Source organism: Roseicella frigidaeris (assembly GCF_003258945.1).
GTDB classification, from domain to species: domain Bacteria; phylum Pseudomonadota; class Alphaproteobacteria; order Acetobacterales; family Acetobacteraceae; genus Paracraurococcus; species Paracraurococcus frigidaeris.
The window spans coordinates 1-54,282 of the sequence record NZ_QLIX01000005.1; the positions used below are offsets into that span (position 1 = coordinate 1).

Sequence of the window (54,282 nt, forward strand, 5' to 3'; positions counted from 1 at the left end):
AACAGAACCGCACCACCCAGCCGTCCGAAACAGAACAACCCAAGCAGCAACGCATCTCTCAATACGCAACTTCCAAAACCAGATACGAATTTCAATGAACAAGAGCCAGCGGGCCTCCCCGCCAATGCTCTGGACCCCCGGCCCGACCAACCGGTCCGGCGAGGGAGGCCGGCTTCTATGCCCCTTCCGGCACCCTGTCAAACCCCCTTCGCGCAATAACGTTGAACCCGGCGGCAGCGCTCATCTCGTACTGCAACCGCACCGTTCAACCTATTGACTTGGCGTGATTCTCATTGGAAGGGTTACGCCAGATTTCAGCCCTGGGAGGGGGTCTTCCATGCTGCATCGCATCCGGCGCCATCGGCGCTGGCTGGCTTTCCTGTGCCTGGCGCTCGGCGGCGCCGCCTGCCCTGCCTTCGCCGAGCCCACCGTATCGGCGCCGCGCACCCTGCTCGCGGCCCATGCTGCGCCTGCCCTCCGCGACGCCGCCACCGTGCGCACCGTCGTCGCCCGCCGTGGCCAGACCGTCGCGCAGGTCCTGGCCGCGGCCGGCGTCGAACGGCGCGAGGTGGAGCCGGCCGTCTCCGCGCTTGCCCCGCTGCTGCCGCCGAAGGTCGCGCTGCCGGCGGGCCATGCGCTGACGCTGCGCCAGGCGCCGGGCGACGATGCCTTGATCGCCGTCTCGCTGCAGGCGCAGCCGGGCCGCACCGTCACCGTGACCCGCACGCCCACCGGCTGGATTGCCTATGAGGCCATGGAGGGCCAGCGCCGCCACCTCGTGCTGGCCCGCGGCGGCATTCACGAGGACCTGCTCGACGATCTGCGCGCCGCCGGGCTGCCGGACGGCCTCGGCCGCGAGCTGGTGCGCGGCCTTGCGCATGAGCTCGATTTCCAGCGCGACATCCGGCCAGGCGACCATTTCGAGATTCTCTTCGAGCGGTACCGCGATCCCGCCGGCGACCTGCTGCATGAGGGCCGCATGCTGCATGCCGCCTTCTCCTTCGGCGGCCGCCGCCTCTCCCTCTGGCGCTACGACACGGCGGCCGGGCCCGACTGGTTCGACGACGAGGGCCGCAGCCTGCGCCGCGCCTTCCTGCGTACGCCGCTCGACGGCGCGCGGGTGACCTCGGGCTTCGGCATGCGCTCGCATCCCGTGCTCGGCTACACCCGCCGGCACCAGGGCATCGACTTCGCCGCGCCGCGGGGCACGCCGGTGCTCGCCGCCGCCGATGGCGAGGTGGTCCAGATCGGCTGGATGGGCGGCTATGGGCGCGTGATCACGCTGCAGCATGCGGGGGACAGGACGACACGCTACGCGCATCTCTCCGCCTTCGCGCCGGGGCTGAAGGCGGGCGATCGCGTGCGCCAGGGCGAGCTGGTCGGCCGCGTCGGCCGCACCGGCCTCGCCACCGGCAACCACCTGCACTACGAGATCGCCGAGGGCGGCACCCAGATCGATCCCACGAAGGCGCGCACGGAGCCGGCCGCGGTGCTGGCGGACGCCGAGCTCGCCGCCTTCCAGGCCACGCGCCAGGGCCTCATGACGCAGCTCGCCCATCTGCAGCCGATGCAGGAGGTCGCCGCGGCCGAGTAGACCCGCCTCCCCCCTCCCGAAGACACGGGCGGCGCGCCCCGGGGGACCGGGGCGCGCCGCCTTCGTGTCCGGTGCCCCGATGCGCGGCTGCGCATCGGGGCACCGGGATCAGGCCGCCGCGGCGAGCGGCGCCGGCGCCACCTCGAGGCCGTCGGCGCCCGCGGTCACCCGCAGCGTCTCGCCGTCGTGGATGCTGCCCTCGAGCAGCATGTTCGCCAGCTTGTCCTGCAGGCTGCGCTGGATCACCCGCTTCAGCGGCCGCGCGCCATAGGTCGGGTCGTAGCCCGCCTCGGCCAGCCACTCCCGCGCCTTCTCGTCGAGGTCGAGGCTGATCTTGCGGTCGGCCAGCAGCTTGCGCAGCCGGTCGAGCTGGATGTCGACGATCGCCGACATGTCGCCGCGCGCCAGGCGCCGGAACAGCACGATCTCGTCCAGCCGGTTGAGGAATTCCGGCCGGAAGCGGTCGCGCACCGCCCGCATCACCGCCGGCCGCGCCGCCTCGATATCGGCATTCTCCGGCAGCTCGGCGATCGCCTGGCTGCCGAGGTTGCTGGTCAGCACGATGATGGTGTTGCGGAAATCGACCGTCCGCCCCTGGCCGTCCGTCAGCCGTCCGTCGTCCAGCACCTGGAGCAGGACGTTGAAGACATCCTCATGCGCCTTCTCGACCTCGTCGAAGAGGATGACCTGGTAGGGCCGCCGCCGCACCGCCTCGGTCAGCACGCCGCCCTCGTCATAGCCGACATAGCCGGGCGGGGCGCCGATCAGCCGCGAGACCGAGTGCTTCTCCATGAACTCCGACATGTCGATGCGGGTCATCGCCCGATCGTCGTCGAAGAGGAAGCTCGCCAGCGCCTTCACCAGCTCGGTCTTGCCGACGCCGGTCGGGCCGAGGAAGAGGAAGCTGCCGATCGGCCGGTTCGGGTCCTGCAGCCCGGCGCGGGCGCGCCGCACCGCCTTCGAGACCGCCTCCAGCGCCTCCTCCTGGCCGACCACGCGCTTGCGGAGCTGGTCCTCCATGCGGATCAGCTTGGCCCGCTCGCCCTCCAGCATCTTCTCGACCGGGATACCGGTCCAGCGGCTGACCACCGCGGCGATGCCCTCCTCGGTCACCGCCTCGTTCACCAGCCGCCCGTCGCCGTCGCCGGCCGAGGCGATCTGCTTCTCGAGGCCTGGGATGATGCCGTATTTCAGCTCGCCGGCGCGGCCGAAATCGCCCTTGCGCTCGGCCAGCTCCAGCTCGGTGCGGGCCTTGTCCAGCTCCTCCTTCGCCTTCTTGGTGGCGACCACCTTGCCCTTCTCCGACTCCCAGCGCTGCGTCATCTCGCGCGAGCGCTCCTCAAGATCGGCAAGCTCCTTCTCCAGCCGCTGCAACCGGTCCTTGGAGGCGGCGTCGTCCTCCTTCTTCAGCGCCTCGCGCTCGATCTTCAGCATCATCAGCCGCCGGTCGAGCTCGTCCAGCTCCTCCGGCTTGCTGTCGACCTGCATGCGCAGCCGCGAGGCAGCCTCGTCCACCAGGTCGATCGCCTTGTCGGGCAGGAAGCGGTCGGTGATGTAGCGGTTGGAGAGCGTCGCCGCAGCGACCAGCGCGCTGTCGGTGATGCGGACGCCGTGATGCGTCTCGTACTTGTCCTTGATGCCGCGCAGGATGCTGATCGTGTCCTCGACCGGGGGCTCGCCGACGAAGACCGGCTGGAAACGCCGGGCCAGCGCCGCGTCCTTCTCGACATGCTTGCGGTACTCGTCGAGCGTGGTCGCGCCGATGCAGTGCAGCTCGCCGCGGGCGAGCGCCGGCTTCAGCAGGTTCGAGGCGTCCATCGCGCCATCGGCCTTGCCGGCGCCGACCAGGGTGTGCATCTCGTCGATGAAGAGGATGATGTCGCCGGCGGCCTGCTCGACCTCCTGCAGCACGCCCTTCAGCCGCTCCTCGAACTCGCCGCGATACTTGGCGCCGGCCACCATAGCGCCGAGGTCGAGCGCCATGACGCGCTTGTCCTTCAGCGCCTCGGGCACGTCGCCCTTGATGATGCGCAGCGCCAGCCCTTCGACGATCGCCGTCTTGCCGACGCCGGGCTCGCCGATCAGCACCGGGTTGTTCTTGGTGCGGCGCGCCAGCACCTGGATGGCGCGGCGGATCTCCTCGTCCCGGCCGATCACCGGGTCGAGCTTGCCCTCGCGCGCCGCCTCGGTGATGTCGCGGGCGTATTTCTTCAGCGCGTCGAACTGCTCCTCGGCATTCTGGCTGTCGACCTTGCGGCCCTTGCGCAGATCGGCGACGGCGGCCTCGAGCCGCTGCGCATCGGCGCCGGCCTGCTTCAGGATGCGGCCGGCCGGGCCGTCGCTCGCCGCGAGCGCGACCAGCAGCCGGTCCTGGGCGACGAAGCTGTCGCCGGCCTTCTGCGCCTGGCTCTGCGCCGCATCCAGCACGCGGACGATGTCGGGGGTGAATTGCGGCTGTCCGGCGCCGCCGCCCGTCACCTTGGGCTGGCGGCCGACCTCGGCGTCCACGGCCTGCTTGGCGCGGGCGGGATCGCCGCCGGCGGCCTTGATCAGCCCGGCGGCCGCGCCCTGCTCATCGTCGAGCAGCGCCTTCAGCAGATGCTCGGGCGTGACCCGCTGGTGATAGTCCCGGATGGCGATGGTCTGCGCGGCCTGCAGGAAGCCTTTCGCGCGATCGGTGAATTTCTCGATGTCCATTCTCTGCGTCCCTCATCTGCGGACCGCGGACCGGCAGCGCTCGCGCGCCCCGGTTGTCCGCTCGGCCCGCCGAGTCTCCGGCGACCGGCCCCGCCACCCCTCAAGAGGCAGCAGCGGGGACCAAGTTCATCCGGGATGTGGTATTTCGCCTTGGCCTGGGTCAAGGTCCGCGGGAAGGAAAATGGTCCGATGCGTATCGAGCAGATCTACCGCTATCCGGTGAAGGGCCTGACTGCCGAGGCGCTGGAGGAGGTTTCTCTCACGCCCGGCCAATGCCTGCCGCATGACCGCCGCTTCGCCCTGGCCCAGGGCGACGCGCCCTTCGATCCGGCCACGCCGGCCTGGCTGTCGAAGCGGCATTTCGGCTGCCTGATGGCCAATGCCCGGCTCGCCCTGCTGCACACCGCCTTCGATCCGAAGACCGGGCTGCTGGCCATCCGCGCGCCCGAGGCGCCGCCGCTGCTCGCCAGCACCCGGACCGTGGAGGGCCGGGCCGAGATCGCCGCCTTCCTCACCCGTTTCCTCGGCGAGGAGGCGCGCGGCACGCCCCGCTTCCTGGAGGCGCCGGGGCATAATTTCACCGATGTCGCGGCGAAATGCGTCTCCATCATCGGCCTCTCCAGCCTGCATGCGCTGGAGGAGAAGGCGGGGATGCATCTCGACCCGCTGCGCTTCCGGGCCAATATCTATGTCTCGGGGGCGCGGCCCTGGGCGGAGTTCGACCTGCTCGGCCAGGAGATCCAGCTCGGCGCCGCCCGCCTTCGCGTCTTCAAGCGCATCGTCCGCTGTCCGGCGACCGAGGTGAACCCGGAGACCGCCGAGCGGGACGCCCTGCCGCCGAAATGGCTGCGGCAGCATTTCGGCCATGCCGATCTCGGCGTCTATGCCGAGGTCGTCGAGGGCGGCCGGATCGCGGTCGGCGACGCGCTGGAACCGCTGGAGGGCGACCTGCTGCATTGATGCCGCCGTAGCGCATCGGGTCGCTGCCCGTTGCCCTGCCGCGGCTTGGCCGCGGCAGGCTGTGACGCGCTCAGGTCACTGGGCGCATCACGGGGGCCCCACGACGCCGCTACGCGGCGTCGTGGGGAAAGCCATCATTCCGCCGCCGGCCGCGGCGTGGCGTAGATCCGCCCGCCATCGTTGCGGAATCTCTCCGACATCTCCTCCATGCCCTTCTCGGCCGCGGCGCGGATATCCTGGCTGATCTTCATGGAGCAGAATTTCGGCCCGCACATGGAGCAGAAATGCGCCAGCTTGGCGCCCTCGGCCGGCAGGGTCTGGTCGTGGAAGCGCTCCGCCGTCTCCGGGTCGAGGGAGAGGTTGAACTGGTCGCGCCAGCGGAATTCGAAGCGCGCCCGGCTCAGCGCATCGTCCCGGAGCTTCGCCGCCGGATGGCCCTTGGCGAGATCAGCGGCATGCGCCGCGATCTTGTAGGTGATGACGCCGGTCTTCACGTCGTCCCGGTCCGGCAGGCCGAGATGCTCCTTCGGCGTGACGTAGCAGAGCATCGCCGTGCCGAACCAGCCGATCATCGCCGCGCCGATGCCGGAGGTGATGTGGTCGTAGCCCGGCGCGATATCCGTGGTCAGCGGGCCGAGGGTGTAGAAGGGCGCCTCCCCGCATTCCCGGAGCTGCTTGTCCATGTTCTCCTTGATCTTGTGCATGGGCACATGGCCCGGTCCCTCGATCATCACCTGGCAGTCGTGCTTCCAGGCGACCTGGGTCAGCTCGCCCAGCGTCTCCAGCTCGGCGAACTGCGCCGCGTCGTTGGCGTCGGCGATGGAGCCGGGCCGCAGCCCGTCGCCGAGCGAGAAGCTGACGTCATAGGCCCGCATGATCTCGCAGATCTCGTCGAAGCGCTCGTAGAGGAAGCTCTCCCGGTGATGCGCCAGGCACCACTTGGCCATGATCGAGCCGCCGCGCGAGACGATGCCGGTGACGCGCTTGGCCGTCAGCGGGATATAGGGCAGCCGCACCCCGGCATGGATGGTGAAGTAGTCCACTCCCTGCTCGGCCTGCTCGATCAGCGTGTCGCGGAAGATCTCCCAGCTCAGCTCCTCCGCCTTGCCGCCCACCTTCTCGAGCGCCTGGTAGATCGGCACGGTGCCGATGGGCACCGGGCTGTTGCGGATGATCCATTCGCGCGTGGTGTGGATGTTCCGCCCGGTGCTGAGGTCCATCACCGTGTCGGCGCCCCAGCGGATGGCCCAGACCAGCTTGTCCACCTCCTCGCCCACCGAGGACCAGACGGCGCTGTTGCCGATATTGGCGTTGATCTTGACCAGGAAATTGCGGCCGATCGCCATCGGCTCGGATTCCGGGTGGTTGATGTTGGCCGGGATGATGGCCCGGCCGCGCGCCACCTCGTCGCGGACGAACTCCGGCGTGACGTAATCGGGGATGGCGGCGCCGAAGCTCTCCCCGTCCCGCGCCGCCTGCTCGCGCGCCCGCTCGCGGCCGAGATTCTCGCGGATGGCGACGTATTCCATCTCCGGCGTGACGATGCCGGCGCGGGCATAGGCGAGCTGGGTCGGGGCGGCGCCTGGCCTGGCCCGCAGCGGGCGGCGGCCGGCGCGGTCGAAGACCGGGACCTTGCGCTGCTCGCCGGCCTTCAGCCCGTCATCCTCGGGCTTCGGGTCGCGCCCGTCATAGGCCTCGACATCGCCGCGGCCCTCGATCCAGGCCTGGCGCAGCCCGGGCAGGCCGCGGCGGATATCGGCGCGATGCGCCTCGTCGGTATAGGGGCCGGAGGGGTCGTAGACCCGCAGCGCCGGCTCGCCGCCGCCGACCGCGATCTCGCGCATCGCCACGCGCAGCCCGGGATGCAGCGTCCCGGGCACGTACAGCTTGCGCGAGGCCGGCAAGGCGCCGGTCGTCACCTGCGGCAGGTCGGGAGGAAGGGAATCAGGCATATGGACCTCCTCGAAAGATGGAGATCCGGGAACATCGGTTGCGCGGGGCGGACGTCCCCAAACGGGCAACGTCCATCGTTCCTCTCCCTACGCCGGTATGACCCGGATCAGGTTCAAAGGGTCACGGCGCCTTAGCCGTATCTCAGCCCCATGCGGGGCCCCCCTTGGAACAGCCTGACCCTGCGGCCGGCGCAGGCCGCCTGTCAATGCGGCGCGGGCGGACCGGTCAGGCGGGCTCGCGCGTCTCCGGCTGCGGCCCGTCGTAATCGGCCTCGCCCTCGAGGGCATGGCCGTTGATCTGGCCATTCAGCTCGGCGGACTGCCCCTCCGGCCCCTCGCCCGTCTCGCCGGTCTCGGCATTCGGCTGGAAGCGGCGCGGCTGGTGCTGGCCCTCGCGCTGCTGCTGCGCCTGGCTCATGGCGTTGAGGATGCGGAAGTAATGCTCGGCATGCTGGAAATAGCCCTCGGCCATCACCCGGTCGCCCGAGCTGGTCGCGTCGCGCCCGAGCTGCAGGTATTTCTCGAAGAGCTGCTGGGCGGTGCCACGGAGCCGCATGTCCGGACCGCTCGAGTCGAAGACATGGTTGCGATTCATCGGCTGATGGCCGGACTGGCGGAATTGACCGCCACCGCCGCCGCCACCACCCCCGCCGCCACCACCATGCCGGTGGTTGCGGCCGCGCATGCGTTTCATGTTCATCAGTATTGCGTCTGCCGTCTCGCAGCTGGGCCGCCCCGCCTGCCCCGGGGCATGCCCCGGCGCTTGCGGTACGAGCGGTCGATGTCTCCAAAGGCGTCGCGTCCGGCGTGCAGATCCACAGCCCGTCCGCTGCTCGGCCCCTCGCGCCCCGGCAGCGGGCCTTGCCCGTCCACCCGCGAGGGCCTGCCGCAAGCTAGCCTCAGCGCGGCGGCCCGCCAATCGGTTTTTTTACCGCGCCGCGCGCAGGGTCACCCGATCGGCCGGGCCGAGCACCAGGGCACGCGGCACCCCCCCCAGGTCGGGACGGCAGCCGAGGGGATCAAGCCCCGCGTCCCTGGCGATCGCCTCCACCGCCGCCTGCTGGCCCTGGCCGAGCTCCAGCACCGCCCGGCCGCCGGGCGCCAGCAGCCCCGGCAGGCCGGCGCAGAGGGCACGATAGGCGCCAAGCCCGTCCGGCCCGCCATCCAGCGCCGAGCTCGGCTCGTGGCGCGCCACCTCCGGCATCAGGCCGGGGATCGCCGCCGATTCGATATAGGGGGGATTGCTCAGCACCAGTTCGAACCGCCCGGCGAGCGGCGCGGCCCAGTCCCCGGCCAGGAAGCCGGCCCGCCCGCCGAGGCCGAGCCGCGCCGCATTCGCCCGCGCCAGCGCCGCGGCCGCCGGCACCCGGTCGATGCCGATGCCATGCGCGGCCGGAAACTCGGTCAAGGCCGCCAGCAGCAGGCAGCCGGTGCCGGTCCCGAGATCGAGGATGCGGCGGACCTGGCCGCGCTCCGGGAAGGCGGCGATCGCCGCCTCGATCAGGGTCTCGGAATCCGCCCGCGGCACCAGGGTCGCCGGCGAGACGGCCAGGGGCAGGGACCAGAATTCCTGCTCCCCCAGCAGATGCGCGATCGGCGCATGCTCCAGCCGCCGACGCAGCAGCGTGGCGAAGGCGGCGGCGGCGGCGGGCGGCACCGGGGCGCGCGGCTCGCGCAGCAGATCCTCCTGCCGGCAGCCCATGGCATGCGCCAGCAGCAGCCGCGCCTCCAGCCGCGGCGCCTCGATCGCCGCCGCCCGCAGATGCTGCCCGGCGCGGCAGAGAAAGGCGCCGACGGTCCCCGTCAGGGCGCTGGCCGGGTCGGCGCAGCCGCTCATGCGCCCTCGGCCGCCAGGCGCGCCGCCTCGTCCTCGGCGGTCAGCGCATCGACGATCTCGTCGAACTCGCCCAGCATGACGCGGTCGATCTTGTGCAGCGTCAGGCCGATGCGGTGGTCGGTGACCCGCCCCTGGGGGAAGTTGTAGGTGCGGATGCGCTCGCTGCGGTCGCCGGTGCCGACCTGGCCGCGGCGGTCGGCGGCGCGCGTCGCGGCCAGGCGGGAGCGCTCGGCCTCGTAGAGCCGGGCGCGCAGCACCTTCATCGCCTTGGCGCGGTTCTTGTGCTGGGACTTCTCCTCCTGCATCGCCACCACGATGCCGGAGGGCAGATGGGTGATGCGGACGGCGCTGTCGGTCTTGTTCACATGCTGGCCGCCGGCGCCGCTGGCGCGGTAGGTGTCGATGCGCAGATCGCCCTCGTTGATCTGCACATCCACCTCCTCCGCCTCCGGCAGCACGGCGACGGTGACGGTCGAGGTGTGGATGCGGCCCTGCGTCTCGGTCGCCGGCACCCGCTGCACGCGGTGCACGCCGCTCTCGTATTTCAGCCGGGCGAAGACGCCGCGGCCGGCGATCTCGGCCACCGCGCCCTTGACCCCGCCCAGGTCGCTCTCGTCGTACTCCATCACCTCGAAGCGCCAGCGGCGGGTCTCGGCATAGCGCTGATAGGCGCGGAACAGCTCGGCGGCGAAGAGCGCGGCCTCGTCGCCGCCGGCGGCGGGGCGGATCTCCAGGATGGCGCTGCGCTCATCCGCCGCGTCCTTCGGCAGCAGCATCAGTTGCAGCTCGCGCTCCAGCCGCGGCACCGCCTCCTTCTGCGCCAGGTACTCGTCCTCGGCCAGCTCGCGCAGCTCGGGATCGGCCAGCATCGCCTCGGCCTCGTCGCGCGCCCGCTCGGCGGCGCGCAGCGCCTCGACCTTCTCGACCACCGGCTCGATCTCGGCGAGCTCCTTGGAGAGGGCGCCGAACTGGCTGCCCTCGGCCGTCGAGAGCAGGTGCTTCAGCTCCTCCGCCCGGGTCAGGACGCGGCCGAGCTTCTCCGCGATGCTCACGCCGCGCCCTCATCCTCCGGATCGTCGCCCAGCTCCTCCTCGAGGATGCTGTTCAGCATGGCCTGGGCCGCGCTCTCGACGACCCCGGTCTCGGCCAGCGCCCGCAGCAGGTCGGGCAGCGCCACCCGCTCCTGCGAGCCGGCATCGAGGTTGCGCACCACCGCCATGCCGGCGGCCAGCTCCTCCTCGCCGAGGATGACGGCGGCGCCGGCGCCGATGCGGTTGGCCCGCTCCATCCGCCGCTTCATGGTGCCGCGATAGGCGATCTCGGCCACCACCCCGTAGTCGCGCAGCGATTGCAGCACGTCGATCGCCGCGGCCTCCGCCGCCTCGCCGACCGGGATGACCGCGACCGGCCGCGGCGCCGGGGGAGTCAGCCCGGTCGCCTCCAGCAGCAGCGAGAGCCGTTCCACCCCCGCCGCCCAGCCGACCGAGGGGGTGGCCGGGCCGCCCATCTCCTCGACCAGCCCGTTGTAGCGGCCGCCGCCCATCACCGTGCCCTGGGCGCCGAGCCGGTCGGTGACGAATTCGAAGGCGGTGTGGCTGTAGTAGTCGAGCCCCCGCACGATCCTGGGGTTCTCCCGGAAGGGCACCTCGAAGGCCTCCAGGTGGCGCTTCACCGCGGCGTAGAAGCCGGCCGCCTCGGCAGTCAGGTGATCCTGGATGGTCGGCGCCGCGGCGACCAGCGCCCGGTCCTTCGGGTCCTTGCTGTCGACGATGCGGAGGGGGTTCTTCTCCAGCCGCGCCCGGCTCTCCTCGGAGAGCTGCTCGCGATGGCCGGTGAAATAGGCGATCAGCGCCGCCCGGTAGGCGTCGCGGCTCGCCGCATCGCCCAGGGTGTTGATCTCCAGCACCGTGCCCTCGTCGATGCCGAGCTCCTGCTGGATGTGCCAGCCGCAGGCGATCACCTCGGCATCCGCCAGCGGCTCGGCGGCGCCCAGCACCTCGATGCCGATCTGGTGGAACTGCCGGTAGCGCCCCTTCTGCGGCCGCTCGTAGCGGAACATCGGGCCGGCATAGAAGACCTTGCGCGGCAGGTTCGCCTGGGTCAGGCCGTTCGAGACCAGCGCCCGGCACACCCCGGCGGTGTTCTCCGGCCGCAGGGTGATGCTCTCGCCGCCGCGATCCTCGAAGGAATACATCTCCTTCGAGACGACGTCCGAGGTGTCGCCGAGGCCGCGGGCGAAGACCCTGGTATCCTCGAAGATCGGGGTCGCCCATTCCTCGAAGCCGTAGAGGGTGGCGATGCGCCGCGCCACCTCGATGACATGGTGATGCCGGCGGAACTCGGCGCCGATCAGGTCATGCGTGCCACGGGCGGGCTGGAGCGGGGCTTGGGCCATGGCCGCGGTTTGCCGCGCGACGGGGCGGCGGGCAAGGGTTCAGGGGCAGATCGGGCGCAGGCTGCGGCAATCGCTGCGGCAGCGACGCGGGTCGCGGGTGATGAGGATCGGTCCAGGAGTATCCCGGAACCTGCCCCCGACCCCGGGCCCCGGCCCCGGGCGCAATCAGGCTCAGCGCGCCGTCAGCGTCAGCGCCAGCAGCAGCGCCAGATGCAGGCTCGCCAGCAGCCCGAGCCGCCGCAGCGCCGCATCCCGACGCGCCAGGTCCTCGTCGAGCCCCGGGATGGGATGCCGCCGGAGCATCCCGACCAGCAGGGCCGAGACGCCGAGGCCGTTCACTCGGCCGCCTGGGCCGCCGGCTGGGCCGCGGCCTCGGCGGCCTTCCGCGTTGCCTCCTCGGCCTCGATGGCGGCGGCCTTCCGCTCCACCAGCTCCACCAGGTGGTCGACCATGCGGTCGCCATCGATCTGGTGGTCGGTCTTGCCGGCGGCATAGACCATGTGCCGGCCGGCGCCGCCGCCGGTGAGGCCGATATCGGTCATCAGCGCCTCGCCCGGCCCGTTCACCACGCAGCCGATGATGGAGAGGGTCAGCGGCGTCTCGATATGCGCCAGCCGCTCCTCCAGCTTCGCCACCGTCTCGATGACGTTGAAGCCCTGCCGGGCGCAGGAGGGGCAGGAGATGATCTTCACCCCGCGATGCCGCAGGCCGAGCGACTTCAGCATCTCCCAGCCGACATGCACCTCCTCCTCCGGCTCGGCCGAGAGGGAGACGCGCAGCGTGTCGCCGATGCCGGCCCAGAGCAGGTTGCCAAGGCCGATGGCGCTCTTCACCGTGCCGGTGCGGCGGCCGCCGGCCTCGGTGATGCCGATATGCAGCGGGTGGTCGCAGACCTCGGCGAGCTGGTTGTAGGCGGCGACGGCGAGGAAGACGTCGCTCGCCTTCACGCTGATCTTGAACTCGTGGAAGTCGTTGTCCTGCAGATGGGCGGCGTGCCAGAGCGCGCTCTCGACCAGCGCCTCCGGGTTCGGCTCGCCGTATTTCTCCAGCAGGTGCTTCTCCAGGCTGCCGCCATTGACGCCGATGCGGATGGAGCAGCCATGGTCGCGGGCGGCCTTCACCACCTCCTTCACCCGCTCGGCGCTGCCGATATTGCCCGGGTTGATGCGCAGGCAGGCGGCGCCCGCCTTCGCCGCCTCGATGGCGCGGCGGTAGTGGAAATGGATGTCGGCGACGATCGGGACGTTCACCTCGCGCACGATCTCGGCCAGCGCCGCCGTGCTCTCCGGCGTCGGGCAGGAGACGCGGACGATGTCGACGCCCGCGATCTCGGCCCGGCGGATCTGGGCGATGGTCGCCGCCGCATCCTCGGTCGGGGTGTTGGTCATGGTCTGGACGGTGATCGGCGCATCGCCCCCGACCGGCACCTTGCCCACCATGATCTGGCGGGACTTGCGGCGGGTGATCTGCTGATAGGGGCGGTAGCTCATGCGAAATCCCGGATCTTCCGAAACAGGCCGGCGGCGAGGGCGCGGCTGGAGCAGGCCCGGCGCGCGCCGCGGCGCGCGTCCCTGGCGCAGTCCGGTGCCATGCCCGGTTCGGCGCAATATGGCAGCGCCGCCGCCGATCCCATAGGCCTGATCGCCGCGGGCCCGCCATGCCACGCTCGCAGCGGGCCGATTGTCATCAAATGGTTACGCCGGCCGCTGGCCCTAGGGCGTGGGGCCGCCGCGCGCCGTGGCGGCCAGGGGCGGCAGGCCGGCCTTCAGCCGCTCGGGATCGAGCAGCAGGTCGCGACGCACCGTCTGGCCCGGGCCGAGGCCGGCGACCGGCTGGCCATCGACCAGCACCTCCAGGCCGCCGGCATTGCCGGTGGTGAGCAGCAGCCCGTCCTTCGCCGGCACCTGCCAGCCCTCGCCCGGATGCAGCAGGCGGTTGACCAGCACCGGACCGCCCTGGCGCTCCCGCACCTGGATCCAGACCTCGACGCGGGCGCGCAACAGGATGCGGCCCTCGCCCGGCGGGGCCGGAGACGGCGCCGGGCCGGCGGCAGCGGCGACGGGCGGCGCCCCGGCGGGCGGCGCGAGCGCCGGCGGCACCGGCGCGGCATTGGCGCCGGCCGGGTTCGGCGGCGGCGCGGCCTCGCCTGGCGCCCCATCCTGGCCCTGCCCGTGTCCCTGGCCGATCGCGGGCGGCGGCGGCACCGCATCCACCAGCCGCTCGCCAGTCCCGGACCAGGCATACCAGCCCATATAGGCGCCGATCACCAGCACCGCCCCGAGGAGGATCGTCGCCCCCGCCGGGGCGCCGCGATCCGGCACCGGCTCGGGGAAGACCAGGTCCGTCCGGCGTGCCGCCTGCGGCCCGCTCGCCGCCCGGAAGCGGCGGACGATCTCGGCCTCCTCCAGCCCGAGGGCGCGGGCATAGGCGCGGACGAAGCCGGTGGCATAGGCCGGGGCCGGCAGCTCGGCCAGGCGCCCCGCCTCCAGCGCCTCCAGATAGCCGCGGCGGATGCGCAGCGACCGGGCCAGATCCTCGATCGACAGGCCGAGGGCAAGGCGCGCGTCGCGCAGCTCGGCGCCGAGCCGGGTGGGCTCGGGTGCCGCGGCATTGGGGGGAGAGAGGCGCTTCATGGCGTCCGGCACGCCCCGGGCTGTAACCCAGAGGTGGCATGTCGGCAAATCGATTTCGCGTTTCCGGTCTGCACCGTCACGCAGGCGCCACAGGCCGCCGCCGCGGCCCGGGGGAGCCGCTCAACCGGCGGCGCCGGCACCTTGCCGCCGGGCGAGCGCCGCCTCGGCCTGGGCGAGCAGCTCGGCGATAATCTCCGCCGCCGGCTGGATGGCGGTGACCATGCCGACGCTCTGGCCGGCCATCAGGCTGCCCTGCTCGACATCCCCCTCGATCACCGCGCGCCGCAGGGCGCCGGCCCAGAAATGCTCGATCTCGAGCTGCGCCGCCTCCTTGGTCACCACCCCGGACTGGAAGCGCTCCAGCACCGCCGCCTGATGCTCCATGAAGCGCTTGGTGCCCTCGTTCTGCAGCGCCCGCACCGGGATCACCGGGAAGCGCTCGTCGAGCTGCACCGTCGGCACCGCGTCGCGCGCCGCGCCGCGGAGGAAGGCCTGCTTGAAGCGGGGATGGGCGATGCTCTCGGCGGCGCAGACGAAGCGGGTGCCGAGCTGCACGCCGGCCGCGCCCATCTCGAGATAGGAGAGGATCGCCTCGCCCCGGCCGATGCCGCCGGCGACGAAGATCGGCACCTCGGCCGCCAGCACCGGCAGGATCTCCTGCGCCAGGACGTTGAGGGAGACCGGGCCGATATGCCCGCCCGCCTCGGAGCCCTCGATCACCAGCGCATCGGCGCCGGAGCGGACCAGCTTCTTCGCCAGCGCCAGCGCCGGGGCGAAGCAGACCACCTTGGCGCCCCCCTCCTTCGCCGCGCGGATGGCGGCGCCGGGCGGGATGCCGCCGGCGAAGACGATGTGGCTGACCTTCGCGGCGAGGCAGGTCTCGACCAGCGGCTGCAGCCGCGGATGCATGGTGATGAGGTTGACGCCGAAGGGCCGGTCCGTCAGCGCCTGGGTGCCGGCGATCTCCTCGGCCAGGCGGTCCGGCTCCATCGCGCCGCAGGCGATGGTGCCGAAGGCGCCGGCATTGGAGAGGGCGGCGACCAGGTGCCGCTCGCTCACCCAGCTCATCGCCCCGCCCATCAGGGCGACGCGGCTGCCGAGGAAGGCGGCGCCGCGCGCCATCAGCCGCTGCAGCACGGGGCCGGGCCGCGGCCCGGCGGGGGCGAGGCTGTCCATCGCCATCAGGCGGCCGGGCCGTCGAGGCCGTAGGCGGTGTGCAGGGCGCGCACCGCGAGCTCGGTGTACTCGGCGCCGATCAGCACGCTCACCTTGATCTCGCTGGTCGAGATGACCTGGATGTTGATGCCCTTCTCGGCCAGGGCGCTGAACATCGTGTTGGCGACGCCGGCATGGCTGCGCATGCCGACCCCGACCACGCTGATCTTCGCCACCTCGGGATCGGCGAGGACGGCCTCGAAGCCCAGCTCGCCGCGCGCCCTGCCAAGCGCGTCCTGGGCGCGGGCGAGATCGGCCTTGCCGACGGTGAAGGTCATGTCGGTCGTGCCGTCGGCGCCGAGATTCTGCACGATCATGTCGACATTGACGTTCGCCGCCGCCATCGCGCCGAAGACGCCGGCGGCGATGCCCGGCCGGTCCGGCACGCGCCGCAGGGTGAGCTTGGCCTCGTCCCGCGAATAGGCGATGCCGGTGACGATCGGCTGTTCCACGATCTCTTCCTCATCCACGACCAGGGAACCTGGCTTGTCCTCGAAACTGGAGAGCACCTGCACCCGCACCCGCTGCTTCATGGCCAGCTCGACCGAGCGGGTCTGCAGCACCTTGGCACCGACCGAGGCGAGTTCCAGCATCTCCTCGTAGGAGATGCGCTCGAGCTTGCGGGCGCGCGGCACGATGCGCGGGTCGGTGGTGTAGATCCCGTCCACGTCCGTGTAGATGTCGCAACGATCCGCCCGGACCGCCGCGGCCAGCGCCACCGCCGAGAGGTCGGAGCCGCCGCGGCCGAGCGTCGTCACCCGGTTGCGCGCCGGCTCGACGCCCTGGAAGCCGGCGACCACCGGCACCTGCCCGGCCTGCATGCGCTCGATCAGGGTGGCCCCCTCGATCCGCTCGACCCGCGCCTTGCCATGCGCGCCATCCGTCAGGATGGGGATCTGCCAGCCCTGCCAGGAGCGGGCATCGATGCCGATGCCCTGCAAGGCGATCGCCAGCAGCCCGATCGTCACCTGCTCGCCGGTCGCCACCACCGTGTCGTATTCCCGCGCATCGTGCAGCGGCGAGAGCTCCTGGCACCACTTGACCAGCTGGTTGGTGGCGCCCGCCATGGCGGAGACCACGACGGCGACCTCGTTGCCCGCCTCCACCTCCCGCTTCACGCGGGTGGCGACATTGCGGATGCGGTCGAGATCGGCGACGGAGGTACCGCCGAACTTCATCACGATGCGGGCCATCAGGGAGCACTTCCCGGGACATAGGAGATCGGTCGAGGTCACGCTCTCCGCGCGGTTGCGCGCGCGGGAAGGCCGGCACAGATACAGAGCCGGCCCCCGCGCTGCAACATTGCCGCGCAGCCGGGGCCGGCGCGGCAGGCGGAGGGATGGGGCCGGGATGACCGAGGACGGCACGGCGATCGGAGCGGAGATCGCCAAATTCGACCGGCTGGCGGATGCCTGGTGGGACCCCGAGGGGCCGATGCGGCCGCTGCACGCCATGAACCCGGCGCGGATGGGCTGGATCATCGCCCGGATCGCGCGCCGCCACGGCCGCGACCCGGCGGCGCCGCGGCCGCTCGAGGGGCTCGCCATCCTCGATGCCGGCTGCGGCGCCGGCCTGGCGGCCGAGGCGCTGGCGCGGGCCGGGGCGGCGGTGACCGGCCTCGATGCCGCCGCCGCGGCCCTCGCCACGGCGCGGGCGCATGCGGCGGCCGGCGGCCTCGCCATCGACTACCGCGAGGGCCTGCCGGAGGACCTGGCCGCGACGCATCGGGGCCGCTTCGACGCCGTGCTCTCGCTCGAGGTGGTCGAGCATGTCGCCGACCGCGAGGCCTTCTGCCGGGCCCTCGCGGCGCTGCTGCGGCCGGGCGGCGCCCTGTTCCTCTCGACCCTGAACCGGACCCCGCGCTCCTGGCTGCTGGCCAAGCTCGGCGCCGAGTACCTGCTGCGGCTGCTGCCGGTCGGCACGCATGACTGGCGCCAGTTCGTCCGCCCGGCCGAGCTCGGCGCGGCGCTGCGCCGGGCCGGGCTGCGCGTCGCCGACATCGCCGGGCTGAGCATGGAACCGCTGAGCGGCCGCTGGCGGGTGAGCCGCGATGTCGGGGTGAACTACCTGATGATGGCGGTGGCGGGCTGAGGCCCCCCGCGGTCCCGCGCTACCGGCGTCCTTCGCCCCGCGCGCGGCCCGCCGCGTCGCGGCGCCGGAGGGTCCCCTCCCCTGCCTCGGCCTGGCCGAGCAGGCGGCCGGCATTGTCGGTGAACCGCGTCACCCCGCCCCGCCTCTCGGCGCGGCCCGTCAGGCGGCCATTCCGGTCGGTGAAGCGGGTGACGCCGCCCTGGGTCTCGGCCCGGCCGAGCAGGCGGCCGGCCGGGTCCTGGTAGCGCCAGGCGGCCCGGCCCGGCTCCGCCGCCGCCAGGCCCGGCAGGGCGAGCAGCAGCGCGAGGAGAGGCCCGCGCCCCCGCCTCATCCGTCGGCGCGCGGCACCCAGGGCAGGCGGGCCACCTCGATGCCCTCATCCTGCAGCGCCGCCGCATCGTCCTCCGAGGCCTCGCCATAGATGCCGCGCCGGTCGCTTTCGCCGCGCTGCATCCGCCGCGCCTCCTCGGCGAAATCCTCGCCGACATAGTCGCAATGCTTCTCGACCTCGGCGCGCATGCGCTGCAGCAACGCCAGGACCTGGGCCGGCACCGGCCCGGCCGCCGCCTGCTGGCCGCCGGTCGGCGGCGGCGCGGCCGCCTGCGGCGGCGGCGCGGGCGGCGCCTCCTTGGCGCGGCTGCGACCCTTCTTCGGAATCGCCGGCGCCATCAGCCGCTTCGAGACATCGTGGCTGCCGCAGACCGGGCATTCCACGAACCCCGCGGCGGCCTGCTTCTCATAGGCACCGCTATCCTTGAACCAGCCGTCGAAATCGTGCCCGGCGCCGCACTGCAGGTCGTAATGGATCATCCCATGCTTTCCCCGGCCCGCGGCGATGCCGGGGCGCGTCGCCCATTATTATAGGATGGCACTCCCGCAGCGCGAGTGCCAACTCCTTGCCAGGTCGAATGGAAAATGCGTCAGGCCGCGAGCAGGGCGTCGAGCTTGCCGGCCCGCTCGAGCGCCACCAGGTCGTCCGACCCGCCGATCGCCTCGCCGTTGATGAAGATCTGCGGCACCGTGGTGCGGCCGCCGGAGCGCGCGATGGCGTCCTTGCGGGCCTGGGAGCCGTTCGGGGCGTCCACCTCCTCGAAGGCGACACCCTTGCGGCCGAGCAGCGCCTTGGCGCGCTCGCAATAGGGGCAGAAGACGGTGGTGTAGATCTGGACCTTGGCCATGGCGAACAGTTTGGCTGCCGGGTGGGCCGGGTCAAGCACCCTCAGGGAACCGCGAGCAGCACCGTGATCACCGGGCTGGCGAGAAGGAAGGCAACCGCCACCATGGTGAGCAGCCGGGCCGGCCGCTCCTCCGGCCCGGCGGCGATGCGCCGGCGCCGAACCGGCAGGGTGAAGGGGGATGCATCGCGCGGCAGTGGGGGGGTGCCCTGCACGATTTCGGACATGCGGCCTCCAGCGGTGTTTCGGATGCCTCGGGGGTTCATGGCGCCGGAATGACAGGCCGGTCATCGGCGCCACGGCTCCGATCATGTGCGCAATGATTGTTCTCTGGCAAGTGATATCGCGTTATAGGCGATTTCCCCGCAGGGCCGGCGCGAGGCCGGAGGCCGCGGCCTCCAGGCGCGGATCGGGCACCCGCGCCGCCGCCAGCACGTCCACCGCCGCCGCCCCGGCCGCGAGCAGGGCCCGGGCGCAGCCCTCGGCCGTCGCGCCCGAGGTCATGACGTCATCGACCAGCAGCACCCGACGGCCGGCGATGTGCGCCGCGCCGCGCCGGGAGACGGCGAAGACGCCCTCCAGCACCGCTGCCCGCTCCGCCGCGCCCAGCGCCCCGAGTGGCGGCGTCCGATGCAGGCGCCGCAGCAGGTCCGGGGCATGCGGCAGGCCGGCCTGGCGGGCCAGCCGGGCGGCGAGCAGGGCGGACTGGTTGTAGCGGCGGGCGAGGAGCCGGCGCCAATGCAGCGGCACCGGCGCGACCAGCTCCGCCCGCGCCAGCAGCGCCGCCCCGGCCCGTGCCATGTGGCGGGCGAGCGGGGCGGCGTAGTCCGTGCGGTCGCCATGCTTGAAGGGCAGAATCAGCCGCTGCGACCCGGCATCGTAGCGCAGCGCCGCCCGGGCGGCCTCGAAGGCCGGCGGGCAGGCCTCGCAGGCCGGACAGAGCAGGCCGGCGCCGGCATGCGGGAAGGGCACGCCGCAGCGCCGGCAGAGCGGCGCCGTGACGAAGGTGAGGCCGCCGAAGCAGGCGGCGCAGAGATGGCCCTGCGCATCCACCGGCGCGTCGCAGGTCAGGCAATGCGGCGGCAGCAGCGCATCCAGCGCCCGCCCCGCCCAGCGCCGCAGCGGCCCGGCGAGGGCGGGTCCCCGGGACGAGCCCGGCGAGGGGCGCCGCCCGGCCGCCGCCTGCGGCATCAGGCCGCGGCCTCGCCGAAGCGGGCATCGCCGTCGCGGGCGACCTCGTGCACCAGGTCGATCTCCCAGGAGAGATACTCCCGCATCGCCGCCTCGACCCCGTCGTTGCGGTCATAGGGGCGGAGATAGACATCGATGCAGTCGGCATCCGCCGGGTCGCGCCGGTCGGCCGCGAGCGGCAGGCCGGCGGCCCGCCAGGCGGCGAGGCCGCCGTCCAGCAGCGCCACCGGGCCGAGGCCGAGCGCCTCCAGCTCCGGCACCGCCAGCCGGCCGAGCGCCTCCTCGCCCGCCACGACCACGCTGCGCCGGCCCGGCACCAGGCGCGGCCGCAGCGCCGCCAGCCGCGTCCGCACGCCCCAGAGCGCGCCGGGCGGATGCCCCTCGCGGAACTCCAGCGAGCGGGTGACCTGCACCACCTGCGCCGTGCCGGCCGCGAGCGCGGCGGCCAGCGCCTCCGGCGTGACCGTGGCGGGCGAGAGCGCCGCCGCCTCCGGGCAATCCGGCGCCCAGGGCCCGGCCTCAAGCGGGCCGGCGAACCCGTCCGTGAGCACATGCACCTCCCAGCCGCCGAGCTGGCGCAGCCAGCCGCCGGTCATCAGCGCCCGCACCCCGGTATCGTCCACCAGCACGATCCGCGCGCCGCGCACCGCGACCCAATTGTCGGTGCCCTGCACGAGCTGCCCGCCGGGCGCCATGCGGCTGCCCGGCAGATGGCCCGCCAGGTATTCCTCCGGGTCGCGCACGTCGAGCAGGTAGGTCGTGCGGTCCGCCTCGGCCTGCAGCGCGGCGAGGCCGGCGCGGTCGAGGCGGCGCACGCCCCAGCGATCGGCGAAGGCGCGGGCCCGGTCGAGGGCCAGCGGCAGGCTCTCCGGCGTGCCGCGCGGGAAGCTCGCCGTGCGGCCGCGGTCGCAGGCGAAGCCGGCCAGCTCCCAGCCCATGGTGCCGTTGCGGAGCGCGACCACCGTGTTGGGGATGCCGGCGCTGCGCAGGCTCTCGGCGCCCATGATGCTGCGGGTGCGGCCGGCGCAGTTCACCACGATGGTGGTCTCCGGCCGCGGCGCGATCTCGCCGATGCGGTAGACCAGCTCGCCGCCCGGCACGTCGATGGCGCCGGGGATGGACATGCGGCGGAACTCGTCCATCGGGCGGCTGTCGAGCACGACCATGTCCTGGCCGGCCTCCATCATCGCCCTGAGCTCGCCGGGATCGACCGAGGGCGTGTGGTAGCGGTGCTCCACCCATTCGCCGAAGGCCTTGGAGGGCACGTTGACGCCGGAGAACAGCACGTAGCCGGCCGCCGCCCAGGCCGGGGTGCCGCCCTCCAGCACCGCGACGTCGGTGCAGCCGATCCCCTCCAGATAGGCGGCCAGCCGCTCCGCCAGCCCCCCCTCCCCGCCATCGACGCAGCAGATCCGCACGCCGAGGCGCGGCAGGATGGCGCGGGCCCGCAGCTCGGCGCGCGAGAGCGGGCAGGGATTGGCCCAGAACAGGTGCGAGCGGCCGAACTCGCCATCCTCGCGGGCATCGAGGATGGCGAGCTCCCGCCCATCCCCGATCCAGGCCTTCAGGCCCGGCGCATCGATCCGGCGCATGCCGCTCAGCCCGGCGCGAGGCGTGGCAGCGGGGGATGGCGGACGCGGTCTGGGGTCATGCCTGGTCTCCTCCTCGGGCCGCCCGGCATCCCGCCGGCGCCCGCCTCCCCGCAGCTTTGCACGCCGCCGGCGGCGCGTGAAAAGCCCCGGCAGGCCGGACCGGCCCCGGCAGCGTTCAGAGCAGCCCCGCCTGGCGCAGCGAGGCATGCCGGCCATTGCCGATGATGACGTGGTCGTGCAGCACGATGCCGAAGACCGCCGCCGCGGCCTTCACCTCGGCGGTCATCTCGATATCGGCGCGCGAGGGGGTCGGGTCGCCGCTCGGGTGGTTGTGCACCAGGATGAGCGCCGTCGCCCGCACCTCGAGCGCCCGCCGCACCACCTCCCGCGGATAGACCGGGGTGTGGTTCACGGTGCCGCGGCCCTGGGCCTCGTCGGCGATCAGCCGGTTGCGGGCATCGAGGTAGAGGACATGGACATGCTCCACCCGCTCCCGCGCCAAATGGAGGGTCAGGTAGTCGATCAGCCGGTCCCAGCCATCGAGCACGACGCCCTGGCGCAGCTCCGCCCGCACCAGCCGCTGCGCCGCGGCCTGCACCGTCTTCAGCGCCGCCACCCCAGCCTCGCCGAGGCCCCCGACCGCGCGCAGCTCGTCCGGCGGCGCGGCGATGGCATTGGCGAAGCTGCCGAATTGCCCGAGCAGGGCACGGGCGAGCGGCTTGGTGTCGCGCCGCGGCAGGGCCAGGAAGAGCACCATCTCCAGCAGCTCGTGGTCCAGCACCGCCTCCGGCCCGGCCTGCAGCAAGCGCTGGCGCATGCGGGCGCGATGGCCGAGATGCCCCGGCGGCCCGGGCTCCGGGGGCGGCGGCAGGCCGGGGAGGCCCGGCATCGCCCCGCCCGGCGGCAGCAGGGGCAGCAGCCCCGCCTCGGCCAGGCCGCCCGCATCCGGGGCGGGGCCGACCGGCGGGCCGACCGCGACCGCCCCGGCGGGACACGGCGGGCGGCGGCCCGGGCCAGCCGCGGGGCGGCGGCGGACGGGGCCGAGCGCAGGGTCGGGCGCTGGGTCGGATTTCGGCATGCGGCGCCGCATCCTCCGGTCGGGGATGCGCGTTATGATAGCGGAACGGCCGCCCCCGTCTACCGTGGAGGCGTGCCGGGCCCGCGCCGCGCGGCCGGGGTCAGCCCTGGTAGGGCGGGTGGTGCAGCCCGGCCGGGGAGTAGGTGAAGACCTCGCAGCCCGTCTCGGTGACGCCGACCATGTGCTCGAACTGGGCGGAGAGGCTGCGGTCGCGCGTCACCGCGGTCCAGCCATCGTCGAGGATCTTCACGTCCGGCCGGCCGACATTCACCATCGGCTCGATGGTGAAGAACATGCCGGGCTTCAGCACCGGCCCCTCGCCGGGCCGGCCGAAATGCAGCACGTTCGGCGGCTCGTGGAAGCGGCGGCCGATGCCGTGGCCGCAGAAGTCGCGCACCACCGAGAAGCGGTGGCGCTCGACCACCACCTGGATGGCATGGCCGATATCGCCGAGCGTCGCCCCGGGTCGGGTCACCTCGATGCCGCGCATCAGCGATTCATAGGTGACGTCGAGCAGCAGCCGCGCCTTGGTCGAGGCCTGGCCGGCCACGTACATGCGGCTGGAATCGCCATGCCAGCCATCGAGGATGACGGTGACGTCGATGTTCAGGATGTCGCCATCGGCCAGCACCCGCTCGCCCGGGATGCCATGGCAGACCACGTGGTTGATCGAGGTGCAGATCGACTTCGGGTAGCCGCGATAGCCGAGCGGCGCCGGGGTCGCGCCATGCGCCAGGATGTAATCGTGGCAGAGCCGGTCCAGATCCGCCGTGGTGACGCCCGGCTGCACATGCGGGGTGATCATGTCGAGCGTCGCCGCGGCCAACTGGCCGGCCCGCCGCATGGGGGCGAAATCCTCGGGGGAATGGAGGGTGATGCGGCGGGAATCGCCGCCCTGCTGATCCATGGTGCGCGACTGTCTCTGGCGGGGTGTCTTCGGCAGAAGATGCGCGCGAGGGGCACGGGAAGCAAGCGCCAGGCGCCCTTCCGTCGAGAGGATCAGTGCCGCCGCCCGGCCGCCTCGCCCGCGCCGCGCTCCTCCACCCCGAGCGCCTCGGCCAGCCGCACCGTGGCGCTGCCCGGCCGCGCCGGCTGCGACTGGCTCTCATGCGGCGCCCAGCCGGTCATGACCAGCAGCCGCAGGCTGGCCCGGATCCCCTCCGCATCCTCGGGCAGCCGGCTCGCCGCCAGCGGCAGCAGCGCCCGGGGCGGCACCCGCGGGTCGCGCGCCAGCACCGCATTCGTCTCGCCGGCCGCCCGCAGGTCGTGGAAGAGCGCCATCGGGCTGCGGTAGCGGAGCGGCAGCGTCTCGGCATCGGCGACCGGCAGGGCGAAGCCGGCCCGCTGCAGCAGCCCGGCCAGGTCGCGCAGCTCCGGGAAGGGCGAGACGCGCGGCGAGAGGCCGCCGCGCAGCTCGCCCTCGGCCGCGGCCAGGGCCTCGCGCAGCTCCTGCAGCGTGCCGAGCCCGGGCAGCGAGGCGAGGAAGAGCCCGTCCGGCCGCAAGGCGCGGCGGATCTGCAGCAGCGCGCCGGGCAGGTCGTTCACCCAGTGCAGCGACAGGCTCGCCACCACCAGGTCGAAGCTCCCGGGGGCGAAGGGCAGCCATTCCTCGTCGCCGGCGACCGGCAGGCCGCCGGCCAGCGCGGCCATGCGGGGCGAGAGGTCGAGGGAGACGACCAGGGGGATGCCGCGCGCCCGCAGCCGCGGCGCCACCACGCCGCGGCCGCCGATCTCGAGGGCGCGGGAGAAGCGGCGGGTGGTGTCGTCCAGCCGGTCCAGCAGGCCATCGGCCGCCGCCTCCAGCACCGGCGCCACCTGCGCCACGGTGGCGGCGGCCCGGTCGCGGCGCCGCCGCACCAGCCGCCGGTCGAAGACCCGCATGGGGTCATTCTCGGTTTGGGTCATGCCCTGATCCAGGTGGGGCGTCGCCGGCCGGATGTCAGGCACCGGCCGGGAGGAAGGCGGCCGCGCCCCGCGCCGCGGCGCCTCCGCCGGCGCCGTCTCAGCCCGCCAGGCCGGGGGCCGCCGGCGGCGGGGCGACCAGCGCCGGGCGCTGCTGCAGGGCGGCATGCGCCGCGCCGCCGAGCAGGCCGAGCCGGTGCACGTCCTCCCAGATCATCTTCACGCCGATCCAGACGATCAGCGCGACGCCCACATAGGCGATCCAGCGGTAGCGCTCGAGCAGCTTCGAGATCAGCGTCGCCGCGACGCCCATCAGCAGGATGGAGATGACGAGGCCGAGCACCAGCATCGGCATGTTGCCATGCGCCGCGCCGGCGACGGCGAGGACGTTGTCGAGGCTCATCGAGACATCGGCGATGACGATCTGGCGCAGCGCCGTCGCCATGGTCTTGGTCTCGTGATGGCTGTGGTCGCCGCCTTCCTCCTCCTTGTCCTCGGCGCGCAGCTCCTTGAAGAAGGTGAAGGCGATCCAGAGCAGCAGCAGCCCGCCGACCAGCAGCAGGCCGGGGATGGCGAGGAGCTGCACCGCGGCGATGCTGAGGACGATGCGTAGCACCACCGCCAGCACCATGCCGAACATGATGGCGCGCGGCCGTTGCTCGGCCGGCAGGCCGGCGGCGGCGAGGGCGATGAGGACCGCGTTGTCGCCCGACAGGATGATGTTCACGCCGAGGATCTCGGTGAGCGTGAACCAGTTCCAGCTCGCCATCAGCGAGGTCATGTCCATGCGGCGACGTCTCCGGCAGGTCGAAAAATGTTGCGCGATTTGGCCGATTTCCCGGCGGCCGGCAAGCCGGCGCGCCGGCCCTCGGGCAAGAAAGACCCTGCGGCATGGCCGCGACAGGCGCAGGAGGCTGAAGGGAAGATTAACTAACAGTAGAAATTTTCTTCACAGTTTTTCGATTTATGGCAGAGTCCGCCGGCGCAGGGAGGGCCAGGCGGTGTGGCTTCGGAAGCTGTTGGACGGACGGGGCGGCAGGGTCGAGGCCGCGCGACCGGACGGCGGAGGCCGGCGCTTTCCCAGCCCGCCCGCGCCCCGGCCCGGCCAGGGGCTCGCCGAGACCAGCCGGCCCGCCGATTTCCGACCGCCCCCGGCCGATATGGGCCAAGCCGGCATGAGCCAGTCGGGTATGGGCCAGGCGGGCATCCAGGCGGCGGCCGAGGCGGCACCGCCCCTCTCCACCGCCCTGCCCTTCCCGAGCACCGGCCCGCATGGCCATCGCGCCCGCATGCGCGACAAGCTGCTCGAGCGCGGCCCCGAGGCGCTGGCGGATTACGAGCTGCTGGAGATGCTGCTCTTCCTCGCCATGCCGAAGGGCGACACCAAGCCGCTCGCCAAGGCGCTGATCAACCGCTTCGGCAGCTTCGGCAACGTGCTCGCCACGCCGACCAGGACGCTGCTCGAGACCCGCGGCCTCGGGCCGCACAGCGTCGCCGCCCTCAAGCTCGTCCAGGCCTCGGCGCTGCGCATGATGCGGGCCGAGGTGCTGGAACAGCCGGTGCTGAACAACTGGGACCGGCTGATGGACTACCTGACGGCCGCGATCGCGCGGGAGAAGGTGGAGCAGTTCCGGGTGCTCTACCTCGACACCCGCAACCGGCTGATCGCCGACGAGGCGCAGGCCCGCGGCACCGTCAACCACACCCCGGTCTATCCGCGCGAGGTGGTCAAGCGGGCGCTCGAGTTGCACGCGACGGCGCTGATCATGGTGCACAACCACCCCTCGGGCGACACCAAGCCCTCGACCCCCGACATCGCCATGACGCGCGAGGTCAAGCAGGCCGCCGCCATCTTCTCGATCGCCCTGCACGACCACATCATCATCGGCCATGGCGGCTGGTTCAGCTTCCGCGACGCCGGAGTGCTGTGACGCCGCCCCGCGACATTCCCTGCTGCCCCCACTGGGGGCCCCGCTGGGCCTGACCGGTGGGCCTGACCGGCGCCGCAGCGCCGCCCGCGCCCTTGCCAAGCGGCCGCCGGGCGGTTCAAACCCGGCGGCATCGCATCGCCGCCGCGCCCCGGCGCGGCCGCCCGAACGCCGAGGCCCGGATGGTCCCCCGCTACACCCGCCCGCAGATGGCCGCGATCTGGTCCCCCGAGGAGCGCTTCCGGATCTGGTTCGAGATCGAGGCGCTCGCCGCCGAGGCCATGGCCATGCTCGGCACCATCCCGGCCGAGGCCGCCCGGGCGATCCGCGAGAAGGGCACGCCGCGCGCCGCCTCCATCGGCCCGGCGGAGGTGGAGGCGATCGACGCCATCGAGCGGGTGACCCGGCACGACGTCATCGCCTTCCTCACCTGGATGGGCGAGGGGATCGGCCCCGAGGCGCGCTTCATGCACCAGGGCATGACCAGCTCGGACGTGCTCGACACCTGCCTCTCGGTGCAGATGGTGCGCGCCGCCGACCTGCTGATCGCCGATCTCGACGCGCTCCTCGCGGCCCTAAGGGCGCGCGCCGAGGAGCACAAGTACACGCCGACCATCGGCCGCAGCCATGGCATCCATGCCGAGCCGACCACCTTCGGCCTGAAGCTCGCCGGGCATTACGCCGAGTTCGCCCGCAACCGCGCCCGCCTCGTCGCGGCGCGGGCGGAGATCGCCACCTGCGCCATCAGCGGCCCGGTCGGCACCTTCGCCAGCGTCGATCCGCGGGTGGAGGCCTTCGTGGCGGAACGGCTCGGCCTCGCCGTGGAGCCGGTCTCCACCCAGGTCATCCCGCGCGACCGGCACGCCGCCTATTTCGCCGCCCTGGCGGTGACCGCCTCCTCGCTTGAGCGGCTGGCGACCGAGGTGCGGCACCTGCAGCGGAGCGAGGTGCGCGAGGCGGAGGAGTTCTTCCATGCCGGCCAGAAGGGCTCCTCGGCCATGCCGCACAAGCGCAACCCGGTGCTGAGCGAGAACCTCACCGGCCTCGCCCGGCTGGTGCGCAGCCATGTGGTCCCGGCGCTGGAGAACGTCGCCCTCTGGCATGAGCGGGACATCAGCCATTCCTCGGTCGAGCGGGTGATCGCGCCGGATGCCACCATCGGCCTCGATTTCGCCCTCGCCCGCGCCACCGGCATGATGGAGAAGCTCACCGTCTATCCCGAGCGGATGCAGGAGAACCTGGAGGGGCTCGGCGGCGTCGTGCACTCCCAGAAGGTGCTGCTGGCGCTGACCCAGGCCGGGCTGAGCCGCGAGGCGGCCTATGCCGCCGTGCAGCAGGCGGCGATGGCGACCTGGACCCGGCTCGGCAAGCCGGATGCCCGCAGCTTCGCCGAGAACCTGCTGGCCAACCCGGATGTCTCCGGCCGGCTGGACGCGCCGGCGCTGGCGGCGGCGATGGACCCGCAGCGGGACTTCCGGCACGTCGACACCGTCTTTGCCCGGGTTTTCGCGGCGGCGTGATGCCTTTGCCCCGGCCTGGCCGTCCCGGCGCCCCGATTCCGCCCAACCGCCTGCCTATATCGGAGGAAGATGAGGAGAGATGGTGCCATGCGCCGCCTGACCTTGACCCTCCTGGCCGCCATGGCCGGGCTTGCCGCCACGGCCTTCGCGCCGTCGGCCGGTGCCCAGGCCTACTGGTACGGCCCGGGTCCTGGCCCTGGCTATTACCGGCCGCCGCCGCCGCGCTACTGGCGGCCGCCCCCGCCGCCGCCCGTGTATTACCGGCCGCCGCCGCCGGTCTATTACGGCCCGCCGCCGGCCTATTTTCCGCCGCCGCCGCGCTACTACGCGCCGCCACCGCCGCCGCCCCCGCCGGGCTTCGGCCTCTACATCCGCTAGACCACGCTCCGCTCACGCCGGTTCGCGGGCCAGGGTCCGGCGCGGTGTCGGGTCGCGTGCGCCACGCCTTCGGCGGGTCCGCCACGGGCGATCACGCTCCAGGCGGCGGGCCGGGCTGGCGCCCCGCCCGCCGCGCCATGGGTGCCGCATGTGCACCGTGATCCTGCTGCACCGGCCGGGCCATCCCTGGCCCGTGCTGGTCGCCGCCAACCGCGACGAGATGCTCGGCCGCCCTTGGGACCCGCCGGGCCCCTGGTGGCCGGACCGGCCCGGGCTGGTCGGCGGCCGCGACCGCAGCGGCGGCGGTAGCTGGATGGCGGTGAACCGCGCCGGGGTGGTGGCGACGGTGCTCAACCGCCCGGGCAGCCTCGGCCCCGCCCCCGGCAAGCGGAGCCGCGGCGAGCTGCCGCTGCTCGCCCTCGCCGCCGGCAGCGCCGCCGCGGCCGCCGCGGCGATCGCCGCGCTGCCGGCCGCCGACTGGCGCCCCTTCAACATGGTGCTCGCCGACCACCGGGGCGGGATCTTCCTGCGCAGCGAGGGCCGCGGCCGGGCGGAGGTCGAGCCCCTGCCGGCCGGGCTCTCCATGGTGACGGCGCACGACCCGAACGATCTCGGCAGCCCCCGCACGGCCCGCCACCTTCCCCGCTTCCGCGCCGCGGCGGTGCCCGACCCCGGGCGCCGGGACTGGGCCGCCTGGGCGCGGCTGCTGGCCGATGACAGCCTGGCCAAGAGCCGCGCCGATGCGCTGCGCGTGCCGCCGACCGACGGCTTCGGGACGGTCTGCGCCAGCCTGCTGGCGATCGACGCGGCGGGCGGGCTGCGCTGGGAATTCGCCGCCGGGCCGGCGGGGATCGCGCCGTTCCGGCCGGTCGCGCTCGACGGCAGGCCGGCGTGACGGGGCGGCGCGCCGCGCTGTTGGCGGTCGCCGCGCTGCTGGCGGCCGGCCCGGCGGTGGCCAGGGATGCCGCCCGGGACCGGCGCCCCGAGCGGCCGAAGCCCGCGGCCGGCCCGGCCAGGCCGCGCGCCAGGCCGGCTGCGGCGGGACCGGAGCTCAATGCGGTGGACCGGGAGACGGTCCGCGCCTGGCTCGCGGCGCATCCGGACTGGACGCCCCCCGGGCCGCCAGCTGGGGCGCCGGCCGCGCGGCCGGTGCGCGGCAAGGCCCTGCCGGCCGGGGTCGCCGGCGAGGCGCTGCCGCCGGAGCTGGCGATGCAGCTTCCCTATTTCCCGGGCTATCGCTACCGCGCCCTGGGCGGCGACCTGGTGCTGCTGGCCAAAGGCGGGGGGCTGGTCGCCGGGGTGCTGCCGGGGGCGCTGGCGCGCTGAGCCAACCGATCGCAATCGAATAATCCTGTTGCGACGCCTGGGGGTCCTTCGCCGGGTTTGGCTTGGCCGCATCACAATTGCGAAAGAGCGACGTCTAAAACTTTGTTAGAATTGCGAATATAATATGGCGCGTGCCCTAATCTCCCCAGAAAGGGAGGGACATGGGCGCAGCACCCGCATCGACCGGCCTTTCCCACAAGCGCCGCTGGCTCGTTTACGCCGCTCTGTACCTGTGCTTCGCCGTTCTCGACCCCTTCGGGATTGACGGCGCCCTGCGCCAGCATGGCCGCGAATTCGTCAGCCGTACCATCGGGCATCTCTATGGCCTGTCGACGCATCTCGGCCTTGCGAGCGCGAAAAATCCGGGGCTCGACGTCTCGGTCCTGCTCATCGACGAGGCCTATGTCCAGGGCGGCGAGCAGCAGGGGCGCTGGCCCATCTCCTGGGTCACGCAGGCCAAGCTCCTCGAGCAGGTGCTGGAACACGGGCCGCGCGCCGTATTCCTCGATTTTGTTTTCGAGACGCCGCGCAGCGATCAGGAATTCGAGGCCCTCAAGGCGGTTCTTGAGACAACAGAAATCCCGATCGTGCTGGGCGATTTCCTGGCACCGCCCCTGCCAAGCGGGCTCACCCGCCGCCCCTGCGCCGAGCCAAGATCGAAACAGCAACGCCCGGACAGCCGGCCCATCGGACGGACGCATCCGGATATCGCCTGCGCGGCACGCGATACGGCACCGATCCGCTGGGAATTCGAGGACTATGCCTCGCACTACCCGCTTGCCGTGCTCCCGCCGGCCGAGAAGGGCGAGCCAACGGCGACCCAACCGGGCGGCGATCCGCCGGAGGCAGTGCTCACGCCAGCGCCGGCCCTTTATCGGATCGTCATCGGACAGCGGGCTTCCCGCGACCTCGCCGCAGCCGATGAGGCCGACAAGATGCTCGTCGCCTGGCAAACCCGGGGCTCGCCGCTGGAACAGGCCCGCATCCAGGGAACCTGCGACCGGACGGATCCCCCTTTCCTAGCCATCCTTGGCGCCCTGCTTCCCCGCGCGGAGCAGCATCTCGCCAGCCCATCCTCCCGCTGGATCGTGCCCTACGAGCCATGCCTGCCGGTCGATACCGTCACGGCCTCCCAGCTCGAGGCGCATGCCGCGGAGATTGGCGAGCCCGGCTCCGGACATCCCAGCCCCTTTGCCGGCCGCATCGTCCTGATCGGCTCCGGGCGTGGCGAGGGGGATCCGGACGTGGTCCGCATGCCATCGGGCGCCGAAGTCCCGGGCGTGATGCTGCATGCCATGGCGCTCGACAACCTGCTGCGCTTCGGTGCTGACAACTACTGGGGATTCAGGAAAACAAAATTAGTATCAGAAATAGAGCTATCAGACCTTATTTCATCTCTTGTAATATTATTCACGGCATTATTAAATCAGAATTGGATACGGAACGTACCCCCGCTCGCCATAGCAGCCTTGATGCTTTTTGTAAGTGTTCTTGTTTTTAAAATAAGCGTCGTCGATGTGATGATTACGTTATTTGTACTTCTTGTCAGTGAGCAATTTCTCAATTTCATGAACCATCTTCATGGAAACCTTTCCCACGGCTCCGGACGCCAGGGCACCGCACCGCCCCCCACCTCGCACACGCCCGCCCTCGGCCTCGGCCCGTCCCAGGAGGAAACGCTGCATGACGCCAAGCATCAAGCGTGACGCCCATCCATGGTCGGCTTCCCGGCTGTCCGGCCTGGCGCTCGCAGCGACATGGCTTGCCCTGGCGACGGGGGAAGCACAGGCGCAGCAGACGATCTTGGAGTGGCGGCGCGACCCGGTTCGCGTCCGCCCCGCTCCAAACGGCACCGGGATGAGGATGGCCGCGCAGGACCTGCCGGTAAAGCCGAAGGTGCGGGAGGTGACCCCGGAGGGCCTACTCGGCTTCGACGGCCGTGACGGCCGCAGGCTCTATGTCCTGCGCGAGGATGTCGTCACCGATACGCTCGCGGCAGGGCCGATCTGCCCGGATGCGCCCAATCGGCCCGCAACGATCACCGGCACACCGAAAGCCACGAACCAGCGCGATGCCGGCCGCAGCGAGCAGGGCATGGGGACGGGGCGGCGATGCTGAGCCGGATCGTCCTCGCCCTGCCGGCGCTGCTCCTGGGCTGCAGCACCGCCGATCCCAGCCGGGTCAGCGGCCACCTGAAGGGCCGCCTGATCGACGAGCCGCCGATCATGCAGCAGGTCGCCGTCCGCTTCGTTCCCCGCCGCACCGGCGAGGCCGTGGACTACGCCGGCAGCGGCATCCGCGGCAATCCGCGTGACGAACGGCGCCGCTACGGCGCGGAGCGGACAACCGTGCCGGACCGCGCCGCGGATGCCTATTTGGAACGGTTGACGGCGCGGCTCGCCCGCGCCTGGCCGCATGGGAAGCCGCCCGTGGTGCCGCGCGTGCAGCTCGTCGCCAATTGGTCCTACGGCGCAACGGCGCTCACCGATGGCAGCATCCGCCTCAACCTCGGCACCCTGCTGCAAGCCGGCACCGAGGATGAACTGGCCTTCGTCATCGGCCATGAGATGGGCCATCTCTTCCTCCGCCACACCGGCCTGCGCCAGGACGAGCATGATGACCTCGAGAATCTGCGCGAGGTGACAACGGGGTTGGGAGCCCTCGGCGCTGCCTTGTCCAGCGCCCGCATGGGGAGCGGCGGCCAGCTCAGCTTCGGCGCCGAATCGAAGAACCGCGCCAGCCTGGCCGCGCTCGGCGGCACCGTGCTGAGCGAGGGGCTGGACACGGTGGTGGAACCGGCTTGGGCCCGCCGACAGGAGGCCGAGGCCGATGTCTTCGGCATGGACATCATGTCTGCCGCTGGCTTCGACCCACGCTACGCCATCACCTCCTTGAATGCCCTTGAGAGCAGCCAGGGGGCGGCGCAGGCGAGATTGAAAGCCGTCGCCGAGGCCGTCGAGGGTCAGCTCGGGACCCAGCTCGGCCGTGGCGACATCAACGGCGCATGGCGGACGGCGATGAAGGGCGCCTCCACGATGCTCAATGCCATGGGGCACGAGCTGCGGAGCTGGATGCGCGAGCGTCACCCCGACCCGGCCGAACGCCGCCGCTGGCTGGACGACTACCGTGACCGCATCCATGGCGACGATCCACTGCGCCCCGACTCTGCCGGGGATCTCGACCGGATCCGCAGCTCGACGGTGATCCGCAACGCGCGGCTGGCACTGGAGCAGGTCGAGGCCTCGCAGGACGCCCTGTCGCGCGGCGATCCGCACTCGGCCATGGATCAGGCCCGCTTGGCCATGGCGGCGGCGCCCTGGCTGCTGGCGGCTCGGCTGCAACTGGCCCTCGCCCAGCTCGAGGCGGGCCAGGTCCGCCAGGCGCGGGATGAGCTACGCCGCGTCGCGGCCGATCATCGCGCGCCCCTCATTGCCTTCCTTGTCCTGGCGCAGACCGAGACCAGGCTCGGTGATCCGCGGGCGGCCCTGGCGGTGCTGGACACGGCGGGGCGGCGCTTCGATGCCGACGAAGAGCTTGCACCGGAACGGATCGCCCTGCACCGCGCTGTCGGAAACCAGGCCATGGCGCAGCAGGAAGCGGAACGCTGTAGCCGATCCCGCAACCCACAGTTGCGTCGCGCTTGCCGGGAGGCGCTCGACGTCAAGCAAGCCTCCCGCTGAGCACTCCTTCCAAAGGCGGTTCTGCCCCGCCCGTGGCGGCCCGGCCTCCCCCTTGCTATAGGGGGGCCGCAAGGGCCGGTCGCCGCGGGGCACGCTTGTCCAGAGGCGGCCATCGGCTTGCCTGATCAATGGACTGGCGTATGTCCGCGCGGCCTGGCCGGCGTGACGATGCCTGGGGAAAGTGTCGCCGGCGCGCCCGGCCCGCCGGGGCGCCGGGCGGGCTGCGCGCCGCTGTTGGAAGGATTACCGAGACCATGGCGCGACGCCGTCAGCTCTACGAGGGCAAGGCCAAGATCCTCTTCGAGGGACCGGAGCCCGGCACGCTCGTACAGTACTTCAAGGACGACGCCACGGCGTTCAATTCCCAGAAGAAGGGCACCATCACCGGCAAGGGCGTGCTCAACAACCGCATCAGCGAGTACCTGATGATGCGGCTGATGGATATCGGCGTGCCGACGCATTTCATCCGCCGGCTCAACATGCGCGAGCAGCTCATCCGCGAGGTGGAGATCATCCCGCTCGAGGTGGTGGTGCGCAACGTCGCCGCCGGCAGCCTCTCGACCCGGCTCGGCATCCAGGAAGGCACCCGCCTGCCGCGCTCCATCATCGAGTATTACTACAAGAACGCGGCGCTCAACCATCCGCTGGTCTGCGAGGAGCACATCACCGCCTTCGGCTGGGCCAGCACCCAGGACCTCGACGACATCGTCGCCCTGACGCTCAGGATCAACGACTTCCTCTCCGGCCTGCTGCTCGGCGTCGGCATCACGCTGGTCGACTTCAAGGTGGAGTTCGGCCGGCTCTACGAGAACGACGAGATGCGTATCGTCCTCGCCGACGAGATCAGCCCGGACAATTGCCGGCTCTGGGATTCCAAGACCGGCGAGAAGATGGACAAGGATCGCTTCCGCCGCGATCTCGGCAAGGTCGAGGAGGGCTACCAGGAGGTGGCGCGCCGCCTCGGCATCCTGCCCGAGGCCGGGGTGCGGGACCTCAAGGGTCCCGAGATGATGCAATAGGGCGGAGGGCGCGGCGATGGTGGCGCGGGTCGTCGAGGCGGTGATGGTGCTCTGCGCCGTCATCGGCTTCTATGCCCTCTGCCCGGCGCTCGGCCGCTTCCCCGGTTCCACCTGGCCGCTGCTGCCGGCGGTGGTCGCCGGCTATGCCTGCTATCTCCATGGCCGCGACAGGCGGCGTCTGCTGGGCGGTGAGGTGACATGAAGGTTCTGGTGACGGTGATGCCGAAGGCCGGCGTGCTCGACCCCCAGGGCAAGGCGATCGGGCATGCCCTCGCCGGCCTCGGCTTCGAGGGCCTGGGCGAGGTGCGGGCCGGCAAGGTGATCGAGCTGGAGCTGGCCGAGACCGATCCCGCCCGGGCGAGGGCCGCCGCCGAGGCGATGGCGCGCAAGCTCCTCGCCAACACGGTGATCGAAAGCTTCCGGGTGGAGGTCGCCTGACCGCATGGTCAAGCTCTCGCTCGTCATCCTGGTGGTGCTGACCGTGCTGATCGGCATGGGCCTGCGCTGGCGGGAGGAACGGCAGGTGGCGATCCGCGCCGCCACGGTCCGCCGCGGCGACTGGATGGCGGCGCAGAAGCGCAAGCTGAACCGGTGGGTGACGGCGGCCTGCCTGGCGACGCTGACGACCATCCTGGTCCTCGGCGGGCTCCACTGGCTCCGGGTCTTGCAGCAGGGGTGATGGCGTGATGCAGGCAGGGATCGTCCTCTTTCCCGGCACCAACCGCGAGCGCGACATGGCGCTCGCCCTGCAGCGGGCGACCGGCCGCCGGCCGGCCATGCTCTGGCACCGCGACACGGCGCTGCCGGCGGGGACCGACCTCGTCGTGCTGCCGGGCGGCTTCTCCTATGGCGACTATCTCCGCTGCGGCGCCATGGCGGCGCAGAGCCCCATCATGCGGGCGATCAGGGCCTTCGCCGACCGCGGCGGGCATGTGCTCGGCGTCTGCAACGGCTTCCAGATGCTGACCGAGGCGGGGCTGCTGCCCGGCGCCCTGCTGCGCAACGCGACGCTGCGCTTCCTCTCCATGGACTGCCACCTGCGGGTGGAGCGGGCGGACACGCCCTATACCGGGCGCTTCCAGCGGGGCCAGGTCTTCCGCGCCACCATGGCGCATGGCGACGGCAACTACTTCGCCGACGACGCGACCCTCGACCGGCTGGAGGGCGAGGGGCTGGTGGCGCTCCGCTACGCGACGCCGGCGGGCGAGGCCACGCCCGAGGCCAACCGCAACGGCAGCGCGCGGAACATCGCCGGCATCCTCTCGCCGAACCTCCGGGTGCTCGGGCTGATGCCGCATCCGGAGAACCAGGTGGACCCGCAGATCGACGGCACGGACGGCCTGCCGCTGTTCGAGAGCCTGGCCGAGGCGCTCGCCGCCGCCTGAGGTGCCGCCGCCGGGCCATGGCGCATGGCTGCCGCATCGCCGCCGCGTCGCTCAGGGGCTGGCGGGAGCGCCGCCGGCGCCACGGATGCCAATCACGGGGCGCCGCCCCCAACGGAAGTCTGACCGCGTGAGCATCGATCCCCCTGCCCTCACCCCCAGCTCCCCCTCTGGTGCCACCTCTGGCCCTACCTCTGGGCGCCCCGTCCCGGCCCTCCTCGAGGCCGATCGCGCCCGCCAGCTCGCCGGCGAATTCGGCCTGAAGCCAGAGGAGTACGAGCGCGTCCTCGCCATCCTCGGCCGCACCCCCTCGCTGACCGAGCTCGGCATCTTCTCGGTCATGTGGTCCGAGCACTGCTCCTACAAGTCGAGCCGGGTCTGGCTGCGCGAGCTGCCGACCAAGGCGCCCTGGGTGATCCAGGGGCCGGGCGAGAATGCCGGGGTGATCGATATCGGGGACGGGCTGGCCGCCGTCTTCAAGATGGAGAGCCACAACCACCCGAGCTTCATCGAGCCCTATCAGGGCGCGGCGACCGGGGTCGGCGGCATCCTGCGCGATGTCTTCACCATGGGCGCGCGGCCGATCGCCAACCTCAACGCGCTGCGCTTCGGCCTGCCGGACGCGCCGCGGATGAAGCAGGTGATCGACGGCGTGGTGCGCGGCATCGGCGGCTACGGCAATTGCGTCGGCGTGCCGACCGTGGGGGGCGAGGTGAATTTCCACCCCCGCTACAACGGCAACCCGCTGGTCAATGCCATGACCGTCGGCATCGCCCGCGCCGACCGCATCTTCACCGCCGCCGCCACCGGCATCGGCAACCCGGTGGTCTATGTCGGCTCCAAGACCGGCCGCGACGGCATCCACGGCGCCACCATGGCCAGCACCGAGTTCAGCGCCGACAGCGAGGAGAAGCGCCCGACGGTGCAGATCGGCGACCCCTTCGCCGAGAAGCTGCTGATCGAGGCCTGCCTGGAGCTGATGGCGACCGACGCGATCGTCGCCATCCAGGACATGGGCGCGGCCGGCCTCACCTCCTCCTCGGTCGAGATGGCCGGCAAGGGCGGCATGGGCATCGAGCTGGTGCTGGACCACGTCCCCCAGCGCGAGGCGGGGATGACCGCCTATGAGATGATGCTCTCCGAGAGCCAGGAGCGCATGCTGATGATCCTGAAGCCCGGCCGCGAGGCCGTGGCCGAGGCGATCTTCACCAAATGGGAGCTGGATTTCGCGGTCATCGGCCATCTCACCGAGACCGGCCGCATCGTGCTCAGGCACAAGGGGCAGCTCGAAGCCGACATCCCCCTCGCCCCGCTCGAGAGCGAGGCGCCGCTCTATCGCCGCCCGACCGCCGAGACGCCGAAGCAGCCGGTGCTGGAGGCGGCCTCGGTCGCCGACCCGATGGGGATCGAGGCGGCCCTGCCCGCCCTGCTCAGCAGCCTCGACCTCTGCTCCCGCCGCTGGATCTGGGACCAGTATGACAGCATGGTCGGCGGCCAGACGGCGAAGCGCCCCGGCGCGGCCGATGCCGCCATCGTCCGGGTGGAGGAGAGCCTGGAACAGGGCGGCGCCCGGGCCCTCGCCATCACCACCGACTGCACCCCGCGCTACTGCCTCGCCGATCCGGAGGAGGGCGGCAAGCAGGCGGTGGCCGAGGCCTGGCGCAACATCACCGCGACCGGCGGGCTGCCGCTCGCCGTCACCGACAACATGAATTTCGGCAATCCCGAGAAGCCGGAGATCATGGGGCAGTTCGCCGCCGCCGTGCGCGGCATGGCGGCGGCCTGCACCGCTCTCGACTTCCCCGTCGTCTCCGGCAACGTCTCCCTCTACAACGAGACCGAGGGGCGCGGCATCCTGCCGACCCCGGCCATCGGCGGGGTCGGGGTGCTCGAGGACGTGGCGCAGGCGGTGGGGCTCGCCCTGGCGCCGGGGCTGGACCTCATCCTGATCGGCGAGACGCGGGGCTGGCTGGGCCAGAGCCTCTGGCTGCGCGAGATCGCCGGCCGCGAGGAGGGCGCGCCGCCGCCGGTCGACCTGGCGGCGGAGCGGCGCAACGGCGACGCGGTGCGGGGCTGGATCCGCGAAGGCCGGATCGCCGCCTGCCACGACCTCTCCGATGGCGGGCTGCTGGTGGCGCTGGCCGAGATGGCGATCGCCGGCGGCACCGGCGCGACGCTGCTCCCCGGCCCCGCCAGCCTGCCGGCGCATGGCTGGTGGTATGGCGAGGACCAGGGGCGGTATCTTCTCGCGGTGCAGGACGGCGCCGGGCTGCTCGCCGCCGCCCGGGCGGCCGGCGTGCCGGCCCAGCGGATCGGCCGCAGCGGCGGGGAGGCCTTGGTTCTTCCGGAGGGCGCGTCCATATCGGTGGCGAGCCTGGCGGAGGCGCATGAGCGTACCCTGCCGGCCCTGATGGCAGGCGATGCCTGAGGGACCTGCGCGAGCGAGCTGGGGAGAGACGAGCGGATGGCGATGCAGCCGGCAGAGATCGAGGCGCTGATCAAGGCGGCCCTGCCCGATGCCCAGATCACCATCGAGGACCTGGCGGGGGACGGCGACCACTACGCCGCCACCGTCGTGTCCGAGGTCTTCCGCGGCAAGAGCCGCGTGCAGCAGCATCAGATCGTCTATGCCGCCCTGCGCGGCCGGATGGGGGGCGAGCTGCACGCCCTCGCACTGCAGACCTCGGCGCCGGGCTGAGCCCCGGCGACGCATCACGACCCTCCGGCGCGCCGCCTGGCGCCGCGACTGAAAGGACGAGAGCGATGACCAACCCCACCTTCGAGCGCATCGAGGCCGACATCAAGGCCAACCCCGTGGTGCTCTTCATGAAGGGCACCCCGGTCTTCCCGCAATGCGGCTTCTCGGCGCGCGTGGTGCAGATCCTTTCGCACCTCGGCGTGCCCTTCAAGGGCGTGAATGTCCTCGAGGACGCGGAGATCCGCGAGGGCATCAAGGCCTATGCCAACTGGCCGACCATCCCGCAGCTCTATGTCAACGGCGAGTTCGTCGGCGGCTGCGACATCGTCATGGAGATGTTCCAGGCGGGCGAGCTGCAGAGCCTGCTGAAGGAGAAGGGCGTGCCGGTCTCGGCCGAGGGCTGAGGCCGCCGCCAGGCGCGCCCTGGCGCGGACCAGCTGTCCCGCCAGACCATGATCCGCTCGCCCCGGTTCGCGGAGCATGGTCTAGAGCAGATCCCGATCAGGTGGGATCACCTGATCGGGTGAAGATGCTCTGAAAACAACAAACTAGAGCATTTGCCGTGAACCGGAGTGAACGGGAAATGCTCTAGCGTGTTGTTGTGTCGCGTGATTCACGCCTTCGGTGTTTCCACCTCAGGCGATCACGCTCTAGGCTTCCCCCGGACCGAGCGAAGACGGGGGAACCGCAGATGGCCACATTGCCGCATCGCAGCCTGGGCCGGACCGGCCTCTCGGTTTCGGCCATCGGCCTCGGCTGCATGTCCCTCTCGGGCGTCTATGGCGAGGCCGACGACGCCGCTTCCATCGATCTCCTCCGCGCCGCCATCGATCGCGGCATCGACCATTTCGACACCTCCGACATGTATGGCTGGGGCCATAACGAGGAGGTGCTGCGGGCGGCGCTGAAGGGCCGGCGCGACCAGGTGGTGCTCGCCACGAAATTCGGCCAGACCCAGAATCCCGGCGGGCCGAACGGCGTCAACGGCTCGCCCGACTATGTCCAGCAGGCCTGCGAGGCCTCGCTGATGCGCCTCGGCGTCGAGGTGATCGACCTCTACTACCAGCACCGCGTCGACCCGAACGTGCCCATCGAGGAGACGGTCGGCGCCATGCAGCGCCTCGTCGAGCAGGGCAAGGTGCGCTTCCTCGGCCTCTCCGAGGCACGGCCCGAGACCATCCGCCGCGCCCATGCCGTGCATCCCATCGCCGCCGTGCAGACCGAGTATTCGCTGCTCTACCGGCAGGAGGCGGAGGAGACCCGGGAGACGACCCGCGCGCTCGGCATCGGCTTCGTCGCCTACAGCCCGCTCGGCCGCGGCTTCCTGACCGGCGCGATCCGCGACTTCGCCCAGGTCGATGGCCGCCGCGCCGCGCATCCGCGCTTCCAGGAGGCGAATTTCACCGCCAACCGGGCGCTCGTCGCCCAGATCGAGGCGATCGCGGCGGAGAAGGGCTGCACCCCGTCGCAGCTCGCCCTCGCCTGGCTGCTGGCCCAGGGCGAGGACGTGGTCGCCATCCCCGGCACCCGCCGGCTCGACCGGATCGAGGAGAATCTCGGTGCCCTCGACGTCTCGCTGACGCCGGAGGAGGTCGGGCGGATCAGCGCCGCGGTGCCCGCCGGCGCCGCCGCCGGGCTGCGCTACCCGCCCGGGGCGATGAAGGCGGTCTATGTCTGATCCTATCGGGCGCCGAACCCCTTCGTTCTTTTGAAGCGATGTCTCGGGTGTTTGACACCCGAAGCCGGCCGGGCATGGCAGGCAGGCAGCATGCTGCGCGAGTTCGCCACCCCGGCCCCGGCCCTCTCCCTCATCGCCCTGGTCCGCGATGCCCATCCGGTCGATGCGGCGCTCGACAGCGTGCTGGCCCAGGACCTGCGGGACTGGGAGATGATCGTCATCGATGCCGGCGACAGCGCGGAGGCGAGCGCCGCCCTGGCCGCCACCCTCGCCCGGCGCCGCGATCCGCGCCTGCGGCTGCTGCGGCTGGAGGGGACCGGCATGGCCGTCGCCCGCAGCCGGGCCATGGCCGAGGCGCGCGGCGAGGCCATGCTCCTTCTCGACACGCGGGACTGGCTGGCGCCCGGCGCCCTCGCCCGCCTCGCCGAGGCGCTCGCCGCGGCGCCCGAGGCGGTGGGCGCGCATGGCGGCTGCGCCGTCATGGCCGAGGGAGCCGCGCCCGGCGACCGGCCGCTGCGCCGCCAGCCGCCCGGCCTGCCCGCCGGCGACCTGCTGGAGCGGCTGCTGGTCGGCAATCCCTTCGCCGATGGCGGCCAGCTCCTGCTGCGGCGCGAGGCGGTGCAGCAGGCCGGCCCCTTCCTGCCGCATCTGCGGCTCGGCGGCGACTGGGAATACTGGATCCGCCTTTCGCTGCTCGGCCCCTGGGCGGCGGTGAGCGGGGCGGCGCCGGTGCTGCATCTGCGCCGGCGCGCCGGCCAGGCCGGGCATCGCATGGCGCGCGACCCGGCCTCGATCGCCCCCGCCATGCTGGCGATCTGGGGCAACCCGGCGCTGGAGACGCGGCTCGGCCGGGCGCGGTTCCTCACCCTGCAGCGGCGGGCCGAGGCGGAGGCGGCCTGGACCATCGGCCAGGAGCTGATGCGCCACGGCCAGCGCGCCGCCGGGCTGGAGCGGCTGCGGGCCTCGGTGGCGCAGGCCCCGACGCCGCGGCGGGCGCTGCTGCTGGCCGCGGCGCATGCGCTGCCGATGCTGCCGCGGGCGCTGCACGGGCCCTTCGTCGCCTATCCGGGATAGGCCGGCCAAGCGATCACGCTCTGGCCACGAAAAAGGCCGGACCCTCGCGGGCCCGGCCTTCTCGGCATCTCGGTCCGGGACGGCCGATCAGCGCGAGTAGAACTCGACGACCAGATTCGGCTCCATCTGCACCGGATAGGGCACGTCGGAAAGCTTCGGGGCGCGGAGGAAGCGGCCGCGCATGGCGCGGTGATCCACCTCGATATACTCCGGCACGTCGCGCTCGCCGTTCTGCGCCGCATCCAGCACCGAGGTGAGCTGCTTCGAGCGCTCCTTCACCTCGATCAGGTCGGTGTCCTTGACCTGGTAGGAGGGGATGTTGAGCCGCTTGCCGTTCACCAGCACATGGCCGTGGTTGACGAACTGCCGCGCCGCGAAGGGCGTCAGCGCCAGCTTCATGCGGTAGATGACGGCGTCCAGCCGGCGCTCCAGCAGCTCGATCAGGTTCTCGGAGGTGTCGCCCTTGCGGCGCACGGCCTCCTCGTAATACTTGCGGAACTGCTTCTCGCCGATGTTGCCGTAGTAGCCCTTCAGCTTCTGCTTCGCCATCAGCTGCACGCCGAAGTCGGTCGGCTTCTGCTTGCGGCGGGCGCCGTGCTGGCCCGGGATCGTCTCGCGCTTGTTGATCGGAGACTTGGCGCGGCCCCAGAGGTTGACGCCGAGGCGGCGGTTGATCTTGTACTTGGCTTCGACGCGCTTGGTCATGCGGCGTGCTGTGCCGCCCGGATGCGGGCAGCCCTTCTTCGCGATGTTGTCCCGGTAGGCCCCGGCCCGGCATGGGCAAGGACGGGCGCGCGCCCCGAAGGCACGTCCACGTTCCCAGGAAGAGGCGCGGCGTATAGGCGGCGGGGGCCTCGCTTGTCAAACCCGGCCGCCACCGCCTAAGCCGCCCGCATGGATGTGACGCGCGAAGAGATCCTGGTCCTCGGCCTGACGGCAGGGGTGACGGGCGCCCTGGTGGGCGGGCTGATGCTCGGGGTCGGGCTCGGCCTGGCGGTGAACGGCGCCCATATCGGCTGGCTGCTGGCCCTGCCGGCGGCGCCGGTCGCGGGCATCCTCGGCTACCTGCTGGCGCGACGGCTGGCGAAGCGGCTGCCGGCGACGCGGCGCTAGGCCGTTGTTCGATCGCGTGATGCGCGCCTTCCGGTAGCCTCTCCCTCGGGCGATCACGCCTTAGACTATTGTTTTCAGAGCATCTTCACCCGATCAGGTGAGTCCCCTTGATCGGGATCTGCTCTAGATCTCGTCCCCCGGATCCGGCCGCCCGCGCCGCATCCGGCCGCGCGAGAGCTCCGTCACCACCCCATGCAGGGTGCGCAGCTCCTGCTCCGTCACCTCGCCGCGCTCGAACCAGTGGCGCAGGTTGCGCACCATGCCGGGGCGCTTGGGCTGGTTGTCGAGGAAGCCGCTGGCATCCAGCTCCGCCACCAGCCGGCCGAGGAAGCCCTCGAGCTGCCCCTTGGTCGCCACCTGCGTCTCATGCGTCTGGAGCTGCCGCGGCGGCGTCGGCTCGGCCGCCGTCCACCATTCATAGGCGAGGATCATCACCGCCTGCCCCAGGTTCAGCGACATATGCGCCGGGTTGAGCGGGTAGCGCACCAGCGTGTCGGCGCAGGCGACATCGTCATTCTCGAGGCCCGCCCGCTCCGGCCCGAACAGCACGGCGGCGCGCAGGCCGCGGGCGTTGATCGCCCGCAGGTCCTCGGCGGCGGCGCGGGCGGTGCGCAGCGGCACGACGATGTGGCGCGGCCGCGGGCAGGTGGCGAAGACCCGCTGGCAATCGGCGACGGCGCTGGCCGTGTCGGGGAAGAGCTGCGCCGCCTCCAGGATCGGGTCGGCGCCCGAGGCGGTGCGCCAGGCGCGGTCCTGCGGCCAGCCGTCGCGCGGCGCCACCAGCCGCAGATGGAACAGCCCGCCATTGGCCATGGCGCGGGCCACGGCGCCGATATTCTCGGCCAGCTGCGGCCGCACCAGCACGACGATCGGGCTCTCGCCCGGGGGTGGGGAGAGGTCGGCCGCCGGCTTGCCGCCGCGCGTCCAGGCCTCCGGCATCAGCCGGTGAGCGCCGAGGGCGAAGGCCAGCGCCGGGCGCAGCCGCCAGCCCCCCTCCCCCGCCGGCTCGGCCAGCAGGGCCAGCGGCTCGGCGGGCGGGTCCCGCTCCAGCGCCACGGCCAGCTCGCCGGCCAGCGCGCGATAGGCGGCGATGTCCTGGCCGGCGGCGGCGGCGAGCGCGGCCTCCGTCGCGGTGCAGTCCGGCGCCTCCAGATGCGCCCGCAGCCAGGCGCGCTTGGCATCGGTCAGGGCGATGCGCTTGATGGCGTCGAGCCAATCCTCGGGCGTAGGCGCGCCGCTCACGCCCGCCGCCAGGTCGTGCCCTGTGGCCCGTCCTCCAGCAGGATGCCTTGCGCTTTCAATTCGTCGCGGATGCGGTCGGCCTCGGCAAAATTACGCGCCTTGCGGGCAGCAAGGCGTGCCTCAACAGCCGCGTCGATTTGAACGCCTGTCATAATCTCACTCGTCGTCGCAGTAGCGATCTGGCCAACAGGCGGCAAAGTGACATTCGACTGCAGATTTGCGCCCGGCAACTCGCCCCGGCGCCATGCATGCGGATCACTCGGGCACAGCCCCAGCACCGCCGCCGCCTCGCGGAAGGCGGCGGCGGCGAGGCCGGCCACCACCGGCCAGGGCTTGCCGATCCGGGCCAGCACCGCGGTCGCGCTGCCGCCGACCGAGGCGACATTCTCGATGGTCCGCAGGTCGCGCAGCCGGGCCAGCGCGAGGGGCGTGTTGAGGTCGTCCAGCAGCGGCGCCAGCGCCCAGTCCGCCATCTCGGCCCGCACCGTCTCGTGGCCATCGGCCGGCGCCACGGCGCGCGCCAGCATGGCGTAGTGGTCGTCCAGCTCCGCCTTCGCCTCCTCCAGCCCGGCGACGGTGAAATCCAGATCGGCGCGGTAATGCGTGCGCAGCAGCAGCAGCCGGAAGGCCTCGCCGGCCCAGGCGCCGCGCGCCAGGATGTCGCGCACGGTGAGGAAATTGCCGAGCGACTTCGACATCTTCTCACCATCGACCCGCAGCATGCCGTTGTGCAGCCAGATCGTGGCCATGCGCGGCGTGCCGAAGGCGCAGCGGCTCTGCGCCAGCTCGTTCTCGTGGTGCGGGAAGATCAGGTCGTGGCCGCCGCCATGGATGTCGAAGACCTCGCCCAGCGCCCGCCAGGACATGGCCGAGCACTCGATATGCCAGCCCGGCCGGCCGCGGCCCCAGGGGCTGTCCCAGCCCGGCTGCTCCGGCGTGCTCGGCTTCCACAGCACGAAATCGCCGGGGTCGCGCTTGTAGGGTGCCACCTCGATCCGCGCCCCGGCCAGCATCTCCTCCCGGTCGCGGCCGGAGAGCTGGCCGTAATCGGGGAAGGAGGGAACGCTGAACAGCACATGCCCCTCGGCGGCATAGGCATGGCCGTTGGCGACCAGCCGCTCGATGAGCTGGATCATCGGCGCGATCGATTCGGTCGCCCGCGGCTCCTCGTCCGGCGGCAGGGCGCCGAGGGCCGCCATGTCGCGGTGGAAATCCGCCGTGGTGCGGGCGGTGATGGCGGCGATGGGCTCGCCCGTCTCCAGGCTGCGGGCGGTGATCTTGTCCTCGACATCGGTGATGTTGCGGACATAGGTCACGCGCGGGAAAAGCCGCCGCAGCAGCCGCGCCAGCAGGTCGAAGACCACGACGGGCCGGGCATTGCCGAGATGCGCCAGGTCATAGACCGTCGGCCCGCAGACATAGAGCCGGACATGACCGGGGTCGATCGGCGCGAAGCGTTCCTTCGCGCGGGTCAGGCTGTTGTGCAGCAGGAGGTCGGTGGTCATCACGGCGCATCCATAATGCGGCTGCGGCCAGAACGCACCACCCGGCCGGCGGCCAAGGACGATTCCGGGCCAGGGGAGGGCCGGCCGGGCCCCGCTCACCCAGCCGGGACCCGGGCCTGCGGGAACCGGGACGCCTGGGAACGTTAGGGGCTGCTCACGCCATGGGAGAAAAAGCCATGTTCCGCAGCCTCGCAATCGGCGTCACCGCCGCCACCCTCGCCATCGCCCCGGCCCTCGCCCAGCGCGACGGCACGCCGGGCAACCCGCCGAGCACCGCCGTGCAGCGCGGTCTGGACCGCGCCACCGGCAGCGCCCCGACGCCCGCCGACGGCACCCCCGGCAACCCGCCCGGCACGGCGGCGGGCCGTGCGGTGGACAAGGCCACCGGCTCCAACATCAGCGGCGCCAATCCGGGCCACAGCACCCCGGCCAGCCGCGAGCGGGCGCATGAGCGCAGGCACGGCGACACGCCCGGCACCACCACCCGCTGAGCCGGGCGGCGGGGAGGCCCCTGCCTCCTCGCCTGCGGTCCGCGTCAGTACCCGCGCCAGTCGCGGTTGCGCGGCGTCAGGACGCCGGTCGGCGCATCGCGTGTGACCAGGCCACCGCCCTCGAAGGCCCGCAGCGAGGGATCGTCCAGGACCGGGCGGCCATATTCGGTGCCGCGCATCCCGCCGCCGGCATAGGCGAGGTCGGCGGCCGCGGTCTCGACCGGCCGCGCCGCCGGCGCGCCGCCGCCGGCATAGACGGCGAAGGGGCCGGTCAACGGCACCGCGCCGCCCAGACGCGGCGCCACGCTCGCCAGGTAATTCAGGGTCTCGTCCGGCAGGACGGTGGCACCAGCGAGCACAGCCTCCACCCGCTCCGGGCCAGCATTGTAGGCGGCGAGGAAGCCCGGGGCGCCGAAGCGGTCATACATCGCCCGGATATAGGCCGCACCGGCGAGGATGTTGTCCCGCGGCGCATAGGGGTCCGGCCCCAGCCCGTGCCGGGCCGCCAGCGTGTCGTAGGTGCGCGGCATCACCTGCATCAGCCCCATGGCCCCGACCGGCGAGGTGATCGGCCGGCCGCTGCCGTCATAGAGCCGGCCGCCGCTCTCCTGGCGCATCACCGCCCGGATCCAGCACTCCGGCACGCCGAAGCGGCTCGCCGCCTCGCGGATATGCGGGCCCCAGGGATCCTCGGGCGGGCCGGGCACCGCATAGCTGCCGGCGCTGCGGGCGCGGTAGACCCGCGCCTCGGCGCGGGAGGCCTCGAGGTCGTAGCCGTAATCGCCATTGCCGTCATAGCCGCGCCGGCCATCCCAGACGAAGGCCGGGCGCGGCGCGCAGGCGGCGAGACCGCCGAGCAGCAGGAGGGCGGCAAGGCCGATGGGGCGGCGGCGGGGCCAGGGCATGCGGCGGCACCAGGATCAGTAAGGGTGCGCCAGCATAGGCCGGATCGCTTGCGGGATGGTGGCGACGGGATGGCGCCGCCCTCACCCCCCGGCGGCGATCCGCAACCGCTGCGCCGCCCGCTCCGGCCCGATCAGCGGCAGCAGCGCCGCCATCTCCGGCCCATGATCCTCCCCCGTCAGGGCGAGGCGGAGCGGCAGGAACAGCGCCTTGCCCTTGCGCCCGGTCGCCGCCTTCAGCGCCGCGGTCCAGGCCCCCCAGCTCGTCGCGTCCCAGGGGGCGGGCGGCAGGGCGGCGAGGGCGTCGCGGAGATACGCCTCCTCCCCAGGCTGCGGCGGCGGCACCACGCTGCCGCGCGCCACCTCGAACCAGGCCCGGGCCTCGGAGAGCAGGTCGAGATTGCCGCGGATGGCCTGCCAGAAGGCCTCGTCCGCCCCGGCCGGAAGCTGCGCCCGCACGCTCTCGAAGCTCGCCCCGTGCAGGTGGCGGCGGTTCAGCGCCAGGAGCTGGCCGATATCGAAGCGCGCCGGGGATTTCGAGATCGCCTCCAGCCGGAAGCCGGCGACGAGGTCCCGCGGCATCCCCGCCACCGGGTCCTGCGCCGTCCCGAGCGCCGCGAGGTAGCCGGCCAGCGCCGCCGGCTCGATGCCGTCGCGGCGGAGCTGGCGCAGCGAGAGCGAGCCGAGGCGCTTGGAGAGCGGCCCGCCATCGGCATCGGTCAGCAGCGGCAGATGCGCGAAGGCGAGCCGCGCCGGGTCGCCGCCCAGCGCCTGCCAGAGATCGATCTGCACGCCGGTGTTGGTCACATGGTCCTCGCCGCGGAGGATATGCGTGATGCCGCTCTCGAGGTCATCGACCACGCTGGTGAAGGTGTAGAGCGGCGTGCCATCGGCGCGCACCAGCACCGGGTCGGAGAGGCTCGGCAGCTTCACCCGGCGCGGGCCGAGCACGCCGTCCTGCCAGGTGACCTCCCGCGTCTCCAGCAGGAAGCGCCAATAGGGCACCTTGCCATTGGCCAGTGCCCGCTCGTACTGCTCGGGCGTCATGCGCAGCGCGCCACGGTCGTAGATGGGCGGCCGCTTCTGGCGGAGCTGCTGCTCGCGCTTGTAGCGCAGCTCCTCCTCGGATTCGAAGCAGGGGTAGAGCCGGCCGGCCTGCTTCAGCCGCTCGGCCGCCGCCTGGTAGAGCGGCAGCCGGTCGGACTGGCGGAACTGCTCGTCCCAGTCGAGGCCGAGCCAGCGCAGATCCTCCTCCAGCGCCTCGGCATATTCGGCCCGGCTGCGCTCGGTGTCGGTGTCGTCGAGGCGCAGCAGCACGCGGCCGCCGCGCTGCCGGGCGAGCAGCCAGTTGACCAGGGCGGCGCGGGCGTTGCCGACATGCAGGAAGCCGGTCGGCGAGGGGGCGAAGCGGAGTTTCACGGGCCGGGCTCCAAGGCGGCGTAATCGGTGTCCTGCCGGCGCGTCGCGGGGTTGGCGATGCAATGGGCGACCCAGGCCTCGCGGTCGAAGCCCGGCGTCTCGGCATATTCGCCCCAGCGGCGGTACATGGCGGCCAGCTCCTCCGGCGAGGCGGCCTCGCGGCGGAGATCCTCGATCTGGGCACGGACGAAGCGGCGGGCATAGTCGAGCGCCGCGGCGGCGGAGGCGAAGCCGGCCACCAGCCACTCCTCCTCCGGGTCGCCCTCATCGGCGAGATCGCCGCAGCGGACGCTGTGGCGGCTCATTCCTCCTCCTCATCCGCATCGTCCGCGTCGCGGCGCGGATCAAGGGCGCGCCAGTTGCGCTCCTCGGCATCGCCCGGCGGCCGGGCGGCGAAGTCGTTCAGCTCGGCGGCGCTGCGCCAGGCCTGCTCGGCGCCGCCCATCACCTCGGCATCCTCGCCGAAGGCGAACCAGGCGGCGACCACATCGGCCGGGGCCATGCCGCGGCTGCGGCAACGCTCCAGGCTGTCCCGGACATAGCGCCGGGCGAAGGCGTTGGCGTGCTCCAGGGTCTGGAAGCCGCGGATGGTCTCGACCGGATCGGCGCCGTTGCCGCCGGAGAGGTCGAGGATGCGGACGGCATAGCCGCCCTTCTGGCCGAACAGGCCGGTATCGAATGCGCTCATGCTGCCTGGTCCCTTGGCCGATAGGGAGGAACAACGCTGGCCGGGCCGGGAGGGCACGCCGGATCAACGGCGGGGTTCTACAGCGGATCGCCCGCCGGCGCGACGGGCCGGCGCCGGATGCGGCGCGCTACCGCAGCCCGCGCCGCCGGTCCGGGCGCGAGGGAGGATCGCCGGCCACCGGCCGGAGGCGGTGCGCCAGCCTCAGCCGCCGGCGCCCCGCTTGCGGCCGCCATTCCGCTGCAGCAGGAACTCGCGCCCGATCTTCACCCGCGGCACGCCGTCATAGGCGATGATATCGGCGGTCGCGTAGGTCTCGGACCAGAGATCGGGGATGAAGCTGCCAGTGCCGACCATGTCGATCGGCGCCCTGGCATCGGCCATGACGCGGCACTTGCCGACATTGAAGCCGGAGGAGGCGACGATGCGCACCTTCGGGAAGCCGGCCTCGTCCAGCGCCTCGCGCATGCGCCAGATGGCCGCCGCCGAGACGCCGGTGCCGACGAGGTGGCGCAGCTCGGTCTCGGAGCGGTAGCGGCGGATCGCGCCCGGCGCGTGCCGCTCCAGCACGGCATAGCTCTCGGCCGGGTCGAGCCCTTCGAGGAAGCGGCCGCCATGGGTGTCGAGCCGCACCGCCATCTTGCCGGCCGCAGCCAGCTCGGGATAGCGCCGGCACACCGCCAGCCCATCCGTCACCTCCCGGCCGAAGTAATCGGTCAGGACGGTGAGGTTCTCCTCCGGGAAGGCCTCCTGGAACATCTCGGCGGCGCGCAGGGTGCTGCCGGCATAGCCGATCAGGGCGTGCGGCATGGTGCCGAAGCCGCGCGCCGCGCCGAACCAGTGGGCGGTCGCGTCGGTGGCGTTGCCGGTGAAGCCCTTCGCCCCTTCCTTGCGGGCGGCCGCGCCGCCGACGCTGGCGGCATAGGCCATCATGTCCTGCATCTCGAAGCCGGCGCAGTGCCGCGCATCCATCGCCAGGAAGGCGACCTCCGGCAGTTCGAGGCACATCTGGTAGGCGTTGTGCGCGGCGACGCAGGGCGGGCCGAGCTTCTGCAGGTAGAGCGTCTCGAGATCGGCCAGCTCGGCGAAGGAGCCGGTGATGGTCAGCAGCGGATCGCCGGCGCCGACCCAGGTGCCCTCGGCATGCAGCAGGTCGATGTCGAAGCGGGTGCCGCGCTCCTGCGCCACCCGCTCCAGCCACTCCACCGCCAGCCGCGGCGCGCTCACGACCGGGCGGCGGAGGAAGACGGCATAGGTGACCTGGCAGTCGCCGAAGCGCTGCACGATGGCCCGCGTCCGGTTGAAATAGACATCGGTGCGGGCGGAGATCGCCGCATCCTCCGGGTTGATCGGCGGCGATCCGTCCATGCGCTGCTTCCTCCTCCCGCGCCCTTCGTCTTGGCTTATTCCGCGGCCCGCGCCGGCGATGCGGCGCCGCTGCCGCGGCGGGATTTCAGCCCCTCCGCGATCAGGAAGGCCAGTTCCAGCGACTGCTCGGCATTCAACCGCGGGTCGCAGAAGGTCTGGTAGCGCAGCCCGAGATCCGCCTCGCCCAGGCGATGCGCGCCGCCGAGGCATTCCGTCACCTCCTGGCCGGTCATCTCGACATGCACGCCGCCGGGCTGGGTGCCCTCGGCGGCGTGGCAGTCGAAGAAGCGCCGCACCTCGGCCAGCACCGCATCGAAGGGGCGGGTCTTGTAGCCGCCGGCGGTGGTGGTGTTGCCGTGCATCGGATCGGACAGCCAGACCACCCGGCGGCCGGCGCGCTTCACCGCCCGCAGCAGCGGCGGCAGCTTCGCCTCCACCTTGTCCGCCCCCATGCGGGCGATCAGGGTCAGCCGACCCATCTCGTTGGCCGGGTTCAGGATCTCGGTCAGCCGGACCAGCTCGTCCGCGTCCATGCTCGGCCCGACCTTCAGGCCGATCGGGTTGCGGACCCCGCGCATGAACTCGACATGCGCCCCCTCGGGCTGGCGGGTGCGGTCGCCGATCCAGAGGAAATGCGCCGAGCAGGCGTAATGGTCGCCGGTCGTGGAATCGACCCGGGTCAGCGCCTGCTCATAGGGCAGCAGCAGCGCCTCGTGGCTGGTGTAGAACTCCGTCTCCCGCACCTGCGGCAGGTCGGACATGCCGCAGGCCTGCATGAAGCCGAGGGTCTCGTCGATCCGGTGCGCCAGATCCTGGTAGCGGTCGGCGAGCGGGCTGCGGGCGACGAAGCCGAGATTCCAGCGATGCACCTGGTGCAGGTCGGCATAGCCGCCGGTCGCGAAGGCGCGCAGCAGGTTCAGCGTGCCGGCCGACTGCATATAGGCGAAATCCATCCGCGACGGATCGGGGATGCGCGCCTCGGGGGTGAATTCGGGCCCGTTGATGATGTCGCCGCGATAGGAGGGCAGCGTCACCCCGTCCTTCGTCTCGACATCGCTGCTGCGCGGCTTGGCGAACTGGCCCGCCATGCGGCCGAGCTTCACCACCGGCGTGCCGCCGCCGAAGGTCAGCACCACCGCCATCTGCAGCAGCACGCGGAAGGTGTCGCGGATGATGTTGGCGGTGAAGTCCGAGAAGCTCTCGGCGCAGTCGCCCCCCTGCAAGACGAAGGCCTGCCCCTCCCCCGCCTTGGCCAGCGCCGCCTGGAGCCGCCGCGCCTCGCCGGCGAAGACCAGGGGCGGCCATTTGGCCAGGCGCGCCTCCGCCTCGGCCAGCTTCGCCTGGTCGGGATAGTCGGGCACCTGCCGGATCGGCATGTCCCGCCAGCTTCCGGGGTGCCACCCGCGCACGGACATCACTGCATTCTCCTTGCCCGCCCCGCTGGGCACACCCTGCCGGCGAACCGGGCGGGACGTTCCTTCCTGACCCGGGATGGTTGCCCGGATCGCGGACCATAGCGGAGCGCGCGGTGCGGGTGAACCCGCCCGGGCCAGCCCCGCCGCTGCTACTCGGCCGCCGCCGCCCGGACGCCCGCCTCCCGCGTCCGGGTCCGCAGCGTCACGAACTCCTCCGCCGCGGTCGGGTGGATGCCGATGGTGCGGTCGAAATCCTCCTTGGTCAGGCCGGCCGCGACCGCGATGCCGATGCCCTGCATGATCTCGCCGGCATCCTCACCCAGCATATGGGCGCCGAGGACCTTCCGCGTCTCCTGGCAGACGATGAGCTTCATCAGCGTCTTGCGCCCCGGCCGGCCGCTGATGGTGTGGCGCATCGGGGTGAAGCGGGCGAGGTAGACATCGACCGGGCCGAGCGCCGCCGCATCCGCCTCGGTCAGCCCGACCGTGCCGATCGGCGGCGAGGTGAAGACCGCGGTCGGGATGTTGCGGTAGCTGACGCGGCGCGGGGTGTTGCCGAAGAGGGTGTCGGCCAGGGCATGGCCGACCGCGGTCGCCACCGGCGTCAGGTTCATCCGGTTCAGCACGTCGCCGATGGCGTAGATGTTCGGCGCCGTGGTGCGGTGCTCCTCATCCACCTCGATCGCGCCCTTGGCGGTGCAGGCGATGCCCGCGGCGTCGAGATGCAGCCCGGCGGTGTTCGGCACCCGGCCGGTGGCGAAGAGCACGGCATCCGTCTCGATCGCCTCGCCGCCGCGGAGGTTGAGGCAGAGATGGTCGCCGAGCCGGTCCAGCCGCCCGGGATGGTGGCCGCAATGCTGGCGGATGCCCTGCTGCTCCATGGCCTCCTTCACCGCGACCCGGATATCCTGGTCGAAGCCGCGCAGCGGCAGGTCGGCGCGGTAGACGAGATCCACCTCGGCGCCGAGGCCGCGCAGGATGCAGGCGAATTCCAGCCCGATATAGCCGCTGCCGACCACGGTGACGCGGCGCGGCAGGTCCTGCAGCCCGAAGACGTCGTCGGAGAGCAGGCCGAGCTCGGCGCCGGGGATCTCCGGCCGCACCGGCCGGCCGCCGGTGGCGACGACGATCCGCTCGGCCGTCACCCGCTGGCCGCCGACATCGAGGGTATGGGCGTCGATGAAGGTGGCGCGGGCCTCGAAGATGGTGCAGCCGGCGCCGCTCAGCAGCCGGCCATAGATGCCGTTCAGCCGCGCCACCTCGGCATCCCGCGCCGCCGCCAGGGTGGCGAGGTTGAAGCCGCGCGTCTCGATGCTCCAGCCGAAGGCGGCGGCATCCTCGGCCCACTGCCCGTATTCGGCGGCGTTGACCATGATCTTCTTCGGCACGCAGCCGACATTGACGCAGGTGCCGCCCCAGAACCGCTCCTCGGCGATGCCGACCCGGGCGCCATGCCCCGCCGCGATGCGGGCGCAGCGCACCCCGCCCGAGCCGCCGCCGATGACGAAGAGGTCGAAGTCGTAGCTGGTCGCGGAGGCGCTCATCGGCCGCGCGCCCCCTGCGTCCGGGTGGCGATGGCGAGGGGATGGAGGCTGCTGGCCATGCGGGGTGCCCCTTTGGTCGGCCGGCCGGTGCCGGCCCGTTGCACCCTATATGCGACGCGGCCGGGCCGATGGGTACCCGTCCCCGGTCCCGGCTGCGATGCGCGCCGCGCTCGGCAGCCTCTCCTCAGCACCCGGTCTGGCGCGGCGTCCGCTCCACCTCGAGGCCGAAGAGCGGCCGCAGCTGCGTGCCGATGACGCTGCCGGCGAAGGCCATGGCCATCCAGACCCAGCCATGCAGGCTGCCGGAGGCGATGCCGGAGAAATAGGCGCCGATGTTGCAGCCATAGGCCAGCCGGGCGCCGTAGCCGAGCATCAGCCCGCCGATCACCGCCGCCAGCGCCGAGCGCAGCGGCACCCGCAGCCCGGGGGAGAAGCGGCCAGCCAGGGCGGCGGCGAGCAGGGCGCCGAGGACGATGCCGATATCCATCACCGAGGTGACGTCGCGCAGCACGCTGCCCTCGAGCGCCGCCCGGGCCGCCGGGGCCTGCCAATAGGGCCAGGCGGCGGCGTCGATGCCGAGCGCCATGGCCGCCTTGGAGCCCCAGAGGGCGAAGGCGGAGGTGATGCCCCAGGGCTTCCCCGCGAGCGCCAGGGTGGCGAAGTTCAGCAGCGCCAGCGCCACCGCCCCGGCCAGCACCGGCCAGGGGCCGCGCAACAGCCGCGCCAGTCCCTGGCGTGGCGCCAAGGGGGGCCGCGGCCGGGGGGCCACTGCCGCGCCATGCCGCCGCCGCTCCAGCCAGAGCGTGCCGCCGGCGATCAGGCCGAACAGGGCGAGATTGGCCGCGAGCGCCGGGCCGACGCCCCAGTCCCGCACCAGCGAGACCGGCGCCAGGTGCCACTGCGCCTGCCACCAGTGGAAATGCGCCGCGCCGATGGCCGAGCCGGCGATGAAGGCGGCCAGCGTCAGCAGCATCCGCACCGAGCCGCCGCCCACCGTGTAGAGCGTGCCCGAGGCGCAGCCGCCGCCGATCTGCATGCCGATGCCGAAGAGGAAGGCGCCAACCAGCAGCGAGACGCCGATGGGCGAGACATTGCCGGCGACCGGCTGGCCGAAGAGCTGCCCGGCGGCCAGCGCCGGGAAGAAGAGCAGCACGGCGATGGCAAGCATCGCCATCTGGGCGCGCAGCCCCTCGCCGCGCCGGTCGGCGATGAAGACCCGCCAGGCCGAGGTGAAGCCGAATGCGGCATGATAGAGGACGAGGCCGAGCGCCGCGCCGAGCAGGTAAAGCGCGGCCTGGCGCGGCCCCACCACCTGGCCGATGCCGAGGGCGCCGAGCGCGAGCAGGGCCGCGGCGCCGAGCGCGGCCGGCCCCTGGATGCCGCCGGCCCGCGAGACAGGCGGCGCGGCGGTGAGGGTGGTGGCGGACATGCCGGAGACGTCTCCCGATCCGTGGGGTGTGCCGGCGGGCCGGCAGTGCTGGATCGGTCATGTACGCCGCCGGACCGCGGGTTTCACCGCAGAACCACGCGCGTCAGGCGTAACCCCGACATCGCTTGGGAGCATGGCTATGAACCACGCTCCCATATCGGACTATCTCTGCGG

The 54,282-nt window shown here is 72.3% G+C and carries 55 protein-coding genes and 1 riboswitch; of the genes, 23 read left to right on the plus strand and 32 right to left on the minus strand.

Features of this window, described 5'->3' with window-relative positions; genetic code table 11:
• The first annotated feature begins 337 nt into the window (after nt 1-337).
• Nucleotides 338-1,594, plus strand: a complete 1,257-nt coding sequence (locus DOO78_RS08865; RefSeq protein ID WP_111469405.1) for a peptidoglycan DD-metalloendopeptidase family protein — start codon at nt 338-340, stop codon at nt 1,592-1,594.
• Between the two features lie 108 nt (nt 1,595-1,702).
• Here the strand turns inward: DOO78_RS08865 and clpB are convergent, their stop codons facing one another.
• Nucleotides 1,703-4,291, minus strand: a complete 2,589-nt coding sequence (gene clpB, locus DOO78_RS08870; protein ID WP_111469406.1) for an ATP-dependent chaperone ClpB — start codon at nt 4,289-4,291, stop codon at nt 1,703-1,705.
• A gap of 189 nt (nt 4,292-4,480) precedes the next feature.
• On the opposite strand from clpB, the gene DOO78_RS27065 reads away from it, so the two are divergent.
• Nucleotides 4,481-5,251, plus strand: coding sequence for an MOSC domain-containing protein (locus tag DOO78_RS27065; RefSeq protein ID WP_165838799.1), 771 nt, complete (start codon nt 4,481-4,483; stop codon nt 5,249-5,251).
• A gap of 134 nt (nt 5,252-5,385) precedes the next feature.
• Here DOO78_RS27065 and thiC read toward each other — a convergent pair whose 3' ends face one another.
• The 10 genes from thiC to DOO78_RS08925 all read right to left on the minus strand — a co-directional run bounded on the left by thiC (nt 5,386) and on the right by DOO78_RS08925 (nt 16,476).
• Complete coding sequence (thiC, locus tag DOO78_RS08880) at nt 5,386-7,203, minus strand: phosphomethylpyrimidine synthase ThiC (protein WP_111469407.1); 1,818 nt, start codon at nt 7,201-7,203, stop codon at nt 5,386-5,388.
• A 66-nt stretch (nt 7,204-7,269) separates the two neighbouring features.
• Nucleotides 7,270-7,378: riboswitch (TPP riboswitch) on the minus strand.
• 51 nt (nt 7,379-7,429) lie between these two features.
• A complete protein-coding gene (locus DOO78_RS08885) occupies nt 7,430-7,903 on the minus strand; it encodes a DUF4167 domain-containing protein (protein WP_111469408.1) in 474 nt (157 codons plus the stop codon).
• Between the two features lie 228 nt (nt 7,904-8,131).
• Nucleotides 8,132-9,040, minus strand: coding sequence for a peptide chain release factor N(5)-glutamine methyltransferase (gene prmC, locus DOO78_RS08890; protein ID WP_111469409.1), 909 nt, complete (start codon nt 9,038-9,040; stop codon nt 8,132-8,134).
• Nucleotides 9,037-10,092: a peptide chain release factor 1 gene (prfA, locus tag DOO78_RS08895; RefSeq protein WP_111469410.1), complete on the minus strand. Its 1,056-nt coding sequence runs from the start codon at nt 10,090-10,092 to the stop codon at nt 9,037-9,039. Before prfA ends, prmC begins: the two co-directional genes overlap by 4 nt.
• A complete protein-coding gene (hisS, locus tag DOO78_RS08900; RefSeq protein WP_111469411.1) occupies nt 10,089-11,435 on the minus strand; it encodes a histidine--tRNA ligase in 1,347 nt (448 codons plus the stop codon). The genes prfA and hisS overlap by 4 nt, the downstream gene beginning before the upstream one ends.
• A 171-nt stretch (nt 11,436-11,606) precedes the next feature.
• Nucleotides 11,607-11,774 (minus strand): hypothetical protein, encoded by a 168-nt coding sequence (locus tag DOO78_RS27435; RefSeq protein ID WP_165838800.1) that lies wholly within the window; start codon nt 11,772-11,774, stop codon nt 11,607-11,609.
• Nucleotides 11,771-12,925 carry a flavodoxin-dependent (E)-4-hydroxy-3-methylbut-2-enyl-diphosphate synthase gene (gene ispG, locus DOO78_RS08910; RefSeq protein ID WP_111469412.1) on the minus strand — a complete coding sequence of 385 codons (1,155 nt, stop codon included), beginning with the start codon at nt 12,923-12,925 and terminating at the stop codon, nt 11,771-11,773. Before ispG ends, DOO78_RS27435 begins: the two co-directional genes overlap by 4 nt.
• Before the next feature lie 222 nt (nt 12,926-13,147).
• On the minus strand, nt 13,148-14,080 hold the full coding sequence (locus DOO78_RS08915; protein ID WP_165838801.1) for a helix-turn-helix domain-containing protein: 933 nt from the start codon (nt 14,078-14,080) through the stop codon (nt 13,148-13,150).
• 108 nt (nt 14,081-14,188) lie between these two features.
• Nucleotides 14,189-15,250 (minus strand): NAD(P)H-dependent flavin oxidoreductase, encoded by a 1,062-nt coding sequence (locus DOO78_RS08920; protein WP_111469414.1) that lies wholly within the window; start codon nt 15,248-15,250, stop codon nt 14,189-14,191.
• Nucleotides 15,250-16,476 carry an aspartate kinase gene (locus DOO78_RS08925; RefSeq protein WP_111469415.1) on the minus strand — a complete coding sequence of 409 codons (1,227 nt, stop codon included), beginning with the start codon at nt 16,474-16,476 and terminating at the stop codon, nt 15,250-15,252. The genes DOO78_RS08920 and DOO78_RS08925 overlap by 1 nt, the downstream gene beginning before the upstream one ends.
• 157 nt (nt 16,477-16,633) lie before the next feature.
• On the opposite strand from DOO78_RS08925, the gene ubiG reads away from it, so the two are divergent.
• Complete coding sequence (gene ubiG / locus DOO78_RS08930) at nt 16,634-17,374, plus strand: bifunctional 2-polyprenyl-6-hydroxyphenol methylase/3-demethylubiquinol 3-O-methyltransferase UbiG (RefSeq protein ID WP_111469416.1); 741 nt, start codon at nt 16,634-16,636, stop codon at nt 17,372-17,374.
• Between the two features lie 19 nt (nt 17,375-17,393).
• Here ubiG and DOO78_RS08935 read toward each other — a convergent pair whose 3' ends face one another.
• The 10 genes from DOO78_RS08935 to DOO78_RS08980 all read right to left on the minus strand — a co-directional run bounded on the left by DOO78_RS08935 (nt 17,394) and on the right by DOO78_RS08980 (nt 25,099).
• A complete protein-coding gene (locus DOO78_RS08935; RefSeq protein ID WP_111469417.1) occupies nt 17,394-17,705 on the minus strand; it encodes a hypothetical protein in 312 nt (103 codons plus the stop codon).
• A complete protein-coding gene (locus tag DOO78_RS08940) occupies nt 17,702-18,184 on the minus strand; it encodes a DUF1178 family protein (RefSeq protein WP_111469418.1) in 483 nt (160 codons plus the stop codon). Before DOO78_RS08940 ends, DOO78_RS08935 begins: the two co-directional genes overlap by 4 nt.
• 110 nt (nt 18,185-18,294) lie before the next feature.
• Nucleotides 18,295-18,552 carry a glutaredoxin 3 gene (grxC, locus tag DOO78_RS08945; RefSeq protein WP_111469419.1) on the minus strand — a complete coding sequence of 86 codons (258 nt, stop codon included), beginning with the start codon at nt 18,550-18,552 and terminating at the stop codon, nt 18,295-18,297.
• 41 nt (nt 18,553-18,593) lie between these two features.
• Entirely contained in the window at nt 18,594-18,776 is a 183-nt protein-coding gene (locus DOO78_RS08950; protein ID WP_111469420.1) for a hypothetical protein, read from the minus strand.
• Nucleotides 18,777-18,897: 121 nt separating this feature from the next.
• Nucleotides 18,898-19,740 (minus strand): ComF family protein, encoded by an 843-nt coding sequence (locus DOO78_RS08955; RefSeq protein WP_111469421.1) that lies wholly within the window; start codon nt 19,738-19,740, stop codon nt 18,898-18,900.
• Nucleotides 19,740-21,332 carry a rhodanese-like domain-containing protein gene (locus DOO78_RS08960; RefSeq protein ID WP_111469422.1) on the minus strand — a complete coding sequence of 531 codons (1,593 nt, stop codon included), beginning with the start codon at nt 21,330-21,332 and terminating at the stop codon, nt 19,740-19,742. The genes DOO78_RS08955 and DOO78_RS08960 overlap by 1 nt, the downstream gene beginning before the upstream one ends.
• A 175-nt stretch (nt 21,333-21,507) precedes the next feature.
• Nucleotides 21,508-22,221: a RadC family protein gene (radC, locus tag DOO78_RS08965; protein ID WP_111469638.1), complete on the minus strand. Its 714-nt coding sequence runs from the start codon at nt 22,219-22,221 to the stop codon at nt 21,508-21,510.
• 289 nt (nt 22,222-22,510) lie between these two features.
• Nucleotides 22,511-23,317, minus strand: coding sequence for a type I methionyl aminopeptidase (map, locus tag DOO78_RS08970; protein ID WP_111469423.1), 807 nt, complete (start codon nt 23,315-23,317; stop codon nt 22,511-22,513).
• A gap of 92 nt (nt 23,318-23,409) precedes the next feature.
• The gene (locus DOO78_RS08975) at nt 23,410-24,315 is read right to left on the minus strand and encodes a methyltransferase domain-containing protein (RefSeq protein ID WP_111469639.1); all 906 of its coding nucleotides are present in this window, start codon (nt 24,313-24,315) and stop codon (nt 23,410-23,412) included.
• A 97-nt stretch (nt 24,316-24,412) separates the two neighbouring features.
• The gene (locus tag DOO78_RS08980; protein WP_243634473.1) at nt 24,413-25,099 is read right to left on the minus strand and encodes a TerC family protein; all 687 of its coding nucleotides are present in this window, start codon (nt 25,097-25,099) and stop codon (nt 24,413-24,415) included.
• Nucleotides 25,100-25,487: 388 nt separating this feature from the next.
• On the opposite strand from DOO78_RS08980, the gene radC (DOO78_RS08985) reads away from it, so the two are divergent.
• The 18 genes from radC (DOO78_RS08985) to DOO78_RS09070 all read left to right on the plus strand — a co-directional run bounded on the left by radC (DOO78_RS08985) (nt 25,488) and on the right by DOO78_RS09070 (nt 40,995).
• Nucleotides 25,488-26,243: a RadC family protein gene (gene radC, locus DOO78_RS08985; RefSeq protein ID WP_111469424.1), complete on the plus strand. Its 756-nt coding sequence runs from the start codon at nt 25,488-25,490 to the stop codon at nt 26,241-26,243.
• 179 nt (nt 26,244-26,422) lie between these two features.
• Nucleotides 26,423-27,760 (plus strand): adenylosuccinate lyase, encoded by a 1,338-nt coding sequence (purB, locus tag DOO78_RS08990; RefSeq protein ID WP_111469425.1) that lies wholly within the window; start codon nt 26,423-26,425, stop codon nt 27,758-27,760.
• 87 nt (nt 27,761-27,847) lie between these two features.
• Entirely contained in the window at nt 27,848-28,138 is a 291-nt protein-coding gene (locus DOO78_RS08995) for a hypothetical protein (protein ID WP_207802843.1), read from the plus strand.
• Between the two features lie 148 nt (nt 28,139-28,286).
• Nucleotides 28,287-29,033, plus strand: coding sequence for an NRDE family protein (locus DOO78_RS09000; RefSeq protein ID WP_111469427.1), 747 nt, complete (start codon nt 28,287-28,289; stop codon nt 29,031-29,033).
• A complete protein-coding gene (locus tag DOO78_RS09005) occupies nt 29,030-29,464 on the plus strand; it encodes a hypothetical protein (RefSeq protein ID WP_111469428.1) in 435 nt (144 codons plus the stop codon). The genes DOO78_RS09000 and DOO78_RS09005 overlap by 4 nt, the downstream gene beginning before the upstream one ends.
• A 161-nt stretch (nt 29,465-29,625) precedes the next feature.
• Nucleotides 29,626-31,170, plus strand: a complete 1,545-nt coding sequence (locus DOO78_RS09010; protein WP_111469429.1) for a CHASE2 domain-containing protein — start codon at nt 29,626-29,628, stop codon at nt 31,168-31,170.
• Nucleotides 31,148-31,582: a hypothetical protein gene (locus DOO78_RS27070; RefSeq protein ID WP_128080028.1), complete on the plus strand. Its 435-nt coding sequence runs from the start codon at nt 31,148-31,150 to the stop codon at nt 31,580-31,582. Before DOO78_RS09010 ends, DOO78_RS27070 begins: the two co-directional genes overlap by 23 nt.
• Nucleotides 31,576-33,144, plus strand: coding sequence for a M48 family metalloprotease (locus DOO78_RS09020; RefSeq protein WP_111469431.1), 1,569 nt, complete (start codon nt 31,576-31,578; stop codon nt 33,142-33,144). The genes DOO78_RS27070 and DOO78_RS09020 overlap by 7 nt, the downstream gene beginning before the upstream one ends.
• A gap of 254 nt (nt 33,145-33,398) precedes the next feature.
• Nucleotides 33,399-34,163 carry a phosphoribosylaminoimidazolesuccinocarboxamide synthase gene (purC, locus tag DOO78_RS09025; protein ID WP_111469432.1) on the plus strand — a complete coding sequence of 255 codons (765 nt, stop codon included), beginning with the start codon at nt 33,399-33,401 and terminating at the stop codon, nt 34,161-34,163.
• A 16-nt stretch (nt 34,164-34,179) separates the two neighbouring features.
• The gene (locus DOO78_RS09030; protein WP_111469433.1) at nt 34,180-34,365 is read left to right on the plus strand and encodes a hypothetical protein; all 186 of its coding nucleotides are present in this window, start codon (nt 34,180-34,182) and stop codon (nt 34,363-34,365) included.
• Nucleotides 34,362-34,601 (plus strand): phosphoribosylformylglycinamidine synthase subunit PurS, encoded by a 240-nt coding sequence (purS, locus tag DOO78_RS09035; RefSeq protein WP_111469434.1) that lies wholly within the window; start codon nt 34,362-34,364, stop codon nt 34,599-34,601. The genes DOO78_RS09030 and purS overlap by 4 nt, the downstream gene beginning before the upstream one ends.
• A 4-nt stretch (nt 34,602-34,605) precedes the next feature.
• On the plus strand, nt 34,606-34,842 hold the full coding sequence (locus DOO78_RS09040) for a hypothetical protein (RefSeq protein ID WP_111469435.1): 237 nt from the start codon (nt 34,606-34,608) through the stop codon (nt 34,840-34,842).
• 7 nt (nt 34,843-34,849) lie between these two features.
• Nucleotides 34,850-35,548: a phosphoribosylformylglycinamidine synthase subunit PurQ gene (gene purQ / locus DOO78_RS09045; protein WP_111469436.1), complete on the plus strand. Its 699-nt coding sequence runs from the start codon at nt 34,850-34,852 to the stop codon at nt 35,546-35,548.
• A 127-nt stretch (nt 35,549-35,675) separates the two neighbouring features.
• On the plus strand, nt 35,676-37,973 hold the full coding sequence (gene purL, locus DOO78_RS09050; RefSeq protein WP_279387779.1) for a phosphoribosylformylglycinamidine synthase subunit PurL: 2,298 nt from the start codon (nt 35,676-35,678) through the stop codon (nt 37,971-37,973).
• 36 nt (nt 37,974-38,009) lie between these two features.
• Nucleotides 38,010-38,243, plus strand: coding sequence for a BolA family protein (locus tag DOO78_RS09055; RefSeq protein WP_111469438.1), 234 nt, complete (start codon nt 38,010-38,012; stop codon nt 38,241-38,243).
• Between the two features lie 65 nt (nt 38,244-38,308).
• The gene (gene grxD, locus DOO78_RS09060) at nt 38,309-38,647 is read left to right on the plus strand and encodes a Grx4 family monothiol glutaredoxin (RefSeq protein WP_111469439.1); all 339 of its coding nucleotides are present in this window, start codon (nt 38,309-38,311) and stop codon (nt 38,645-38,647) included.
• A gap of 287 nt (nt 38,648-38,934) precedes the next feature.
• Nucleotides 38,935-39,921 carry an aldo/keto reductase gene (locus tag DOO78_RS09065; protein WP_243634474.1) on the plus strand — a complete coding sequence of 329 codons (987 nt, stop codon included), beginning with the start codon at nt 38,935-38,937 and terminating at the stop codon, nt 39,919-39,921.
• Nucleotides 39,922-40,011: 90 nt separating this feature from the next.
• On the plus strand, nt 40,012-40,995 hold the full coding sequence (locus tag DOO78_RS09070; protein ID WP_111469440.1) for a glycosyltransferase family 2 protein: 984 nt from the start codon (nt 40,012-40,014) through the stop codon (nt 40,993-40,995).
• Nucleotides 40,996-41,082: 87 nt separating this feature from the next.
• On the opposite strand, the gene rpsD is transcribed toward DOO78_RS09070, so the two are convergent.
• Complete coding sequence (rpsD, locus tag DOO78_RS09075) at nt 41,083-41,700, minus strand: 30S ribosomal protein S4 (protein ID WP_111469441.1); 618 nt, start codon at nt 41,698-41,700, stop codon at nt 41,083-41,085.
• Nucleotides 41,701-41,889: 189 nt separating this feature from the next.
• Here rpsD and DOO78_RS09080 point away from each other — a divergent pair, with 189 nt between their 5' ends.
• Complete coding sequence (locus DOO78_RS09080) at nt 41,890-42,108, plus strand: hypothetical protein (RefSeq protein ID WP_111469442.1); 219 nt, start codon at nt 41,890-41,892, stop codon at nt 42,106-42,108.
• A gap of 123 nt (nt 42,109-42,231) precedes the next feature.
• Here DOO78_RS09080 and DOO78_RS09085 read toward each other — a convergent pair whose 3' ends face one another.
• Both DOO78_RS09085 and cysS read right to left on the minus strand, forming a co-directional pair.
• Entirely contained in the window at nt 42,232-43,047 is an 816-nt protein-coding gene (locus DOO78_RS09085; RefSeq protein WP_111469642.1) for an RNA methyltransferase, read from the minus strand.
• 299 nt (nt 43,048-43,346) lie between these two features.
• A complete protein-coding gene (gene cysS, locus DOO78_RS09090; RefSeq protein ID WP_111469443.1) occupies nt 43,347-44,855 on the minus strand; it encodes a cysteine--tRNA ligase in 1,509 nt (502 codons plus the stop codon).
• 176 nt (nt 44,856-45,031) lie between these two features.
• On the opposite strand from cysS, the gene DOO78_RS09095 reads away from it, so the two are divergent.
• On the plus strand, nt 45,032-45,346 hold the full coding sequence (locus DOO78_RS09095; protein ID WP_111469444.1) for a hypothetical protein: 315 nt from the start codon (nt 45,032-45,034) through the stop codon (nt 45,344-45,346).
• Between the two features lie 44 nt (nt 45,347-45,390).
• On the opposite strand, the gene DOO78_RS09100 is transcribed toward DOO78_RS09095, so the two are convergent.
• From DOO78_RS09100 to DOO78_RS09135, 8 genes are all read right to left on the minus strand, one after another.
• Nucleotides 45,391-46,251 (minus strand): lytic transglycosylase domain-containing protein, encoded by an 861-nt coding sequence (locus tag DOO78_RS09100; RefSeq protein WP_111469445.1) that lies wholly within the window; start codon nt 46,249-46,251, stop codon nt 45,391-45,393.
• Between the two features lie 81 nt (nt 46,252-46,332).
• The gene (gene gltX, locus DOO78_RS09105) at nt 46,333-47,667 is read right to left on the minus strand and encodes a glutamate--tRNA ligase (protein ID WP_111469446.1); all 1,335 of its coding nucleotides are present in this window, start codon (nt 47,665-47,667) and stop codon (nt 46,333-46,335) included.
• The gene (locus DOO78_RS09110) at nt 47,664-47,972 is read right to left on the minus strand and encodes a hypothetical protein (protein ID WP_111469447.1); all 309 of its coding nucleotides are present in this window, start codon (nt 47,970-47,972) and stop codon (nt 47,664-47,666) included. Before DOO78_RS09110 ends, gltX begins: the two co-directional genes overlap by 4 nt.
• A complete protein-coding gene (locus DOO78_RS09115) occupies nt 47,969-48,355 on the minus strand; it encodes a hypothetical protein (RefSeq protein WP_111469448.1) in 387 nt (128 codons plus the stop codon). Before DOO78_RS09115 ends, DOO78_RS09110 begins: the two co-directional genes overlap by 4 nt.
• Before the next feature lie 201 nt (nt 48,356-48,556).
• A complete protein-coding gene (locus DOO78_RS09120; RefSeq protein WP_111469449.1) occupies nt 48,557-49,720 on the minus strand; it encodes a beta/alpha barrel domain-containing protein in 1,164 nt (387 codons plus the stop codon).
• A gap of 35 nt (nt 49,721-49,755) precedes the next feature.
• Nucleotides 49,756-51,135: a class II 3-deoxy-7-phosphoheptulonate synthase gene (locus DOO78_RS09125; RefSeq protein ID WP_111469450.1), complete on the minus strand. Its 1,380-nt coding sequence runs from the start codon at nt 51,133-51,135 to the stop codon at nt 49,756-49,758.
• Between the two features lie 149 nt (nt 51,136-51,284).
• Nucleotides 51,285-52,679, minus strand: coding sequence for a glutathione-disulfide reductase (gene gorA / locus DOO78_RS09130; protein ID WP_111469451.1), 1,395 nt, complete (start codon nt 52,677-52,679; stop codon nt 51,285-51,287).
• A gap of 184 nt (nt 52,680-52,863) precedes the next feature.
• Nucleotides 52,864-54,108 (minus strand): YeeE/YedE family protein, encoded by a 1,245-nt coding sequence (locus tag DOO78_RS09135; protein ID WP_111469452.1) that lies wholly within the window; start codon nt 54,106-54,108, stop codon nt 52,864-52,866.
• Nucleotides 54,109-54,282: the final 174 nt, after the last annotated feature.

What these genes read in the sequence shown, in the direction of transcription:
- DOO78_RS08865 (WP_111469405.1), top strand. Translation starts at nt 338, where the DNA reads ATGCTGCATCGCATCCGGCGCCATCGGCGCTGGCTGGCTTTCCTGTGC.
- clpB (WP_111469406.1), bottom strand. Translation starts at nt 4,291, where the DNA reads ATGGACATCGAGAAATTCACCGATCGCGCGAAAGGCTTCCTGCAGGCC.
- DOO78_RS27065 (WP_165838799.1), top strand. Translation starts at nt 4,481, where the DNA reads ATGCGTATCGAGCAGATCTACCGCTATCCGGTGAAGGGCCTGACTGCC.
- thiC (WP_111469407.1), bottom strand. Translation starts at nt 7,203, where the DNA reads ATGCCTGATTCCCTTCCTCCCGACCTGCCGCAGGTGACGACCGGCGCC.
- DOO78_RS08885 (WP_111469408.1), bottom strand. Translation starts at nt 7,903, where the DNA reads ATGAACATGAAACGCATGCGCGGCCGCAACCACCGGCATGGTGGTGGC.
- prmC (WP_111469409.1), bottom strand. Translation starts at nt 9,040, where the DNA reads ATGAGCGGCTGCGCCGACCCGGCCAGCGCCCTGACGGGGACCGTCGGC.
- hisS (WP_111469411.1), bottom strand. Translation starts at nt 11,435, where the DNA reads ATGGCCCAAGCCCCGCTCCAGCCCGCCCGTGGCACGCATGACCTGATC.
- ispG (WP_111469412.1), bottom strand. Translation starts at nt 12,925, where the DNA reads ATGAGCTACCGCCCCTATCAGCAGATCACCCGCCGCAAGTCCCGCCAG.
- DOO78_RS08920 (WP_111469414.1), bottom strand. Translation starts at nt 15,250, where the DNA reads ATGGCGATGGACAGCCTCGCCCCCGCCGGGCCGCGGCCCGGCCCCGTG.
- DOO78_RS08925 (WP_111469415.1), bottom strand. Translation starts at nt 16,476, where the DNA reads ATGGCCCGCATCGTGATGAAGTTCGGCGGTACCTCCGTCGCCGATCTC.
- ubiG (WP_111469416.1), top strand. Translation starts at nt 16,634, where the DNA reads ATGACCGAGGACGGCACGGCGATCGGAGCGGAGATCGCCAAATTCGAC.
- DOO78_RS08935 (WP_111469417.1), bottom strand. Translation starts at nt 17,705, where the DNA reads ATGAGGCGGGGGCGCGGGCCTCTCCTCGCGCTGCTGCTCGCCCTGCCG.
- DOO78_RS08940 (WP_111469418.1), bottom strand. Translation starts at nt 18,184, where the DNA reads ATGATCCATTACGACCTGCAGTGCGGCGCCGGGCACGATTTCGACGGC.
- grxC (WP_111469419.1), bottom strand. Translation starts at nt 18,552, where the DNA reads ATGGCCAAGGTCCAGATCTACACCACCGTCTTCTGCCCCTATTGCGAG.
- DOO78_RS08950 (WP_111469420.1), bottom strand. Translation starts at nt 18,776, where the DNA reads ATGTCCGAAATCGTGCAGGGCACCCCCCCACTGCCGCGCGATGCATCC.
- DOO78_RS08955 (WP_111469421.1), bottom strand. Translation starts at nt 19,740, where the DNA reads ATGCCGCAGGCGGCGGCCGGGCGGCGCCCCTCGCCGGGCTCGTCCCGG.
- DOO78_RS08960 (WP_111469422.1), bottom strand. Translation starts at nt 21,332, where the DNA reads ATGCGCCGGATCGATGCGCCGGGCCTGAAGGCCTGGATCGGGGATGGG.
- radC (WP_111469638.1), bottom strand. Translation starts at nt 22,221, where the DNA reads ATGCCGGGCCTCCCCGGCCTGCCGCCGCCCCCGGAGCCCGGGCCGCCG.
- map (WP_111469423.1), bottom strand. Translation starts at nt 23,317, where the DNA reads ATGGATCAGCAGGGCGGCGATTCCCGCCGCATCACCCTCCATTCCCCC.
- DOO78_RS08975 (WP_111469639.1), bottom strand. Translation starts at nt 24,315, where the DNA reads ATGACCCAAACCGAGAATGACCCCATGCGGGTCTTCGACCGGCGGCTG.
- DOO78_RS08980 (WP_243634473.1), bottom strand. Translation starts at nt 25,099, where the DNA reads ATGGACATGACCTCGCTGATGGCGAGCTGGAACTGGTTCACGCTCACC.
- radC (WP_111469424.1), top strand. Translation starts at nt 25,488, where the DNA reads ATGAGCCAGTCGGGTATGGGCCAGGCGGGCATCCAGGCGGCGGCCGAG.
- purB (WP_111469425.1), top strand. Translation starts at nt 26,423, where the DNA reads ATGGTCCCCCGCTACACCCGCCCGCAGATGGCCGCGATCTGGTCCCCC.
- DOO78_RS08995 (WP_207802843.1), top strand. Translation starts at nt 27,848, where the DNA reads ATGCGCCGCCTGACCTTGACCCTCCTGGCCGCCATGGCCGGGCTTGCC.
- DOO78_RS09000 (WP_111469427.1), top strand. Translation starts at nt 28,287, where the DNA reads ATGTGCACCGTGATCCTGCTGCACCGGCCGGGCCATCCCTGGCCCGTG.
- DOO78_RS09010 (WP_111469429.1), top strand. Translation starts at nt 29,626, where the DNA reads ATGGGCGCAGCACCCGCATCGACCGGCCTTTCCCACAAGCGCCGCTGG.
- DOO78_RS27070 (WP_128080028.1), top strand. Translation starts at nt 31,148, where the DNA reads ATGACGCCAAGCATCAAGCGTGACGCCCATCCATGGTCGGCTTCCCGG.
- DOO78_RS09020 (WP_111469431.1), top strand. Translation starts at nt 31,576, where the DNA reads ATGCTGAGCCGGATCGTCCTCGCCCTGCCGGCGCTGCTCCTGGGCTGC.
- purC (WP_111469432.1), top strand. Translation starts at nt 33,399, where the DNA reads ATGGCGCGACGCCGTCAGCTCTACGAGGGCAAGGCCAAGATCCTCTTC.
- DOO78_RS09030 (WP_111469433.1), top strand. Translation starts at nt 34,180, where the DNA reads ATGGTGGCGCGGGTCGTCGAGGCGGTGATGGTGCTCTGCGCCGTCATC.
- purS (WP_111469434.1), top strand. Translation starts at nt 34,362, where the DNA reads ATGAAGGTTCTGGTGACGGTGATGCCGAAGGCCGGCGTGCTCGACCCC.
- DOO78_RS09040 (WP_111469435.1), top strand. Translation starts at nt 34,606, where the DNA reads ATGGTCAAGCTCTCGCTCGTCATCCTGGTGGTGCTGACCGTGCTGATC.
- purQ (WP_111469436.1), top strand. Translation starts at nt 34,850, where the DNA reads ATGCAGGCAGGGATCGTCCTCTTTCCCGGCACCAACCGCGAGCGCGAC.
- DOO78_RS09055 (WP_111469438.1), top strand. Translation starts at nt 38,010, where the DNA reads ATGGCGATGCAGCCGGCAGAGATCGAGGCGCTGATCAAGGCGGCCCTG.
- grxD (WP_111469439.1), top strand. Translation starts at nt 38,309, where the DNA reads ATGACCAACCCCACCTTCGAGCGCATCGAGGCCGACATCAAGGCCAAC.
- DOO78_RS09065 (WP_243634474.1), top strand. Translation starts at nt 38,935, where the DNA reads ATGGCCACATTGCCGCATCGCAGCCTGGGCCGGACCGGCCTCTCGGTT.
- DOO78_RS09070 (WP_111469440.1), top strand. Translation starts at nt 40,012, where the DNA reads ATGCTGCGCGAGTTCGCCACCCCGGCCCCGGCCCTCTCCCTCATCGCC.
- rpsD (WP_111469441.1), bottom strand. Translation starts at nt 41,700, where the DNA reads ATGACCAAGCGCGTCGAAGCCAAGTACAAGATCAACCGCCGCCTCGGC.
- DOO78_RS09080 (WP_111469442.1), top strand. Translation starts at nt 41,890, where the DNA reads ATGGATGTGACGCGCGAAGAGATCCTGGTCCTCGGCCTGACGGCAGGG.
- DOO78_RS09085 (WP_111469642.1), bottom strand. Translation starts at nt 43,047, where the DNA reads ATGCCGGAGGCCTGGACGCGCGGCGGCAAGCCGGCGGCCGACCTCTCC.
- cysS (WP_111469443.1), bottom strand. Translation starts at nt 44,855, where the DNA reads ATGACCACCGACCTCCTGCTGCACAACAGCCTGACCCGCGCGAAGGAA.
- DOO78_RS09095 (WP_111469444.1), top strand. Translation starts at nt 45,032, where the DNA reads ATGTTCCGCAGCCTCGCAATCGGCGTCACCGCCGCCACCCTCGCCATC.
- DOO78_RS09100 (WP_111469445.1), bottom strand. Translation starts at nt 46,251, where the DNA reads ATGCCCTGGCCCCGCCGCCGCCCCATCGGCCTTGCCGCCCTCCTGCTG.
- DOO78_RS09110 (WP_111469447.1), bottom strand. Translation starts at nt 47,972, where the DNA reads ATGAGCCGCCACAGCGTCCGCTGCGGCGATCTCGCCGATGAGGGCGAC.
- DOO78_RS09115 (WP_111469448.1), bottom strand. Translation starts at nt 48,355, where the DNA reads ATGAGCGCATTCGATACCGGCCTGTTCGGCCAGAAGGGCGGCTATGCC.
- DOO78_RS09120 (WP_111469449.1), bottom strand. Translation starts at nt 49,720, where the DNA reads ATGGACGGATCGCCGCCGATCAACCCGGAGGATGCGGCGATCTCCGCC.
- DOO78_RS09125 (WP_111469450.1), bottom strand. Translation starts at nt 51,135, where the DNA reads ATGTCCGTGCGCGGGTGGCACCCCGGAAGCTGGCGGGACATGCCGATC.
- gorA (WP_111469451.1), bottom strand. Translation starts at nt 52,679, where the DNA reads ATGAGCGCCTCCGCGACCAGCTACGACTTCGACCTCTTCGTCATCGGC.
- DOO78_RS09135 (WP_111469452.1), bottom strand. Translation starts at nt 54,108, where the DNA reads ATGTCCGCCACCACCCTCACCGCCGCGCCGCCTGTCTCGCGGGCCGGC.